42 protein-coding genes, 1 rRNA gene and 1 pseudogene (1 of these 44 only partly in view) are annotated in these 56,165 nt (G+C 46.7%); 11 read left to right on the top strand and 33 right to left on the bottom strand.

The annotated features are described in order from the left end of the window. The 4 genes from BLV66_RS10120 to BLV66_RS10105 form a co-directional block, all read right to left on the bottom strand. A 16S ribosomal RNA gene (locus BLV66_RS10120) occupies window positions 1–164 on the bottom strand; the annotation flags it as partial. 1,406 nt (window positions 165–1,570) lie between these two features. Next, complete coding sequence (locus BLV66_RS10115; protein WP_086985973.1) at window positions 1,571–3,850, bottom strand: glycoside hydrolase family 65 protein; 2,280 nt, start codon at window positions 3,848–3,850, stop codon at window positions 1,571–1,573. A gap of 166 nt (window positions 3,851–4,016) precedes the next feature. Then, entirely contained in the window at window positions 4,017–5,327 is a 1,311-nt protein-coding gene (locus tag BLV66_RS10110; RefSeq protein WP_086985972.1) for an alpha-amylase family glycosyl hydrolase, read from the bottom strand. An 11-nt stretch (window positions 5,328–5,338) separates the two neighbouring features. After that, window positions 5,339–7,042 carry an alpha-glucosidase gene (locus tag BLV66_RS10105; RefSeq protein WP_086985971.1) on the bottom strand — a complete coding sequence of 568 codons (1,704 nt, stop codon included), beginning with the start codon at window positions 7,040–7,042 and terminating at the stop codon, window positions 5,339–5,341. A gap of 547 nt (window positions 7,043–7,589) precedes the next feature. Between BLV66_RS10105 and proC the strand changes: the two genes are divergently transcribed. Then, entirely contained in the window at window positions 7,590–8,408 is an 819-nt protein-coding gene (gene proC, locus BLV66_RS10100) for a pyrroline-5-carboxylate reductase (RefSeq protein WP_086985970.1), read from the top strand. A gap of 112 nt (window positions 8,409–8,520) precedes the next feature. Here proC and perR read toward each other — a convergent pair whose 3' ends face one another. After that, the gene (gene perR, locus BLV66_RS10095; RefSeq protein WP_086985969.1) at window positions 8,521–9,009 is read right to left on the bottom strand and encodes a peroxide-responsive transcriptional repressor PerR; all 489 of its coding nucleotides are present in this window, start codon (window positions 9,007–9,009) and stop codon (window positions 8,521–8,523) included. Between the two features lie 291 nt (window positions 9,010–9,300). Here perR and BLV66_RS10090 point away from each other — a divergent pair, with 291 nt between their 5' ends. After that, on the top strand, window positions 9,301–10,398 hold the full coding sequence (locus BLV66_RS10090; RefSeq protein ID WP_176974218.1) for an FUSC family protein: 1,098 nt from the start codon (window positions 9,301–9,303) through the stop codon (window positions 10,396–10,398). 111 nt (window positions 10,399–10,509) lie between these two features. Here BLV66_RS10090 and BLV66_RS10085 read toward each other — a convergent pair whose 3' ends face one another. From BLV66_RS10085 to BLV66_RS10050, 8 genes are all read right to left on the bottom strand, one after another. After that, window positions 10,510–11,322, bottom strand: coding sequence for a Cof-type HAD-IIB family hydrolase (locus tag BLV66_RS10085; protein WP_086985967.1), 813 nt, complete (start codon window positions 11,320–11,322; stop codon window positions 10,510–10,512). Window positions 11,323–11,461: 139 nt separating this feature from the next. Beyond that, window positions 11,462–13,441 (bottom strand): type I pullulanase, encoded by a 1,980-nt coding sequence (gene pulA, locus BLV66_RS10080; protein ID WP_086985966.1) that lies wholly within the window; start codon window positions 13,439–13,441, stop codon window positions 11,462–11,464. A gap of 445 nt (window positions 13,442–13,886) precedes the next feature. Further along, window positions 13,887–15,035 carry an SGNH/GDSL hydrolase family protein gene (locus BLV66_RS10075; RefSeq protein ID WP_086985965.1) on the bottom strand — a complete coding sequence of 383 codons (1,149 nt, stop codon included), beginning with the start codon at window positions 15,033–15,035 and terminating at the stop codon, window positions 13,887–13,889. Between the two features lie 172 nt (window positions 15,036–15,207). Further along, complete coding sequence (gene ntdP / locus BLV66_RS10070; protein ID WP_086985964.1) at window positions 15,208–15,753, bottom strand: nucleoside tri-diphosphate phosphatase; 546 nt, start codon at window positions 15,751–15,753, stop codon at window positions 15,208–15,210. Between the two features lie 123 nt (window positions 15,754–15,876). Beyond that, on the bottom strand, window positions 15,877–17,151 hold the full coding sequence (gene mutY / locus BLV66_RS10065; RefSeq protein ID WP_245826670.1) for an A/G-specific adenine glycosylase: 1,275 nt from the start codon (window positions 17,149–17,151) through the stop codon (window positions 15,877–15,879). Beyond that, window positions 17,151–17,987 (bottom strand): recombination regulator RecX, encoded by an 837-nt coding sequence (recX, locus tag BLV66_RS10060; RefSeq protein WP_086985963.1) that lies wholly within the window; start codon window positions 17,985–17,987, stop codon window positions 17,151–17,153. Before recX ends, mutY begins: the two co-directional genes overlap by 1 nt. Window positions 17,988–18,165: 178 nt before the next feature. Further along, window positions 18,166–18,978 carry a general stress protein gene (locus BLV66_RS10055; RefSeq protein WP_176974217.1) on the bottom strand — a complete coding sequence of 271 codons (813 nt, stop codon included), beginning with the start codon at window positions 18,976–18,978 and terminating at the stop codon, window positions 18,166–18,168. A 117-nt stretch (window positions 18,979–19,095) separates the two neighbouring features. Beyond that, entirely contained in the window at window positions 19,096–20,142 is a 1,047-nt protein-coding gene (locus BLV66_RS10050) for a competence protein ComK (protein ID WP_086985961.1), read from the bottom strand. A 272-nt stretch (window positions 20,143–20,414) separates the two neighbouring features. Between BLV66_RS10050 and BLV66_RS10045 the strand changes: the two genes are divergently transcribed. From BLV66_RS10045 to BLV66_RS10030, 4 genes are all read left to right on the top strand, one after another. Next, the gene (locus tag BLV66_RS10045) at window positions 20,415–20,954 is read left to right on the top strand and encodes a sigma-70 family RNA polymerase sigma factor (RefSeq protein ID WP_086985960.1); all 540 of its coding nucleotides are present in this window, start codon (window positions 20,415–20,417) and stop codon (window positions 20,952–20,954) included. A gap of 91 nt (window positions 20,955–21,045) precedes the next feature. Beyond that, window positions 21,046–21,252 (top strand): DUF1659 domain-containing protein, encoded by a 207-nt coding sequence (locus BLV66_RS10040; RefSeq protein ID WP_086985959.1) that lies wholly within the window; start codon window positions 21,046–21,048, stop codon window positions 21,250–21,252. A 57-nt stretch (window positions 21,253–21,309) separates the two neighbouring features. Continuing rightward, the gene (locus tag BLV66_RS10035) at window positions 21,310–21,543 is read left to right on the top strand and encodes a DUF2922 domain-containing protein (protein ID WP_068622645.1); all 234 of its coding nucleotides are present in this window, start codon (window positions 21,310–21,312) and stop codon (window positions 21,541–21,543) included. Between the two features lie 119 nt (window positions 21,544–21,662). After that, entirely contained in the window at window positions 21,663–22,373 is a 711-nt protein-coding gene (locus tag BLV66_RS10030; protein ID WP_086985958.1) for a LysM peptidoglycan-binding domain-containing protein, read from the top strand. Window positions 22,374–22,662: 289 nt separating this feature from the next. Here the strand turns inward: BLV66_RS10030 and BLV66_RS10025 are convergent, their stop codons facing one another. The 4 genes from BLV66_RS10025 to BLV66_RS10010 all read right to left on the bottom strand — a co-directional run bounded on the left by BLV66_RS10025 (window position 22,663) and on the right by BLV66_RS10010 (window position 25,696). Beyond that, complete coding sequence (locus tag BLV66_RS10025) at window positions 22,663–22,917, bottom strand: hypothetical protein (protein ID WP_086985957.1); 255 nt, start codon at window positions 22,915–22,917, stop codon at window positions 22,663–22,665. 53 nt (window positions 22,918–22,970) lie between these two features. Then, window positions 22,971–23,645, bottom strand: a complete 675-nt coding sequence (locus BLV66_RS10020; protein ID WP_176974216.1) for an RloB family protein — start codon at window positions 23,643–23,645, stop codon at window positions 22,971–22,973. Next, window positions 23,635–24,864 carry an AAA family ATPase gene (locus BLV66_RS10015; protein ID WP_086985955.1) on the bottom strand — a complete coding sequence of 410 codons (1,230 nt, stop codon included), beginning with the start codon at window positions 24,862–24,864 and terminating at the stop codon, window positions 23,635–23,637. Before BLV66_RS10015 ends, BLV66_RS10020 begins: the two co-directional genes overlap by 11 nt. 181 nt (window positions 24,865–25,045) lie before the next feature. After that, window positions 25,046–25,696 carry a YdcF family protein gene (locus tag BLV66_RS10010; RefSeq protein WP_086985954.1) on the bottom strand — a complete coding sequence of 217 codons (651 nt, stop codon included), beginning with the start codon at window positions 25,694–25,696 and terminating at the stop codon, window positions 25,046–25,048. A 168-nt stretch (window positions 25,697–25,864) separates the two neighbouring features. On the opposite strand from BLV66_RS10010, the gene BLV66_RS10005 reads away from it, so the two are divergent. Then, window positions 25,865–26,626 carry a glucose 1-dehydrogenase gene (locus BLV66_RS10005; RefSeq protein ID WP_086985953.1) on the top strand — a complete coding sequence of 254 codons (762 nt, stop codon included), beginning with the start codon at window positions 25,865–25,867 and terminating at the stop codon, window positions 26,624–26,626. A gap of 254 nt (window positions 26,627–26,880) precedes the next feature. Here BLV66_RS10005 and BLV66_RS10000 read toward each other — a convergent pair whose 3' ends face one another. From BLV66_RS10000 to BLV66_RS09990, 3 genes are all read right to left on the bottom strand, one after another. Further along, window positions 26,881–27,279 carry a GtrA family protein gene (locus tag BLV66_RS10000; protein ID WP_086985952.1) on the bottom strand — a complete coding sequence of 133 codons (399 nt, stop codon included), beginning with the start codon at window positions 27,277–27,279 and terminating at the stop codon, window positions 26,881–26,883. Beyond that, window positions 27,272–28,246, bottom strand: coding sequence for a glycosyltransferase family 2 protein (locus BLV66_RS09995; RefSeq protein ID WP_086985951.1), 975 nt, complete (start codon window positions 28,244–28,246; stop codon window positions 27,272–27,274). Before BLV66_RS09995 ends, BLV66_RS10000 begins: the two co-directional genes overlap by 8 nt. A 74-nt stretch (window positions 28,247–28,320) precedes the next feature. Continuing rightward, window positions 28,321–29,478 (bottom strand): acyltransferase family protein, encoded by a 1,158-nt coding sequence (locus BLV66_RS09990; RefSeq protein ID WP_176974215.1) that lies wholly within the window; start codon window positions 29,476–29,478, stop codon window positions 28,321–28,323. Window positions 29,479–29,674: 196 nt separating this feature from the next. Here BLV66_RS09990 and BLV66_RS09985 point away from each other — a divergent pair, with 196 nt between their 5' ends. Together BLV66_RS09985 and BLV66_RS09980 are read left to right on the top strand one after the other, a co-directional pair. Next, window positions 29,675–30,301 carry an FMN-dependent NADH-azoreductase gene (locus BLV66_RS09985; RefSeq protein ID WP_086985949.1) on the top strand — a complete coding sequence of 209 codons (627 nt, stop codon included), beginning with the start codon at window positions 29,675–29,677 and terminating at the stop codon, window positions 30,299–30,301. A 512-nt stretch (window positions 30,302–30,813) separates the two neighbouring features. Next, window positions 30,814–31,512, top strand: a complete 699-nt coding sequence (locus BLV66_RS09980; protein WP_086985948.1) for a metal-binding protein ZinT — start codon at window positions 30,814–30,816, stop codon at window positions 31,510–31,512. Between the two features lie 98 nt (window positions 31,513–31,610). Here the strand turns inward: BLV66_RS09980 and BLV66_RS09975 are convergent, their stop codons facing one another. Next, window positions 31,611–34,526 (bottom strand): GW dipeptide domain-containing protein, encoded by a 2,916-nt coding sequence (locus tag BLV66_RS09975; RefSeq protein WP_086985947.1) that lies wholly within the window; start codon window positions 34,524–34,526, stop codon window positions 31,611–31,613. A gap of 391 nt (window positions 34,527–34,917) precedes the next feature. Here BLV66_RS09975 and BLV66_RS15800 point away from each other — a divergent pair. Further along, window positions 34,918–35,091: pseudogene (locus BLV66_RS15800) on the top strand (HAD family hydrolase); the annotation flags it as partial. Between the two features lie 161 nt (window positions 35,092–35,252). Here the strand turns inward: BLV66_RS15800 and BLV66_RS09965 are convergent. From BLV66_RS09965 to BLV66_RS09910, 12 genes are all read right to left on the bottom strand, one after another. Further along, the gene (locus tag BLV66_RS09965) at window positions 35,253–37,718 is read right to left on the bottom strand and encodes a GW dipeptide domain-containing protein (RefSeq protein WP_093114558.1); all 2,466 of its coding nucleotides are present in this window, start codon (window positions 37,716–37,718) and stop codon (window positions 35,253–35,255) included. Between the two features lie 268 nt (window positions 37,719–37,986). Next, complete coding sequence (locus tag BLV66_RS09960) at window positions 37,987–40,545, bottom strand: YfhO family protein (protein WP_086985945.1); 2,559 nt, start codon at window positions 40,543–40,545, stop codon at window positions 37,987–37,989. Window positions 40,546–40,764: 219 nt separating this feature from the next. After that, entirely contained in the window at window positions 40,765–42,378 is a 1,614-nt protein-coding gene (locus BLV66_RS09955; protein ID WP_086985944.1) for a hypothetical protein, read from the bottom strand. A 236-nt stretch (window positions 42,379–42,614) separates the two neighbouring features. After that, window positions 42,615–43,001, bottom strand: coding sequence for a GtrA family protein (locus BLV66_RS09950; RefSeq protein ID WP_086985943.1), 387 nt, complete (start codon window positions 42,999–43,001; stop codon window positions 42,615–42,617). Further along, window positions 42,998–43,972 carry a glycosyltransferase family 2 protein gene (locus tag BLV66_RS09945; protein ID WP_086985942.1) on the bottom strand — a complete coding sequence of 325 codons (975 nt, stop codon included), beginning with the start codon at window positions 43,970–43,972 and terminating at the stop codon, window positions 42,998–43,000. The genes BLV66_RS09950 and BLV66_RS09945 overlap by 4 nt, the downstream gene beginning before the upstream one ends. Before the next feature lie 195 nt (window positions 43,973–44,167). Next, complete coding sequence (locus tag BLV66_RS09940) at window positions 44,168–45,220, bottom strand: EpsG family protein (RefSeq protein ID WP_086985941.1); 1,053 nt, start codon at window positions 45,218–45,220, stop codon at window positions 44,168–44,170. Window positions 45,221–45,240: 20 nt separating this feature from the next. Beyond that, window positions 45,241–46,311, bottom strand: coding sequence for a hypothetical protein (locus BLV66_RS09935; protein ID WP_086985940.1), 1,071 nt, complete (start codon window positions 46,309–46,311; stop codon window positions 45,241–45,243). After that, window positions 46,308–47,414 (bottom strand): glycosyltransferase family 1 protein, encoded by a 1,107-nt coding sequence (locus tag BLV66_RS09930; protein ID WP_245826669.1) that lies wholly within the window; start codon window positions 47,412–47,414, stop codon window positions 46,308–46,310. Before BLV66_RS09930 ends, BLV66_RS09935 begins: the two co-directional genes overlap by 4 nt. Before the next feature lie 21 nt (window positions 47,415–47,435). Further along, on the bottom strand, window positions 47,436–48,479 hold the full coding sequence (locus BLV66_RS09925) for a glycosyltransferase family 2 protein (RefSeq protein WP_086985939.1): 1,044 nt from the start codon (window positions 48,477–48,479) through the stop codon (window positions 47,436–47,438). A gap of 92 nt (window positions 48,480–48,571) precedes the next feature. Next, entirely contained in the window at window positions 48,572–49,456 is an 885-nt protein-coding gene (galU, locus tag BLV66_RS09920) for a UTP--glucose-1-phosphate uridylyltransferase GalU (RefSeq protein WP_086985938.1), read from the bottom strand. A 143-nt stretch (window positions 49,457–49,599) separates the two neighbouring features. Next, window positions 49,600–50,613 (bottom strand): UDP-glucose 4-epimerase GalE, encoded by a 1,014-nt coding sequence (galE, locus tag BLV66_RS09915; protein WP_086985937.1) that lies wholly within the window; start codon window positions 50,611–50,613, stop codon window positions 49,600–49,602. Between the two features lie 69 nt (window positions 50,614–50,682). Then, window positions 50,683–51,768, bottom strand: coding sequence for an LCP family glycopolymer transferase (locus BLV66_RS09910; RefSeq protein ID WP_176974213.1), 1,086 nt, complete (start codon window positions 51,766–51,768; stop codon window positions 50,683–50,685). A gap of 454 nt (window positions 51,769–52,222) precedes the next feature. Here BLV66_RS09910 and BLV66_RS09905 point away from each other — a divergent pair, with 454 nt between their 5' ends. Further along, a protein-coding gene (locus BLV66_RS09905; RefSeq protein WP_086985935.1) for a polysaccharide deacetylase family protein crosses the window boundary here: on the top strand, window positions 52,223–56,165 show its 5' portion. It continues 2,237 nt past the right edge of the window; 3,943 of the gene's 6,180 nt are visible here — the first part of the coding sequence; its start codon is at window positions 52,223–52,225; its stop codon lies beyond the right edge, outside the window.

The following is a 56,165-nucleotide window of genomic DNA, read 5'->3' as shown; positions in this document are numbered from 1 at the left end:
CCGGATGTTATCCCCCTCTTATGGGCAGGTTACCCACGTGTTACTCACCCGTCCGCCACTATCTTCTCAGTGGAAGCAAGCTTCCATAGAAAAGACCGTTCGACTTGCATGTATTAGGCACGCCGCCAGCGTTCGTCCTGAGCCAGGATCAAACTCTCATGTAAATGTGGACTCTTGTACAGAAATCCTACACGTTAAGCTGATTGCTCTTAATTTTTTGCTGACTTTATGTTTGCGATACAAAGTATCGTCTTCGTTTGCTTCGACCGAAGTCTAAGCTCCTTGCACATTTGGTTCGTTCATTCTTTATTCAGTTTTCAAAGGTCAATCGCGCATCACGTGTTACGTGATTGCTTATTCATATTATCACGGTCACCGCACCTTGTCAACAGTTTTTAAAATTAAATTTTTACCTGTCGGCCGGATGAATCAGCAACTTTCATATGATAACATCGTTTTATCTTGCTGTCAACAATGAATATTATCTTGCCGCTGCCTTACAAAAGACAACTTCATAATACTATCATCATTTCAAACCTGTGTCAAACAGATTTCAGAATAAAACGCATCGGATCACCGAGGAACTAAACTTTACCACAAAAATGTAAGCCTTGTCAACAGCATTACATCAGCATTACTACGGATCTGACATTTTGCGTGAAACCCGATTAATTTCCCAAATATAGGGCTATCTATGCTGAATTTCCCGAAAATCCTGCTGAAGCAGCGTGAGAAAATTAAAGAGGCAACCTCAAATTGCGAGGTTGCCTCACTTCATGCTTGTAGCACTAGTTCCTGTAATTTATCCGCCAACACTGTTGCTCCCGTTGGCATTTAAAGTTAACGTTAGTTTACATGATCTTCGTTCATGTGAGTCTTACAAACTTCCGGACTTCTTTTCCACTGAATGAGGAACATGGCCACAATATGAAGTTGTACAACTGAAGATTCATCAAACATTTAAACGGGGCATCTCGCCACTCACATTTAAACACGAATCTTCTTCGAGATAACATCTTAGGTTTACTCGCCTAAAATGTTTCTCACTCCTGAACCTTTATCCATCCTATTACGGTTTTAACTTCACAGGTTAAATCAATTTTTCTTAGTTTTTCAAGCTAATCTAAATCTTTTCTGCTGCTACGTTACTTTTTTCATTCAATCTGTCATGTTGAATCTTTTCTAGATTTTTCGGGTCTATACTTAAAGTCTCTACTCGATCATGAATGAAATTAAAACCATAAGATGCTAGAACTTCAATTGGTTCTATGTAAAGAATTCATTTTATACAGCCCTTTCGAGTTGTACACCCTTCCTTCTTTACACTGTAATAATAACATGGAAGCGCTTGCTTTGCAAGCAAATGTTGCCCATTTTTTAAATTATTCGAATCTTTTTTTGTATTCCTCCGAGTTTCTGGCGGACTATATGGCTGCAATTCCAGCGTCTGCATCTCCTCAGTCTATCCTCCGCTTCGATCCAAAATTATCCATACACTTTCATGGCAGTGCGGCTCTTCAGAAATGACAGAACGCAAATAAGGGCCACCTTCCAGCAGCCCCCAATTCAATCATAGCTTCATCTTGACGACGACAGCTTCCTTCACTTGCACCCATTCATCATTTAAGTAAACAGTTAGCCCCGGCCCTTCATCAACAGTGAGGATCACTTCTCCTTCGAGCACTTGCATATCAAGTAAACTGCCGCGAAAATTGATTTTGAAGTCATAGCCTTGCCAGTTTTTCGGAACGAATGGTTTAAAATGCAGGAAACCGCCTTTCACGCGCATTCCGGCAAAGCCTTGAACAATAGCCAACCAGGCACCGCTCATCGAAGTGATATGAAGCCCGTCATCCGTGTCATTATTATAATTATCCAGATCCAACCTAGCGGTACGCGCATACAATTCGACCGCTTTTTCTTCCTTTCCGAGCTCAGCAGCCAAAATAGCATGCACAGACGGCGACAAGGAAGATTCGTGCACAGTCATTGGTTCGTAAAAATCAAAATTGCGTCTCTTTTCTTCCATGCTGTATCGGTCATTCAGGAAATAGATGCTCTGCAGCACATCTGCCTGTTTGATGAACGGAGAGCGTAGAATCATATCCCATGACCAATGCTGATTTAATGGCCTTTCGCTCGGATCCAACGTATCGGCAGGACGGAGATCCTTATCAAGGAACGTGTCCTGCTGGATAAAAACCCCCAGTTCCTCATCGTACGGATAATACATCCGGGCAATGATATCTTTCCAGTGGTCAGTTTCCGATTCCGTCAGGCCGTGCTCTGCCCATTTCTCAGGGGACACTTTATTGAGCATGTCCAGCGTGTACTGCAGTGTCCACGTTGCCATATTATTGGTATGGTAATTGTTATTGACGTTATTTTCGTATTCATTCGGGCCAGTCACACCATGGATCATGTATTTTTGGTTACGTTTGGAAAAGTGGACCCTATCCGCCCAGAAACGGGAAATACCGACAAGGACGTCTATCCCGTTTTCCATGAGGAAGCTTTCATCTCCTGTATAGTTCGTATAGTTGTAGATGGCATGCGCGATCGCCCCGTTGCGATGGATTTCTTCGAATGTGATCTCCCATTCGTTGTGGCATTCGATTCCATTGAAAGTCACCATAGGATACAAAGCGCCTTTCAGCCCCTGCTGGCGAGCGTTGTGGAAAGCACCCGGCAACTGCTGATGACGGTAGCGCAACAACTGGCGGGTGACTTTCGGCTCGGCCACGGAAAGGTACATCGGCACCATGTATGCCTCCGTATCCCAATAGGTGGCGCCGCCGTATTTCTCGCCGGTGAAGCCTTTCGGACCGATGTTCAAGCGTTCATCTTCACCGTAATAGGTAGAAAAAAGTTGGAAAAGATTGAAGCGGATCCCTTGCTGGGCTTCGACATCTCCCATTATTTTCACGTCCGCTTTCGCCCATCTCGCTTCCCAAGCACGTTCATGCGCAGCGAGAAGCTGATCGTAGCCTTCCCCAGCTGCTTCACTGGCCATCTTTTTGGCGATGAATGCCTGCTCAGCATCCAAAATGTCCCGGCTAGTGATGACAGCGACATATTTGTCCAAAACAACCTTTTCACCCGCGGAAACGAGTCCTGAAAAAGTTTCTTCTACTAAAAGTCCACTTTCGTTGCTGCCAGTTTGTCTTAATCCGGAAACACGGTTGCTCATCGCCGCTGTGACCGTAAACTGATCGATCCCGAACGGATTCGGAATCGTTTTAACACTCAGGCTGACTGGTGCATCCAACGTACGGCCTGCTTCTTCCCAGAACATTTCCTCGTAATTCGCATCCTCATTCCTGACGTTCCCGTCCAGACGCGGATGGAATTCCAAATCAGCAGAACCTCTCAGTACTTCGGCCGTTAACCGCACAAGGCTAAGTTCCTTCTGGGAAATGCTGACAAAACGTTGGAAAGTGAATTTGATTTCTGCAGCACCACCTTCACTTCGCCAAATGAAGCTACGGTTCAAAACCCCCAGGCGCATGTCCAATTCCATGTGAAAATCTGCGACTGCTTGCTTTGCCAAATCAAGTGGTTCGCCATCGATGAGGACACCAACCGCAATGAAATTCATGGCGTTTATGACTTTCCCGAAATATTCCGGGTAGCCGTTCTTCCACCAGCCCACACGCGTTTTGTCGGGATACCAGACACCAGCCAAGTAAGTTCCTTCATGGGTATCGCCTGAATAGCCCTCCTCAAAATTGCCGCGCATTCCCATATAACCGTTGCCGATTGCAGTCAAGCTTTCCTGCAGCCGCTTTTCTTCTTTATTGAATGCTGCCGTCTTTATTTTCCATGGATCGATATCAAATAGTCTTTTCATTGACAATCCTTCTTTCCGAAATCAAATGTCGGTCCTTCGCGGAACCCGCATAAGGATGGTTACTTTGATAATTCCATTATCTCAATTCCCACTGCTCTTTTGCAAGCGCAATCACGGATAACGCTACTACATTCTTCACCTGATCCAAACCATTTTCCCTGCGAAATCAGACTTCCGTCAGCAGCGCTTCGCCATAGCTCTTGAACAATATTGGCAAACCTCGTGTCTCCAGCACGCCTTCCCGGACTTTGTACTCCTGTTCATCCAACAGATTCCGGTAAATACCATCCGGCAAATCGACACCAACCTTGGCGTCTTTCCCTTTCAAGCAGAATATGCCCGTCAGCCTTTCATTCCCTAACCGGTAATAGCCGATGACCGTCTCCGATCCAATGGCTGCCGTCAGGTCATAACTTCCGTTTCTAACGGCCGTTTCCCTTTTGAAACGTTGCAGCCGCTGCAGTAAGGGCGTCAGATCCTCCTCATGGTTCCACAAAATCGGATCTTTTTCGAACAGATCCGGCAGATGCGCTGTCCCGGTCTCCTGTCCGCCATAAAGCAGCAAGGTCCCTTTCTGGAAATAGGTAAAGGCCGTCCAATTCCGTAAACTGACGAGGTCTTCGATTTTCGCGCGGATGCGTGGGTGATCATGGTTCTCCAAGAAACGCAGTTTGACGTAATTCACGGGATAGATGCCATCTTGGAACAGAAGGACTTCGAGATAGTTTTTTAGGCTGATTTCTCCCCAGAAATAAGCCTGCTGGAAATCGTGCACATCATAGTCGTAGGTGATGTCGAAGGCTTCATACAATTCACCATCGGAATGGCCGATATTACCGCGGTCCCGATTCATCCTCAGAAAACTCGGGTGGACCGACTCGGCCAACCAGACGATGCCTTCTTTAACTTCCGCGACTTCTTTTCTGGCCCGGATCCAAAATTCCAAAGGCACGAGACTCGCCACGTCGCATCGGAAGCCGTCCACAAGCGACGCCCACTGCTTTAAGGTTTCAATTTGATAATCCCATAAATCCGGATGAGTATAGTCCAAGTCGACGATGTCGTACCATTCGCCGACTTTATTACCCATTTCGCCGTTCGGTCGGCGATAAAACCACTGTGGATGCTGTTCAACAAGTCTTGAATCCGGCGACGTGTGGTTATACACAACATCAATCATCACTTTCATGCCTAAATCATGGATCGCAAAAACCAGCGCTTTGAAGTCGTCCATCGTCCCGTACGCAGGATTGACAGCCCGATAGTCTTTGATGGCGTAGGGACTGCCTTCCACTCCTTTGCGCTTCGTTTCACCTATTGGATGGATCGGCATGAACCAGATGGTGTCCGCTCCTAGCCCCTTTATCCGTTGAAGATCCGGCATAAGTGCTGCAAAAGTCCCTTCAGGTGTATGGTTTCGCACATATATACAATAGATGATTTCATTCCGTAAGTTCAATAGTGTATCCTTCGCCATAATGATTCCCCTTAACTATTGTAATCAATCTGGAAAACAGCGGCCCCGTAAGGCGCTAGGTATAACGTTTCCCCATCGACCCAGTTCCCTTCATTTTGTAGCAAAATCTGGCGGTAACCGTGCTGTTCCAACGGGTGAAGCACAAATTCGCGCGGCTGATCCGTGACGTTACAAATGACCAAACCGACTTTTTTGTCTATCACGCGCTCATAGACAAAGAAATCATCGTGCGTGTCCCAGAGATGGTATTCCCCTTCGACGAACAGATCTGTTTTCTTCAGATCCAGTACTTTTCGGTAAAAATGCAGGATGCTGTCGAAGTCAGCTTCTTCTGCAGCTACGTTGTATTCCGGTTCGACGTTGACGCCGCTCCATGGGGCAACCGTCGAAAAACCAGCAAAAGCTGACTGATCCCACTGCATCGCACCTCGGCTAGCGTCTTTGGAGCTTTCCCGTAGATTGTAGAGTACCGACTCTTCGCTGTACCCCAAAGCAAGCGCATCCTTATAGAACGTTTGCGCTTCCGGTGAGCGGAAATTTTTGATGTCATTCAGATAAAGGTTCTTCATCCCAAGCTCTTCCCCGTTGAGGATGAATGGAATGCCCTTCTGGAGGTACATCAATGCTGCCAACATTTTCGCGCTGTTATCGCGGTAAAGAGTGTCGTCCCCGATCCGGGAAACGACCCGAGCCATATCGTGATTGTTCCAATAGAGCGTCGGCCCGCCGACGTCTGCCATGACTTTCTGCCACTCCTGCAGATTTTTCTTGAAGGCGCTGTACAGCAGCTTCGTCTTTTGCATATTCGAGGAAAGGCGCGGATCTTTTGATTTTTCATCCATCGTGAAATAACGGAAAGTGATGACCGTATCGCAACCACCAGCAACTGGATCCGTGTAGGAACGCGCCAACTCGACGGTGGCCGAGGCTGCCTCACCGACGATGAAGGTGTCCGGATAGCGTTCCCGCAAAGTAGAGGTGAAGAATTTCATATATTCATTGATTTTCGGCAGATTGGCATAATAGTTTTCAGCCAGTCCGATTTGTCCTTCATCCAGCCCCTCCACGTCCGGAAAACCTTCTTCCTTTTGCAGATGGATGAAAGCATCCAGTCGGAAACCGTCTACGCCCTTATCGAGCCAGAAAAAGGCGATGTCGACCATCGCGCGCCGCACTTCCGGATTGTCCCAATTCAGATCTGGCATTTCCTTCGCAAACAGATGAAAATAATATTGATCACCGAATGGTTCCTTTTCCCAGACAGTTCCCGTGAAAAACGATTCCCAGTTGTTAGGCAAATCCTGCCCGCCATTTTTGCCGTCCGCCCAGATGTAATAGTCTCGGTACGGATTGCCTTTCCCCTTTAAGGCTTCCTGAAACCACGGATGCTTTTCCGAAGTGTGGTTCATCACAAAATCAAAGATAACTTTGATGCCGCGTTTGTGCGCCTCTAGAATCAACTCTTCAACTTCTGCCATCGTCCCGAAAATCAGATCGATTTCCAGAAAATCTGAAATATCATACCCATTATCGACTTTCGGCGATTTGAAAATCGGATTCAGCCAAATCATATTGACGCCCAAATTTTGAATGTAATCCAAACGATTGATGACGCCGCGGATGTCCCCGACACCATCCCCGTTGGAGTCCTGAAAACTCATTGGATATACTTGATACACAATCAAACCATGCCACCATTCACGCACATTACCCATACCAAAAACCTCACTTTTATGATGTGAAAAGCGGAACGGGTTCGCTCAGCTCTTGTTAAGGAAACACTGTGACCTAAACGGTCAAGTGTATCATGCCTCTAAGCGATTGAAATCGCAAGAGTCATGACAATTTAGGAAATCGTGCCACGCAACGTTCCCTACGGTCACCTTGTACTGGGAGTCTAAGGGATGAATCCCTTAGACTCCCATGCAACTGAGCATCGTAGAGCGCAATATGCTGAGAGACTTCCTGCGTTAGCTAGTTAGTCGAACAGTATCCTTGGCTCGCAGAGACAAGGGGTTTTTTTCCTTTTTTCGAAGGGCTTACCCGTGAAGCTAGCCACCATTATTCGTTGTAATAATAACTACCCTAAGCTTACCCAAAGACCAGAATAAATACAAATTTAGGGTGTGATGATTCACGGTTATATACCCATTCATTGGAGTGCTTCATCATTTTCTGTACGATTCCCCCATTTCCTTGGTATAATGATAAAGTTAAAGTAATCAAACTAACTTACTCATCATCCAAAAGGAGTCCTCACTTATGAAAAAAACAATCGGATTTATTGGCAGCGGAAATATGGGCGGAGCCATCATCGGTGGGCTCGTCGGTTCTGCACTTGTTGCACCAAACCAAGTCGTCGTTTCCAGCCAAGATAACGAAAGTCTGCAAGCCTTGAAAGAGCAACATGGCATCCGCATCGCAGCCGAAAACAGCCAAGTTGCAGCTGAATCGGATATCCTCTTCTTGGCCGTCAAACCGAATATCTACAATATCGTCATCGACGAAATCAAAACAGCCATCAAAGAAAATGCCGTAGTCGTTACGATTGCAGCCGGCAAAAGCTTAAGTGACATTGAAGAGCGCTTCGGCCGCAAAGTCAAAGTAGTCCGTGCCATGCCGAACACACCTGCTTTGGTCGGTGAAGGTATGACCGGCATCTGCGCCAACGAAGTGGTGAACGTCGCAGAGCTGACGGACGTCAAAAATATTTTCGATAGCTTCGGCCGCAGCGAAATGGTTGCGGAATACATGATGGATGCAGTTACAGGCGTCAGCGGGTCATCTCCGGCCTTAGTTTTCATGTTCATCGAATCTTTGGCCGATGGTGCAGTTCGCGGCGGTATGCCTCGCCAACAAGCCTACAAATTTGCAGCACAGGCAGTACTTGGTTCCGCAAAAATGGTGTTGGAAACCGGCAAACACCCAGGCGAACTTAAGGATATGGTCTGCTCTCCGGGCGGAACGACAATAGAAGCCGTTGCGGAATTGGAAAAAAATGGATTCCGATCAGCTGTCATTTCGGCAGTCCAGACAACCATCGATAAATCTATCGCTATGAGCAAACCGAAAGAGAACTAAATCTAACCAAAATGAACCTCCTGAGCGCGTGTAACAGCTCAGGAGGTTCATTTTGCTTATAAAAAAGTTCTACCCCACAATCGCGGAGTAAGAGCTCTTAGATATAAAATTGTTAATGATGGTGATGATGGCCGGCAGCTTCGGCTCCGTCATCAATGTCTTCTTTTTGAACCCCTTTTTCCTGACACTCAGGACAGATGCCGTAGACTTCCATGCGGTGATGGCTGACTTGGAAACCGGTCAAATTCTCGGCGACCATCTCCACATCATCCAATACCGGATAATAAAGATCGACTATTTTTCCGCAACTTTCGCAGATGGCGTGATAATGCTGCGTATTGCTGAAGTCAAAACGGCTCGAAGCATCTCCATAAGCCAGTTCCTTCACGAAACCAATTTTTACAAAAAGTCTCAAATTGTTGTAAACAGTAGCTGCGCTCATGTTCGGAAAGCGATCGGCCAATGCTTTGTAAATATCATCCGCTGTCGGATGCATCTTGGACTCGACCAAATATTCCAAAATCGCGTAACGTTGTGGTGTGATTCGGATATTTGCATTTTTCATTTTTTCGATTGAATCATTTACGACTGTGCGGTTCATGGTATATCCCCCCCTCTTCTGGAATCACTTGTATATGATAGTCATTATAATTTACATTTAGCTGAATTCATCATATATCGATTTGCTAAAAATAGCAATACATAAGCCCCTAACATTCACAAAAAAATACTTACGTTTTATTATCTCGCCGCAGATGATAGCGGATGCAAGGTAGCGCTTGACTTAGGATACTTTCATCCAATCTTTACACCGGCTCCGGATTGGTATATCCTTAACTTGAATCAATCTGTTTAACCACATACACAAATTATTGACATGGAGCTGAAACTTATGAAACTTGGCGCCCGCACCTTTAAAACGGGTCTTGCCGTCGCATTATCAATGATCGTCGCCCAATTCTTTGGATTCGAAGGCGGAGGCGTCATTGCCGGCATCGCAGCCATCTATTCCACACAGCCCTCACTTGGCCGTTCTTATGCAAATCTGAAAAATCGGATGATGGCCAACACGATCGGCGGTTTGGTCGCGGTCTTTGTCGTGATGACTTTGGGATATAACATCTATCTGCTCGGCATTTCGGTCATGCTGTTGATTGCTATCCTGAATGCACTAAAACTCGAAGACGTGATTGGGCTGTCGATTGTTACATTGATTGTCATCATGGTCGGTACAGATGACAATTTGTTGTTAAGTGCAACCTACCGCGTATTGGAAACATTCGTTGGCGTCATCATTGCCTTTTTGGTCAATACATTCATTGCTCCTCCGCGATACGACGAACGCTTGTACCATACTGTGGACTATGCTACTACCGAGTTCCTGATTTGGATCCGCGCCGGATTGCGCAAAAATACCGAATATTCCATCATGAACAACGATCTGAAATGGGCACGCACCCAACTCAAAAAAATGGACAATCTTTATCAATACTTGACCGAAAGTGGTCTGTTCAACAAACAAAATAAATATCAAAATAAAAAGATGCTGGTCGTCTACCGCAAAATGATCCATACGACCCGTTCCGCTTTCCATGTCCTCGAAGTTCTGCATGATTACGAAAATGTTTTCTATCAGTTCCCTGTCGAAATGCGCATTATGATCCGCGAACGCTTGGAAACCTTAATGAGCGGTCATGAACAGATCATGCTGAAATTCAGCGGACGCGTTCGGGCCAATCAAGTCAATTTCTTTGAAGCCGATAAGGCCCAGCGCCACGAAATGATGGACGTCTTTTTCCAGCGCGCCCAAGAAGAAAGTGATTTCGGCAAATACAGCAGTTCCGAAAGTTACGGCATCATTCATCTGATGAGTGCCATTCTGGCATACGAAGACGATCTGGTCCACTTCAACAAATTGGTCCGCAGCTACAAAGCAACGCCGGGCAATAAATCCAAGAACATTAACAATATCGAAGACATCATCCACTGACCTGTCGTTACGGCTTGTCGGCGACAGCAAAAAGAGGCACGCAATCGACCAGAAATTACTCTTGGTCGCTTGCGCGCCTCTTTTTATATATTCCGAAAATATTTTATGAGTCTAGCTTTGGAAAGCCCATTTCTCAATAGCATGGGCCACGCCATCTTCTTCGTTGGATAAGGTGATTTCATTGGCAATACTCTTCAGATTGTCGGTTCCGTTGGACATCACAACACCCAGACCGGCAACTTGGATCATTTCGTAATCGTTCTCGCCGTCACCCAGCGCCATCACTTCTTCCATCGCGATTCCCAAATGGTCTGCCAATTTCGTCAATGCGGTCCCTTTGTTCGAGTTCTTCTCCATCACTTCCATGAGAAAATCCTGGCTGCGGACGATATAAAAGTCATCCCGCATCTTGTCGGGAATGGCCGAATCGATGACATCCACCTCATTCGGTTCGCCGATGTAGAGGATCTTCATCAAACCCATCTCTTCGGTCACCGCATTGGGATCCAATACACTGATATCCATATTGACGAGGGTCGCATCCTTCTGCATCGATTCCGTCACTTCATCCTCCAAGCTGTAATAATGGTGTTCCCCCACCAAGAGCGTACCCGCTGAAAAACCCTTTCCGAAGTCGTAAATTTCCTGCACTTCAGCTCGCGTCAGCGTCTTTTTGTAGACTGTTTCGTCAGTATCCGCCCGCAGAATATAGGCGCCATTCTGCGCGATGATGTAGTCCTCATGCTCTCCGAATCCCAGTTCATCCGCGTAAGGTTTGATCCCCGCGGGTGGTCGGCCAGTGCAGAGAACGATTTTGATACCTTGGCGCATTGCCTGTTGAATCGTTTCTTTGACCTTTTGCGTCATTACTTTCTGTTCATTGACCAATGTGCCGTCGATATCGATCGCTATCATTTTTATCATTTGTATACCTCACCTCATCATTATCGTGCAACATCCTACTTTGTATATTGTACCAAAAATTGCTTCGGGATGTGACAATCTTGCATTAGATGGAATAAAAAAACGGTCGTCCCAAATGAGACGACCGCCCGGACTACCATCATTTATTCTTCACAAGCACTGTAACGGATAAGTATTCCACCCGGATGCGGGATAGTCCTTCAATCATTCTCGGTTCATCCAAGTTCGTTTTCCCATCCTCAATCAACACTCTGTAGTCCCCAACTTCGACATCAAAATCGATTGCATTCGTCTGACCATTGAAGATGACGTAGTATAATTTTTCCGTATCTTCGAGCTGGTAGACAACAATCTGATAATCTGCTTTCAGGATATTCATGTGCCCCATGACATCATCAATTGTTTGCAAGCGGAATAACGGCTCCCGTTTGCGCAATGCAATCAAACCTTTCATGTATTCCACAGCCTGTTTCATCTCAAAACGACGATGCCAATCCATTCGGTTTATCGAATCCGGCGCATTGTAGCTATTCTCCAACCCATTCTTCGTACGCATAAACTCTTGTCCTGCATGGATGAACGGAATGCCTTGACTCAACAATACAAAGCTACTTGCCAAAAGGTGACGTCGCACACGTGAATCTTCTTCATCCCACGGCAACGAGATCTTCAATTTATCATAAAGCGTCAGATTGTCGTGCGCCTCCACATATTGAACAATTTGACCAGGCGTCTTGTAATTACCTCTGCAAGCGGGATAATACGCCCCTCCTTGCAGATTCGTGGCGATCCAGCCTTCCATGAACGGTTTCCCAGTGACAAACCCGGTATCGTTCCCGCTATTGAAGTCAGAACCTTTGATTGCTTCACGCAATGCATCATTAAAATGAGCCACGCCAGGCATGCGGTCCGCATTTTGTTGGACAGCCTTTTCGGAAGGAGGCAGATTGGTGTTCAGATTCCACCCCTCACCAAGCATAATGATGGAAGGGTCAATTTTATCCAATGCGACACGGATTTCGTTCATCGTTTCGATATCGTGGATTCCCATCAAATCAAAGCGGAATCCGTCCATATGAAAGTTCTTCGCCCAATAGGTGATACTGTCGATAATGTATTTGCGCATCATATAACGCTCCGAAGCAGTGTCGTTACCCACACCCGTTCCATTGGAGAGCGTTCCATCAGCATTTTTCCGGAAATAATAACCAGGCACAGTCTTCTCCAAAGCATGCCGTTTCGGTAAATAAACATGATTGTAAACGACATCCATGATAACGCGAATCCCAGCATCATGCAACCCTTGGATCATTTCCTTCATCTCGAGGATGCGCACTTCCGGTTGATAAGGATTAGTCGCGTAGGATCCTTCCGGAACATTGAAGTTCTGCGGATCATAGCCCCAGTTGTATTGTTCCAACGGTTTCAACTCGTTGACTGTGGAAAAATCTGCCATCGGCAAAAATTGGACATGGGTCACACCTAGTTCCGTAAGGTAGTCCAGCCCTGTCTTGTCGCCATCCACGGAGAAAGTCCCTTCCTCGACAACTCCCAGGAATTTGCCTTTGTTTGTAACCCCGCTTGTTGGGGAAATCGTGAAGTCACGAATATGTAATTCATAAATAATGGCGTCGACTGGTGAAGCGATCGGCTCCAATCGAGCTCCCCATCTTTTCGGATTTGTGTTGGCTGCATCCAAAATGACTGAACGCTCTCCGTTTGCTGTGGTCGCGTAACTATAAGGGTCAACCGTCTCGACGACTTTGCCATCGGGAAAAGTAATCGCATATTTATAGGCAGTGCCCGCATAGTTCCCAATCATAATAAGTTCGTGAGTTCCTCTTCCGCCCTTCCCCATCGTGTGTCTTTTTTCCTCTTTGCGATACAGACTTTCATAAACAACTACTTCTACGCTGAGCGCAGTCGGAGCCCATAACCGAAGAATAGTCCGCTGCGGTGTATAGATTGCTCCCAATTCTCCATCAAATGAATACTTTTTATCAAAAACAGGCGACTGCACGAATTGCTCTAGTCGATCATCTAAATTATCCAAGTTATCTTGATAATAAGTAGTCGATAGAACGTCAGTCCGTTTCCGTTCATCAACTTGTATGTACATGATATTACCTCCAAAAATCTCTTTGCTAATGAAATTGCGTTTATGCGGATGGCTATCGTGCGGCGGTCTCCAAATTTGCCTGCATATTTGTGAAATACATAGCTTCGGACCTACACAGAACCCCTCTTGTAAAAACGCTTACATATTTTGATTACGCCATAATTATACACCAGAAACTCTATAATATCAATATTCCAAAGAGATTATCAACAAGCAAGAACAATAATGTATTTGTGTTATCGACACTAAAGTAGTTTGTGAAATTAAAATTGAATCCGGTTATCTTATCTGCTATATTGTGGGCAAAAATAGAAAAAAACACTGAAAAAGCCCACATTTACCGGACAATCCGGTAAATGTGGGCTTTATATTCCGTGATTTATTTGTGAAAATTGCATGTGAACCAACCATGGTCATGTCAGCATAAGAACCAGACACTCACCGGTTAGTTGGATGTAGTGCCATTGGTTTCCATATTTGTACTTGTCTCAGTATCATCGGTGTTCGCATCAGTAGCTGTGGAATTTGATGTATTCGGCAAAGTATCATTTATAATTGGTTCCACATAAGGTGCAACGTATGTCGGTTCTTCATAAACAGGCTCCTCGTAGACTGTCTCTTCGCTGACAGCCTCTTCGATTACAGTGACAGGCGCTACAGGCACGACTAAAGTTGGTGCAATCGGTGTGTAGGCGGGTTTCTCGCCTTCCACGTATAAACCAGCAGTCGTATTGATCATTCTGATCCGCAGGCTATTCGCGAACATTTCACCGTACAGCTGTTGTCCCGCTTCATTCAATTCCAAACCGGCCGCATCCATAAAGTTGGCCAACGTTTCGCCGCGGTTCGTCAACTCAGCAAAAAAATCAGCATGCAGGTCGTATAACGGAACAGTGAGAGCAGCGTTCTCTTCCACCAGATTATTGGTATAGTTCCTATAATCCAAGGCACGTGAATTCCAATCAGCCACTTTAGCTTCTGCCGGAGGCGGTGTTACCAACACGATCAGCGCGTCAGGCAAAGCTGATCTGATTTCATCATAAATTTTATAGATGTTTTGAGTCGAATCGGCCAAACTGATATCCACCACTTGGTCGATTTTAGCCGGAATGGTGTAAAAAATCACATCTGGACTGCTTGCGACCATTTCCTGAACATACTGGCTACTCAGATAAACCGAGCTGCTGTCGGAAGGATGGCTGAAGAACGAAGTAGTCAGATTCTCAAGTGGAAAATCGGCTTGGATGCCAGTGATGGCAGCCTTGGCCCAGACCGCGTCGGATGCGACGTCCCCGAAGAAGGCGACGTTGACTTCCTTCGTATGATGATGAACATACTGCAGATAATCGACAACAGAAGCACTGCTTCGGTTCTCAGCAAATGCTGCCAAGAACTGCGCATACGCTTCTGATGTATCGCTCTCGGCGACTGTCGACTCCTGAGAGGAAACCACTTCGGAAACCGTTTCAGTCTGTTTTTCTCCCTCATTCAATAAGGCCTCTTTTTTACCGGCCGCGTATTTATATCCAAAAAGAACAATGGCAATCGTAAGGATACCCAAGATGGAAACTAGCACTATTTCCTTTTTTTTCATTCTGACTCCTCCAATATTTTAAAGATATTTCAAATATTGACTCTATATTACAGATATATTTATCATAATATAACGGTTGTATTAATGCACGGTATTTTTTCGGGCAGGCGGATATTTCGATAAAAAACCAGCCGATCATGAAGCTCGACTGGTTTTTTATAATTTGGATTCATCACGAGTTTTGCTGATTATGCGACAGCTGACAATACCGCTCATACCATAAGTCGACGTATTCTTTGGAAAATGGACCCTTTTCTTCGTTGATCCAGCTCACCAAAATCTTTACGTTCTCTTTCAGGATATGATCGATCTCTTTTGGGTAATTCATGCGATTGCGATGCAATTCATACTCATCTACATCAAGCAAACGTTTTTCACCATCAGGAAAAACTTTAATATCCAGGTCATAATCGATGTACTTCAATGCTTCCTGGTCGATCGCATACGGCGATGCCAGATTGCAATAGTAGGAGACACCCTTTTGGCGGATCATGGTGACGATGTTGAACCAATAATGTTTATGGTAATACAACAATGCAGGCTCTCTGGTGACCCAGCGACGCCCATCTGCTTCCGTTACTAAGGTGTGATCGTTACAGCCGATTATGGATTGGTCACTAGTTTTTAATACCATGGTGTCACGCCACGTTCGATGCAGGCTGCCGTCATGCTTATAACTCTTTATGGTGATGAATTCTCCCTCCCGAGGATTATGCATCACGGTGCCCAACTTTCTACAACTATTTGAGTCCTCGCCGGAAATCATTTCGACGGAACTCTCAACTTTCAGTTCATTGAATAGTATATCATAGAATGGAAATAGATTGCGAAATTTTAGCCATTACAGGCCAAATTCTTTTCGGGTCTGTTTTTGGAATTGTTGCCACATTTTTTGCTGCGGCACCGGGAAGGCGTAATCGGCAAAAGCTTCTTCGCTGACCCATCTGCACTGCGCTGGTAATTCGCTTTCGGCGTTCGTCAGCACGCGCCCGTAATAACCAGTGATATGCCATTTGATGTGACTGAATACATGGTTGACCGATCCAGTTTCTGCCTTCAGCCAGATAGGTTTCAAGCCGTATTTTTCAGCTATAGCCTCTGAAAGCTGGGCCTCAATCTGGGTAAAGGACGGCAGCTTTTTATCAGCGTTTGTTGATGATTCTGTCAGCTTCGGGAAATCCTCTGCGACCAGCAATTCAGTCTGGATGCTGGTAGGTTTAATTGTTGCATCCACCAATCCGGGAATCGTATCGAGATCCAGCTGGATTAACGGAAACGTCCAAAAATCAGCTAGAAGGCCGCTGTTCGGGCGCTTCTCCAAAAGGAACTGCTTCTCCCTGTTCTGCAGGATGACACCCTGCAGGTTCATGGGCACCGGCCTTTTCGCTTTGCTCTTGACTGGATAAAGGTGCATCGTTCCGTTTTTGTATGCGGCATTGAATGCCTTGATGGGGCTGATTTCAGGCTGCGGATTAAGCGGCGAACAGATGCTCGAGCCCAAATCCATCAATGCTTGGTTAAAATCGCCCGGTCGCTCCGGATCAATCAGTTCGCGCACGACCGCTTCAAAAATTTTTCGGCTGGCTGGTTTGGCAATATCGGCATCGATTTCGAATAATCGGCTCATGACGCGCATGACGTTGCCGTCAACTGCCGGCTCCGGTATCTGGAAAGCAATGCTGGAAACGGCACCGGCTGTATAGGGACCAATTCCCTTCAGCTTCGCAATTTCTTGTGGATCCTTCGGGAAAATCCCACCGTATTCAGCTATGATCTGTTGCGCAGCCTTTTGCATATTCTTGACACGGGAATAATAACCGAGCCCCTCCCAAGCTTTCAGGATCGCGTCTTCAGGTGCAGCCGCCAACGTTGCGATATCGGGAAATTTATCCAGGAAATTGTGATAATACGGGATCACTGTGTCCACCCGTGTCTGCTGCAGCATGATTTCCGATACCCAGATGCTGTAGGGATCGCTCGTCCGGCGCCAGGGTAGGTCACGTTTCTCTTTGTCATACCAATCCAATAGGGCCTTGCGGAAGGCTTTTATTTTCTCCGCCGGCCACATTTCAATGCCTACTGCTTTAAATATTTTTTCGTGTTCCAAATTTGTCATTATTCAGCTTCCTGTTCCTTTTCTTCGATATAGGCGGAGATCAGTTCTCCAGGGTAACCTTTTTGGTAAAGTCCGGATCTCACTTTTTGATGCAACTCACGGCCTTTTGCTTTTCGCTCATACCGGCGCCAAAGTTTGTCGCCTTGCATCCGCAGTGCGGACATTTCATCCTCTTCCTCTTTTTCCGTTTCAATCTCTCCCATTACTTCCAGGACGATATCGGAAGGATAGCCCTTTTGATGCAGATAGAGTCGGATCTTCGAAGCCGCTTCATGCGAAGAAACACGACTTTGTTTGCGGAGTTGCTTCTCAGCGATCGTTTGGGCATTTTCAAGCTGCAGTTCACGCGGATATTGTTTCAGAGAAAAGGCAATATCTTCTTCAGACAAGCCTTTTCCTTTCAGTTCGTTGGCGATGAGCTGCGGTCCCTTCAGGTTCAGGTTCGCCGCCGTACGCGTATAACTTTCGCCATAGCTGCGGTCATTGACGTAATTCTGATCCACCAACCGCGTTAGCGCACGTTCGATTGCGTCCGGACTGATCTCTTCTTCATTCAGTTTTTTGCGGACTTCTTTCTCGCTGCGCAGACTGTAGGACAAATAATTGACGGCTGTCGTGTAAGCCATGTAATCGTAATTTTCCTTCTCGATCTCTGCGCTGCGTTCTTTCGTAAGCGTCATGCCTTTATGCAAGCCAACCTTGATGAGTACGGCTTCCGATATCGGAAAGGAGTACTCTCCGTCAATAAAGACATTGAAGCGGTCCTTGCGTTTTTTCTGGACAGTTATTTTTGTGACGACAGGCAATTTTTCAGCCTGTTCTTCAGTATGATCCATTATTTACTTCCTTTCGGCGAATCTCTCTTGTTATTATACATGCAAAACACAAAAGGAACAAAACGTATGTTCGAATTATTTAGATGAGTAACTCTCAACTATCCATCCTATTAGATTATTCCTGCCAAAGAAACCAACGGCTGCCCCATAATGGGGCAGCCGTTGGTTTCTTTATCAGTTATAGAGCTGGTTTCGTTTTATCCGTCTCTTCATAGTCAGGTTCGATATCTTCCGCATCTTCACCGGTTTCAGCAACAACCGTGTCGCCTCCGAACGGGTCTTTGGAAAACTGTTCCTTCTCCTCATCCATTTGAGGTAGGGAATCGTCTTTGTCGAACTGCATCTCCGGCAAAAGCTGACTGTCTTCCGCCATCGCAGGATCCGCTACCACTTCCGCTTCGATCGGTTGGCCGGTGATGTCGTCGGTCACATCAGCAGGCTGAGTCGGCTGTGCAGTTGCAACATCGGTCCTTTCCAGTTTTTTGGTGGCTTCAATGGAATGGGCCGGCACATCGCCGACTTCTTCGCTGTCTGCAGATGTCCAATCCGGTTTCGAGGCAGTGACTGGTGCTACAGGGACGATTTTTTCATCAGGCAAAATGCCATCACGCACAAGAAATTCTGCATGTTCATCATTGACCGGAGCCGCATCGTCAATCAAAAGCAGCAATTCCCCATCATCCAATGCATCCTCAAAGCGCTCATATGTATCCTCATCAATGCCGTAGCGTTCAAAAATCGTTTCTTCCTCTTCTTCATCCAAATCCACGGTAAAGAATTTTACAATCTTATCCCATAAAGAATCTTCCTCGCGATCCTCACCGGTTATGATAACCTGCACTGCGGTCTCCTCCGTGATGTAATTGCTCTTGCCGTTGCGGGTGATGACCAGCAGTTGCTCAGGCGCATAGCCCTCATGCTTAATCAAATGCGTAATTTCATCGATAATCATTTCCTGATTAGCAAAGGTACCTTCGATTCTCTTGTCCATAACGATTCCTCCCATTACTGCAGATTTGTTCTTTGCATTCATTGTAAAATACTTCCACCTGAATCACAAATAATAGCCATTTTTCTCAACCGGCAAATCAGCATTCGAAACAATTGGCTAGCGGACCGCGTTCCTGAGATGAGGCAAATCAGAATAAAGATTTTCCCTCAAGAGCTGCAGCGCTTCGTCCGTTACCGGATTGTCCCGCAACGACGGATGCTTCAAAGCTGTCTCGGCAAAGGAAAACTGAAAAATCCGGATGTAATCTTCCATCGAAATCATTGAAATGCGATCGGTGTGCGCATGAAAAGCATTCCCCAACAGATTGTTCTCGCGTTCTTCTTTCCTCCCCTCGACATAATCAAAATTTCTTAAAACATTGCGCAAAAGGTGCTCTTGGCGATGGATAGTCTGGCCAGCCTGTTTGACCTTATCAGCAAAAAATTGTGAGCGCACCGGAAGCTGGAAAACATGCTGATTCTCACAATGGATTTCCACCCCTTTTTCCCCTTTCAGAGCCCGATAGTGCTGCACCTTCGAAAGGTTGACCCACGAACTCTGCCTGCGGGTCGGTCCGCTCAACGGCAAAAAACTGTATCTCCCGAGAATATAAGGAACGCAATGGCCCTCTTTCCCATTGACTCGCGTCGAAATCCCCCGAATGAAATCATAACTGAACCCGATCAATTCAAAAAATGAGCGTATCACATTATTGCTGCTTTCGCGCGTTTTGATGAGGCGACCGTCCTTGAAAAAAATGAGCGTTCTGAAATTAGTCCTGTGCAATTGCGGGTCTAGGCTTAGCAAGTAAAGGAAGCTATTGTCCAGCACAAACCGGTCCAAATCCCAAGCCTGCTCCAAATAGGTCTGGATACTTTCCGGATCAAGCAGGACAAGGAATGGCTCCAGCGCATCTTTTGTCTGGCTGCTCTGCGTAAACGTTTCCTCCAACGAGGTGCGCAGATGCGAAATGATAGTATCCAATGTTGCTGGATCAAGTATTTTGCCTATATCTTTGCTTGCCACCGAATCGTTCCTAGAATGCCCAGCAAGTATTTCTGCCTTGGACATCCCGGCAATTGGCTTGCTGGATTTTTCGATTGATTGTTGGGACACTTTTTGATTCGACCCTTTCCGAGATTTGCAAACTACTTTCTTTTCCATAAAATCCCCCCAAATAGGAATGTCTAATAAAAATATATACTATTTCCCATCAGAATGATATAAAAACGCTTACATATCTTCCGTTATCGCTACAAAAATAGCCGCAATTTTGATTTGAGTCACTTTTGTCACGTTTATTGCCATATTTGCCGTTTTGACCCCGGTAGCTCCAGACCGCTAATATGGGCATCAGCAAGCTTGCCGGGCCGTGATGAGCATGCACAGGGACATCCCCTGCATCACGCCATCCACTATATTACGGAGGCAAAACCATGAATATCAAAAAAAGAATCTGCAGCGATGAAGCAGCAACAAATTTGACCGAGCTTTACGCGGGTGTCATCCATCATTGTCTGAAAAAAATCAATCGGTATCCGGACCACAACGACTACGATGACTTCTACCAATTAGGGCTGATCACCCTTTTTGACACGTACGAAACTTGCCTGAAGGACGCGCTCGCAACCGAGAACAGTTTTCTGTTCGTCAGCTATGCCAAACAAAAAATCCATTGGACCTTCCTGGACCAAATCCGCAAGGACCGGAAAAAAGAAAGCCGCGAAGCCTACCTTTCCGAAGAGGAGCTGGAGGAAATCCCCACTGCAGCCTCGTTTGAAGACCAACTGGAGCAAGAAGATCTGCTGCAACGTCTTTGCGCCTGTCTGACAGCTGAGGAGAATGCCTATCTGCGGGACGCATTGGAAGGACTGAACATCACCGAAATCGCCAAGAAACAAAAGATTTCGCGCAAAACAATCTACAAAAGAAGACGCCACATCCAAACCAAAGCCAGCACTTTTCTGAAGGTCTGAAAGACGGGGTTACACATTGCCTATCCCCCTTCGTCGTTATAAGTGTAAGCAGTCATGACACTTACCAGAAAAGAAAACGGAGGAATGCCAAATGGTGAAACAATACGAAGAAGGAAACATCGAGCTTTATTTCAATGATTTTGCAAACGAAAAGGAAATCAAACAGTCATTCGCGAACCTGAAACCAGGCGTCACTGCTGAACAGGTCCAATCCTTCCAATCAGCCGTATCCGGTCTCGTAGACTTGCCTGCAGCCTACGCAGTCGTTGTCGAAAAGAACCGCTACTCTATCGCCTAAGCCAACCGAAAGCAGCTCGATAACCACTACCCATCAGACATCTAGGAGGAAACAAACATGACGACAACTGTAACCTTGGAATTGAAATTTTTGACGGCCGACGGAAAAACCCGCAACTTGAGTGTCAAGAACCCGAAAAGCGGCTTGACATCGGCTGAACTGCAACCGGCAATGGACGCCATCATTGGCTTGAACGCCTTCGAAGTGAAAGGCATCAACCCCTTCACGGCAGTCAATAGCGCCCGCTACGTGGAACGCACCATCACTGACCTGATCGCGGAAGCCGAATAAAAATTAGAAAAGCAGTACAAGCCGCTTGGACTGCTGAACAGCTTAAGTATTCATCAACAATAAACAACCGCCCGGATGCGATTCCGGGCGGCTATTTTAGAAATTAGAGGAGGAATAGTATGAACTACACCATCGAAAAACGCATCTTTTCCATCTATCAGAATCCGCTCACCGCCAGCAACCTGATCATCGCCCACGAGTCCGGCAACCCGAACAACGTTGGCAAAAACAGCCTCGAGAACGAAGTCAGCTACATGCAGCGCAACTGGCAAAACGCCTTTGTATCACACTGGGTCGGCGGAGGCGGGAAAATAATCCAGATCGCCAACACAGGCAAAGTCCAATGGGGTGTCGGCCCGAAAGCGAATGGTTATGCCTATGCCCAAGTCGAGCTGGCGCGGACGAACAGCCGCTCCATCTTTGAACAGGATTACAAAGCCTATGTTTGGCTGCTGCAGAAATTGGCGTTGGAAGCAGATATCCCCTGCACGCTGAACAGCGGAGCGAGCGTGCATGACAAAGGTATCAAAACCCATTTCTGGGTTTCCAAGACTGTCGGCGGAACCAACCATACCGATCCGGATGGCTACCTCGCGAGTTGGGGTGTCTCGCAAGCCCGGTTCCGGCAGGACATCGAAGCTGGCCTCTCCGCGCTGCCTCCCCTTACGAGCGCTCCCGGCACATTCCTGCTGCACCGCGTCGTGAAAGGTGAAACGCTCTGGGGCTTGTCCCGCAAATATGGAACGACCCCGGCTACGCTTAAGCTGCTGAACCAGCTGTCGGGCAATCTGATCTTGATCGGCCAACAACTAAAGGTGCGCCAATACTGAACGATACCGGAAACCGCAATAAACCCATAGGATCCGGATCCCCGGTTGCCGTCGATGCCGTTGAAAGTGAATTACATTCTCTGCTCCTGTGAACGCAGGCTTCGCCGAAGTTCCGCCGCATTTTTGACTGCCAGCTCCGATGAGGCAAGCTTCTCCGAAAGTGAGGCCGATTATTACCGGTGTCCTCCGGCGAGCCGGATCCTCGCCGGAGCTGGGCGCCGATTTCGGCGCCAGAAAAAGAAGGTCAGCCCCGAATCATACTGGGGCTGACCTTCTTTTGTGTTTCCCATCAATAATAAGCGCGTTCGTAATTGAATTTACCGATATCCAGGTCCAAAAACTCTCTAATGATGGCATATTGTACCCCTATCGGCTCCTCTTTGACCTCAGCGTACAAGTTTTGGCAGCTCCTGAAAAATGCGGCCGCCTCATCCATCGTTTCGAACAGATATTCTTCCGCCACTGCATCGTCTTCCACAAAATGAATGACGACCCCTTTCTTGTCCTCTGTGAAATCCATCCCTAATACCGGTGTCATGAACATATGCAATCGATCCCTTCTCGTCTTGTTAAGTGGCCTCTGCTGCTTGATAAGACCTACACTGGTATTATCCGCAAAGTTTCGCACCAGCTTTTTTTATTTTTAAAAATTTTAAAATTATTTTCGCAGATGCTTGTTGAGCTCCTCCACCAACATGAAAACGGTCGTGGACGGGTTGTCCCGGGCAGGCGAAGGCGAGCGCTGGCTGTAGATTTTCTTGGCATTCTGAATGGCAGCAGGCTGCCTTGATAATAGTACGTCGTACATGTGCGGATTATTTTTTTGTAGAAAAACCCCAGCCGCTTCGACAGCATGTCAGGATAATGGAAGCGCGAAATCGATTTTTTGATCAGCTCGAAATGCAGCAGATACCAGATTTCGAAGGCTTCGTTGCTGTAGGCGGCACGGAAACCTTGCCGGTAATGCGTCTCGCAGAAAAAGACGGCTTCATTAAAGATATCCCGGTCAAATGAATCTTTGTCGAAAACCAGCCAAATTTCATCATATTCGTCAGGCCGAGTATCGACAACATCGCGGGCATAATTGACCAAGGACATCGTATTCATCGCCGTCCCGACGACTTCGACCTGCGCCGAGATGACATGAAAGCTACGGAAGTAGTTTGGCTCGGTCTTGGTGCCTTCACAGAGGATCAGGAAAGTTTTTTCCGGCCGTTTCGTTCCGACCGGCCGTTCAAATTTTTTCTTGTGGACCCTTCTTCTATTTTCCATTGTCGACCCACCAATCCAATGGCCGCGGGAACGGTATCGCTCCGTATTTACCATTCAGGTAGTTGCGGTAAAATTCAAAACTGTTCTTCCTTTCCTCGTCATCAAAACGATATTCCACCAAGGAAGTCAGGTGGCTGGCGCTGTAGCTGTCCTTTTCCACGAACCAGACTTGGTCCCTGCGGAAAAGGCTGCTGGACAGATTCGTGATGTCGTGCGTCGAATAGATCATCTGGGCGCCTTTATCGTTGACATCACCGGAAAAAAGTTCCAGCACATAGCGCGTCATCAAGGTGTGAAATTGCGTATCCATCTCATCGACCATCAGCAGTCCGCCCTTCTCTAGAGCCTCGATGATTGGTCCGGCCAATGCCAGGAGTTTGATGGTCCCAGCCGATTCGGTATCCTGGAATCGGAAATTTTCGCAATGCGGCTCTGCTTCCCCTGCTTCGTTGCGCCGAGTCTTGACGACGAAAAATGCCAATTCCGGCCGGCCATTGCGCGGATTGCCCAGTTCATGGACAACGATGTCCTGGATGGTGGGATCTGCCACTCGGATCAAGGCCAACAAATTATGTTTGTATTTGGAAAGGTGTATTTTCGCCATGGAAACGGCCAGGCCTATTTTCGAGGTGTCGAGTATGATGCGCATCTCCGTGAACCATTCGAGAAACAGTTTCAACTCCAGATGCTTGGCTGACTCGGGCGCGGAAAGCAAAGAGGACAACGCTAAACGCGTATCATCCAAAATGATGTGGCGGAACATTTCAGCCCATTCCCCACCGACGATTTTGCCTGTCGCATTCCGGAAGAAAAGATCCTTCTGCTCATCGCCTTCCAGATAAAGGAATTCCTCGGTCACCCGTTTGCGATTGACGAAAAACCCATAGCGATAAAGTTTCTTATCCAAAAGGAAACTGACTTCCAACATCGTATCTTTTTTCTCGGTGCGCGCATCCAGATGAAACGGTTCGATGTGGTCCAGCCATTCTGTGGACGTGTAATTCTGCAACAATATGCCTTCCTGGATCATCTTCATTGCCTTCAGCAGATTGCTTTTCCCACTGGCGTTCGCCCCATAAATCGTCGCCAATTTCGTTACGGCGATATTGTCCTTGCCATAAACGGACTCCGGGTGTTCACCAATTGGGCTGGCGACCATCGAAAAAGTAGCCTCATCCTTAAAAGAAAAAAAGTTCTCCATCACAATTTCCACGAGCATTTCAGCACCTCCTATACCAAAAAGTATAGCACCCTGGCGGCGTTTCTTCTAAGAATAACCGTCAAGAATTCAAAAGTGAAGAATGTTTTGAAATCGGATGCACGGATTCAGATTTGTAGACTGTTTGTGAATGTTTGCATGAAGAAATTCCCCTCTGAAATCAAAAAAGGCCCACTCCCATTCAAGAGTCGCCTTCCCCAATATCGATGAAATTATACAACCCCAACCAATAACCAACCGTCTTGAAAATCTCGTATTGCGCCAATCGCCTGCCGAGTTGCGTCTCGATCCAAGGAAAACCGTACGGACCGCCAGCAGAAACATATGTGAACGTCAAATGCTTCCCTTTCGCAGCTTTCTCGAAGCTATATTTGACCCGGTTCATGTGGTAATCGCTCGAAACAACAATCGCTGTGTCGAAACCATTTTCTTCCATCAATGCGATGCTGTAGACGGCATTGGTCCAAGTGCTGGTCGCTTGGTAATCTGCCAATATGTCATCATCCATCATCCCTAGCTCGCCGTATGGCTGCAGATGCAGCAGTTCGGCATCCACAAGCAGCGGCGAGACGATGATTTTTCCGGAATCGGAATAACCTTGCTCCAACAGTTCGGAAGCCTTTATCCCCCGCTCTGGTGCGCCTTCCGGGACGATGATGATGTCGGATACGACCGGTTCCTCATCGATTTCCAGATTGGCGAGGATGTAGAAGCTGATTGCCAAGGAGACGGTAGTCACAATCAAAAACACATTCAGCAGCAGCATGGTCAGTCTGGTCGATTCGTCCGTCTTCAGGAGGCTGCGCTCCTTGTCGAATGGGTATTTTTCCATTTTCCGCTATCCACATCCTTTCCGAACGCTTTTATCACTCTATTTTATCCGAAATGTAAAAATAAGCTATCGCTTTTTGTATTTTTTATTCTGAGGTAATCGTCAACCAATACTTGCGAGCGCTAACATGCTATGATTAAACTAACAAGGAATGAGGAGGAGAACGACATGAAACTAATGAACAAAGTCGCGGTTGTAACCGGAGGCGCTTCCGGTATGGGAGAAGCCATCTGTCGCCTATTCGCCAAAGAAGGCGCAAGAGTAGTTATTGCTGATTACAACTACGAGGGTGCACTGAAAGTCGCAAACGAAATCAACGCTGAAACTCTGGACGCTGCCGCTGCCGTCAAAACCGATATCTCCATCGAAGCCGATGCCGACGCCATGATCGATACCGCCATCGCTCTCTTCGGTAAAGTAGACATCCTCGTCAACAACGCCGGCATCATGGATGGCTTCGAACCAGTCGGAGAAGTCTCAAATGAGCGTTGGGATCATGTTTTCGCCGTCAACGTCAACGGTCCGATGTATGCCAGCCGCAAAGTGATCCAATATTTTCTGGAACAGGGCAGCGGCAATATCATCAACATCGCTTCGATTGGGGGCCTGCAAGGCGGTCGCGCTGGTGCGGCCTATGTCGCTTCCAAACATGCGGTCATCGGGCTGACTAAAAACACGGCTTTCATGTACGCGAAAAAAGGCATCCGCTGCAACGCAATCGCCCCGGGAGCTGTCGCTACCAATATCGCCCAATCGATGGGCACCGTCAGCACCTTTGGGCAGCAAACGACAGGCGTCGGCATGGCCATAAATCCGGCTTTCGGAATGCCCGACCAGATTGCTTCCGTTGCTCTCTTTCTGGCGTCCGCCGACTCCAGTTTCGTCAACGGTTCCGTCGTCACCGCGGATGGCGGCTGGACCAGCTACTGAAACAAGCTTACTGTCACAGAAAAAACGAATGCGGCTGTTCCGAAAGAAGCCGCATTCGTTTTTTCTTATATACGTGATGCCTGCTGGATAAACGGAGCGGTTCCTCCGGGGAAGGAAGTCTTCGTCGGAGGAGCGGACGCGATTGAACTCGTTGCTCCGGCGAAAAGCGGCTCACCGGAGTAGACATTCGGATGTTAGCTCCAGCTAAGGGGAAGCATGCTGTCGCCGGAGTTCCGGATCCAAACCGCGTTTTTTTATCCAACCTTTTTATCCTCCAGCCAGATTTTCCTCGAAATGAAATTCCAAGCCATAACGAACACGGTGGCAGCAACCTTCGCAACCAGATAGTATAATTCCACTTGATCCACGAATAGCCACATCAGCACTTGGTTCAAGCCCAAGCCGATGACGCTGAGGGTGACAAACAAAAGCAACTCCTGACGCTTCTCGGCTTCACCGAAGCGGCTCGTGAACACGTAGCGCATGCTCGCCGCATAATTGAACAGCGTCGCCGCCACGAATGCCAGCGCAGCGGCCGTCAAATAATGCAGGCCGATGAAATCGGCCAAAATATAAAGAATCAGAAAATCCAGCACCGTCGCCACGACACCGACAAGTCCGAATTTCATCACTTGGGCCATCAGTTTAGTCATCGTCCTGCCCCTTCCTGCGGTCAGTCGGCAAGTCAACATCCGTCTCCTTCAAAATGTAGAGTGGACGTCGCTTCGTCTCCATGAAGGTTTTCCCCAGGTATTTTCCGAGGATCCCTAGGCAAAGCAACTGTAAGCCGCCCATCCCTAAAATGATAACGATGAGCGAAGTCCAACCAGAAGTTTCATTTCCGAAAACCAACGTCCGAACGGTCAGAATCAAGGCTGCCAAAATCGCGAGCGCGAACGACAGGAAGCCGGTAAAGGCGGCAATCGCCAACGGTGCCTCGGAAAAGGCCGCAATCCCGTCCAGCGAATATTTGAACAGGCTCCAGAACGACCAAGTCGTTTTGCCGGCGACGCGTTCCTGATTTTCGTAGGAAAGGTACTTCGTCTCGAAGCCGACCCAGCTGAAGATTACTTTCGAAAACCTGTTATATTCGGTCATCTCAAGCACCGCATCGACCATCTGGCGCGTCATCAAGCGGAAATCCCGGGCGCCGTCGACAATCTCGGTAGCGGAGATGCGGTTGATAAGATGATAGAACTGGCGCGCGAAAAAGGAGCGGATCGGCGGCTCTCCTTTACGGTCAAGCCTTTTTGTGCCAATGCAATCGTATTCGCCTGTACGAATCAGGGCAACCATCTCCACCAGCATAGCCGGTGGGTCCTGAAGATCCGAATCCATCACGGCAATATAATCCCCGGTCGCGTGGCGCAGTCCCGCCACCATCGCCGCTTCTTTGCCGAAGTTGCGCGAAAAGGAAAGGTAATGCACGCGCTCATCCAGCGCGGCCAGCCGCTTCAGTTCCGCCAATGTGGCATCCTTAGAGCCGTCATTCACGAAAATCAGTTCGAATGCGGCATCTGTCAGTTGGTCGCTGACCGCGGCGATCTCTTTATAAAAAATCGGCACCATCTCTTCCTCGTTGTGGCAAGGAACGATGATGGAAATGACATCTTTTGACATGTGTCCACCCCTGCGTGTTCTTTCAGAATTCTTAGCTTTCTTTTATCGTATCATACTTAACGAAGGTTGGCCGTCTATTTCTTGAAATGTTTCAGCAAACCGAGGCATCGCGTTTCGACGTACTTCTGCCACAAGTACGCCACCGGCAAAGCGAACAGCGGCGATAGCAACAGGGCCATTTCGGGCGGGATGATCTGGCCGAGTAACGTCACAAAGAGGACGATCGATGTCGTGTGCGTCAGGTACAGGCTGAAGGACAGCTTTCCCAAGAGCAGCAGCGGTTTCGATTTGAAAAACGCCGTCAAACGCGGCGACTCCAAACACAACAAAAGGAACAAAATGATGCCCAACCCCGTCAGCAAAAGCGTATGCCGCACGCGGAAAGACAAACCAAGCGCCGCCAGAATCCACTGGCTCGGAATCAAGAACGGAATCGCCCAGGCCGATAGGATCCGGAAACGGCGATGTCCCTGTACAAAGGTCCTGATGACTGGAAGATGCTTCGCCAGCACCGCCCCCATCACAAAAAAAATCGCATAATAATTGGTCCGGTTGAGCGACTCCGACAGCTGAGCCAACCAAGTCGTATCGCTCTGCATTCCCCAGTTCGTCAATGCCTCGATCCCCAACTGCATGACAGTATAATATCCGAGTACTTTCCTTGTCCGATTGCGGTGAAGAGCCACTGCTACGAAAGGCAGGATGAAGGATAAGCGCCATTCCTGGACCATGCTCCAGAAGGCGCCGCTCAGTATATTCAGATTGTAGTCATACCCGAGAAAATATAGCAGCATCTCCAGCGCATTCGGTACCCTTTTCCATTTAACATTGAACGAACCGCTCAAATCGATCGTATCATGTTTCAATGCTCCGAACAGCGCAATCAGGATGACCGTCACCGCGATGACAAGCACATAAGGCAGCATCAGGCGGATCCAACGTTTGATGATGAACGGCTTGAAGTCCAGTTTGCGACCACTCAGATACGGCCGCGCCAGGACGAAACCGCCGATGATGTAGAAAACCAAAACCGCTTCATTGCCGCCCCAGATTATTTTTAATGGCGTCTGCGCCGCCACCCTCCAAAAGGAATTGGCAAAGATTTTGTATTCATTGGCACTGTAACCATAAACTGTCCAGACCGCCATGTGGAAAATCATGACAATGACCGAGGCTAATCCCCGCATGCCGTCAAAGATTTCGATCCGTTGGCTTTGGCCGGATTTTTGCATAAACATTCACTCCCATTGTTTCGAGACTATCGCAATATTCCTTACTATGTTAGAGCAAATGTTACAAAAATTCAAATTGTTTAATTTTATGAGCATTTCGTATATATATATTTCGAAGCCGAGATGTTATACTGTACTTACATGCGGTAAGTGAACCAAAAACCGCATCAAATATACAATTAGTGGAGGAAAACACATGAATGTTTTAGTAGTAAAAGGAAACAACAGACCAGCAGAAGAAGCAATTTCTTCAAAAATGTACGAAACTTTTTTGGCAGCAGCTAAAGAAAATAAAGATTTGAATGTAACAACCTACAATGTCTTTTCAGAAGACATGCCTTACTTGGGCCAAGATCTTTTCGGCGCATACGGCAAAATGGCTGTGGGCGAAGAATTGACCGACATCGAAACACGCCTTTTGGCAGCAAAACAAAAAGCAATGGATGCAGTGACTGCTGCTGACGTGATCGTATTCGCCTTCCCATTGTGGAACTTGACGATCCCGGCTAAATTGCAAACATTCATCGACTACATCTTTGCAGCCGGCTTTGCTTTCAAATATGATGAAACAGGCACAATGGTTGCTTTGATGCCTGAAAAGAAAGTCATCCTTCTGAATGCACGCGGCGGCAACTACTCCTCTCCTGAAATGGCTCCAATGGACATGGGCGTCAACTACATGCGCAACGTATTTGCTGGCGTATTCGGAATGGAAATCATCGGCGAAGTCATCATCGAAGGACACGCAGCAGCTCCTGATCAAGCAGCAGCAATTATCGAAGAAGGCTTAGCAAAAGTAGAAGCACTAGCCAAATCTTTATAATAAAGAAAAGCGGAACGGGTTCGTTCAGCCCTGAATAAGGAAACACTGTGACCTAAATGGTCAAGTGTATCATGCCTCTAAGCGATTGAAATCGCAAGAGTCATGACAATTTAGGAAATCTGACCTCGCAACGTTCCCTACGGTCACCTTGTACTGGGACTCTAAGGGATGAATCCCTAAGACTCCCATGCAACTGAGCATCGTAGAGCGCAATTGCTGAGAGACTTCCTGCGTCAGCAGGTTAGTCGAATAGTATGTCTTGGCTCGCAGAGACAAGAGGTTCCTTATATCACTTTTCCGAAGGGCTAACCCGTGAAGCTAGCCATCGAAAAATATGGACGCACCCAGTAATCGGACTGGTGTGCGTCTTTTTTTATGTTGTTTACAATCATAATCCTGACTTTAGATTGACAAAATCATTTCATTTATTGTTGACAGTCCTCACACAACTATGCAATAATACAAAACGTAATCATTTCGATTTGCCACTATTTATTTTTCAGGAGGACAAAATGAAGAAAAAATATAGAATATTCCGATGGATGATCGGCAGTCTGCTCGTTTTGAGTTTGGCGGCTTGCCAGTCCGATCCGGAAACCGAAGAAACTGCAGAATCGAGTACTACTGCCGAAATCACGTTAGAACCCGTCAACCTACAGAACCAAGCTACCATTGATGCCGCCAACGGCATTTTTGAGGACAGCCAAGTTGCCGATCGCGCTTTGAGCGACTGGGAAGGAGAATGGCAATCGGTCTACCCTTACCTGCTGGATGGTACACTTGACAGCGTGTTCTCAGAAAAAGCCGAAGAAACTGGCGAAAAGACCGCAGAAGAATACAAGGAATACTACACGATCGGCTACGAATCAACCTTTACCGGCCTTACGATTACCGGCGATTCCATCACGTTCTACGAAGGCGATACCACACGCACCGGCTCTTACGCTTACAGCGGCTATCAGATTCTGACCTACGAATCCGGCAAAAAAGGTGTCCGCTACTTGTTCGAATGCATGGATGATACCCAAAATACACCGAAGTACGTCCAGTTCAGTGACCATATCATCGAACCCACCGCTTCCGCCCATTTCCACATTTATCTAGGAGATGATAGCCACGCAAAGCTCCTTGAGGAGATGGAAAACTGGCCGACTTTTTACCCAGCCGGGATGGACGGGGATGAAATTGTTGAGGAGATGTTGCATCATTGATCTGATAGTGGATCACCCGGAGCTGACGATCTGTCACAAAAATAAGCAAAAAATCTCCGGCAAGCGGGTGCCTGCTGGAGATTTTTTTCATTACACTATCAGAAACACCGCTTGTCGACCCAGCCTAGTGTTTTGCCATTCAGCGTCACAAGCGCATAGTAGCCGTCCGCCGATTCCTGAATGACCTGAACAGATGTATTCAGGTAGGAACTGGTCAGGCCCAGCATCGTGAAGCCCGGCGTGCCCCACGGCAAACTATCGATTGAATAGCCGACCGAGCGGATAGTGGAGACGTAATTCACCGCTTTTGTATTCAAAGCTGCCAAAGCACGGTAGTCGACCCAACCCAAGTTCTGGCCGTTCAACTGAACCAGCTTGTAATTCCCGTCAGTGGATTCCGCTACGACCTTCACGAGGCTACCCAAATAATTGTTCGTGCTGTCCAACTGTTGATACCCGGTTGTTCCCCATGGCAGGCTGTCGATCGAATAATTTTGGCCTGAGATTCCGGCGTAATAGGAAACTTGGCGCGCATTGCTGAAGGCCCGTTTGTCGATCCAGCCAATCCGTTGACCGTCGATGGCGATTTCCGCGTAGGCACCGTTCGCACTTTCCCGCAGCACAGTAGCTAAATTCCCGAAATAAGCCGCTGCATCGGAGAACTTGACGAAACCTGGCTCACCCCATGGCAAGCTGTCAATCGAATAATTGCCGTTCATGATCGGCAGGCTGTAATTCACCGCGACTGTCGAAAAATTCTGTAGCCCTCTGCTGTCGATCCACCCCAACGGCTTCCCATCAAGCGTAATATATGCGTACGCACCATTTGCCGTTTTGCGGGTCACCAAAACTTCTTTGCCATAATAATTCGCGGATGAATCCAGATAAACATAACCCGCTTCACCCCACGGCTGGCTGTCGATCGAAAAATTTGTGCCTGAAACGATCGCCGTATAAGAAACGGCAGTGGCATCGAAGCTTTCAAAAGCGCGGTAGTCAACCCAGCCCAACGGTGAGCCGTTATAAGCCAAGCATAAGTAAGCACCGTCCGCCGATTTACCGATCACAGTGACGGACTTGCCGACATAAGAGCTGCTCCAGTCAAGCGTCCGATAGCCGGAAGTCCCCCAAGGCAAGCTGTCGATCGAGTAGTTTCCCTTGCGGATGACCGCATTGTAGCTAGGGAAAGACGCATTGAAAGCCCGCTTGTCGATCCAGCCCAGTTTCACACCGTCGACCGAAATTTCGGCATAGATACCATTTGCCGTTTCCCGGATAACAGTCGCCAATTTCCCGTAGTAAGCCGCTGTATCAGCGATAGGAACATAGCCCGGTTCTCCCCATGGCAATGAATCGATCGAGTAACCGCTGTTCATGATAGGTAATGTGTAGCTGGCTGGAACGGTGGAAAAGGTCTTCAGCGCATCCATGTCGACCCAACCCAATTCCTTGCCGGCGCAGAAAATAAGCGCGTATTGTCCATCAACAGTTTGCTTCGTGACCGCGACTTCCTTGCCGTAGTAGTTCGAACAAGGCTCCAAATATTTGTAACCGATCGTCCCCCAAGGCAGACTGTCGATCGAGAAGTTTGTGGACGATACGATTGCGTTGTAATTCACGGCCACTGTTTTCGGCCCATCGAATTTAGTCAGATCATAGGCGCTGATAATGGCATTCAGCTTGATATAATAGGAAGAATCAGTCGCATAACGCCCAGTCAAATACAGCGTGGCATCCTGGTAACTGGTCGTATTTTCCTTCCAAGTCCCTTTGTAATAATTCGGATCCCAACTGACGCCATTACGCAGTTTTTCCGCATAATCGATCATCGATTCATAATAGGAAGGATACAGCCTGAAAAAAGCATCAATCCAGATGATTGACCCGTCGCTTTCTTCCTCCCATGTGCGCATCACGATAGAATTCCCATCGTAGGAACCTTTGATGCCGAAGAGATTGTTGCCGACCGTACTGAGCTTGCTGGTACCGTAGGCTGTCTCCAGCGATGCTTGGGCTATCATTACCGAGGCGTAGAGATTGTAGTCGTTGCCGATTTCAGTAGCGTATTTCCCAAGATAGTTCACAAATTCCGCCTTCGTGGCGAATGTCCGCGTCTCCTTGTCGATCTCCGTATAGGCATTCGTGCCGTTGACGCTCAGCAGCTGCCCGATATTGATGAGGGTGCTCGTCAAACTGTTCCAGCGCGTCAGGCTGGCGACATCCGTGCTGTAGTGAGTGGCGATCTTCTGCAGCGTATCGCCGGACTGGACGTAATAATACCAAGTCCCTTTCGCTTCCTCGACGGCAGCGGCAGTTGCTGTCATCATAGGGGCTTGAGCCGTTTCTTCAGCATCAGCCGATTCCGGATTGGTCTCTCCGATTGGTTCAGCGCTGCTGTCTTCGGTTCCAAACTCCACCTCAGGGTCCGAATCCGTTGCAGGTTTCTCCCCAACCGGTGAAGATGGTTCACTTGGGATTGCATGCGGGTCTTCCGCATCCACAGCTGCCTCCTCTTCAGTTCCTTCCGCTGAGGGCAGAAGCCAATCCGACTCGCTCAACAAGATTGTTTGGGTAGCATCCTTATAGACTTTCACCTGCAAAACCGTCGTCCCTTCAGGAACACTCGCCAATGCAACCCTAAAAATTCCGGCTTCATCTGCGGTTTGCTCGCCAACTTTGCTCTCTCCTGCACAAACAACTACATACGCATTTGGTTCAGTCGTTCCTGAAAGCTGATTGGTTCCATAAATCCCCTCATCCAGAATGGTTTCGGCTTTAACCGGCAAGTTGTTTTCCGCAACAGCAACTATTTCCTCATCCTTTAAAAGTTCTGCCGATACCGCAGGTTCCTCCGCTGTTCCCAAAGGGAGCGTTGGATTTGTCGCTTCGGTCGGCACCGAAACTGCAGAAGCTTCCTCTTCAGCAAAAGCGACTTTGTTTCCGACAAGGAAGCTTGCGGCCATGCTTGATAAAGCGATATAAGTTCTTAGGTATTTTTTTTGAACAATCTTCATAGTACCCCTCCATATGTATCGACGGATTTCTTAAGATTTCTTAAAATTAGATATGTTTATTATATCACTCCGCGCAGAAAACTAATTATTACTTTTTTGTTACAAGCGTTTTCATGATTGCTCGATTTTCAGCAGAAGATGCCGCATCATTGGTATGGTACCGAATCACCGGAAGCGGTGCTCCGGTGAACGACGGCTTCGCCGGAGTTGACGGTTTTTTCGGGGTATCCTTCTCCGGGGAGCGATCCTTCGTCGTAGTTGGCTGCTGTTTTTGGTTGTCTCCTCCGGGGAGCTTCCGCTCGCCGGAAAAGGAACAGTTTTCGTTGCTCTCCTCCGGTGTGCGGGCTCTTAACCGGAGCTAGATCTGCATTTCCTCAAGTGTTTCATCAGCGCCACTGCGACGATCAAAGAAAATGTCACTTTCTATTTCAAAACCTTCGCGCTCGATCGCTGGTTCAATCCGGACAAAGTCGTCTTCGATGACGGCTCCTTCCCCGGCAAACCAGAACCGGACATCTTCCTGCACGCCGCAAAGAAAATCGGCGTCGCTCCCGACGAATGTCTGCAAGGATGGCGTCATCACGGACTTTCACGGATTCACGCAGCGGATTTTTACGGAGAAAGCCTGAAAAAAACTAAAAGAAGCCGGAAGAATCATCTCTCAACAGATGGTTCTTCCGGCTTCCATTTTTTTATTCCATGATTGTGATATTCTTTAGAATCCGTTTATTCGAAATAACCCACAATTCCTACAGTGATTGCTTTTGCCAAAGTCGTCTGATAGCTGGTCGTAGTCAATTTTGCCAATTCGGTCGGTGAGCTCATGTAACCCAATTCGAGCAACACAGCAGGAATAGCCGTTTCGCGCAGAACAGCGAATGTGTTCCGACGCACACCGCGATCAAGTGCCCCCGTATTTTCAACCAAGGAATCCTGGATTGCTGAAGCCAATTGGGCGCTTTCCAGAATGCGTGTCGGATCATTGTGCATTTCTTCATTGATTATCGGCGGATAGTCAGAGTCGTATTGATAGTAATACGTCTCGATTCCTGTGACAGTTGCATTCGAAGGCATCGCATTGTGGTGAATGCTGACAAAAATTTCCGCTCCCGAAGCATTCGCTTCTTCCGAGCGCTCCAGCAAGCCAACGTATGTATCCGTTGTGCGCGACATGATGACCGTGAATCCTAACGCTTCCAGATTCGCTTTCACCTTATTTGAAACAGCCAGGTTGATCGTCTTTTCCATCACGCTGCTGTATGTCGCGCCGGCTTCCCAGCCGCCATGACCCGGATCAAGGAATACTGTGTGGTTCAATTCAGCAACCGTCAAGGCGTCCTTCGCAATCCAACCCAATACTTTACCGTTCAGGGAAACTAATGCCCAACGGACACCATCCGCGGTCAATTTCTCTTGACTGACCGTTACACCGGAACCAAGATAACTTGAAGTGTAGCCTACTGTCTGGTAGCCTTCCACCCCCCACGGCAAAGAATTGATACCGTCCGTACCGCGTGTGATTGTAGCTTTATAGAAAGTGTCGGTCGTTGTGACAACCTTATTGAAGAGCGCATCCTTCGCAATCCAACCGAGCTCTTTTCCGTTGATGGAAATCAAAGCCCGAGTCACGCCATTATCCGTTACTTGCTCTTTTGATACAGTGACTCTTTGTCCCAGATAAGTATAGCTATATCCGATTGTTTTGTAGCCTTTCATTCCCCACGGCAATGTGTTGATGCCATCAGTTCCTCGCAAAACAGTCGCTTGATACGAAACGGTCTTCGAAGAGACAACTTGGACATAAGTAGGTTCCGTCAAAGCTGCTTTCGCGATCCAACCAATCTGGCTGCCGTCAATCGAAATCAAAGCCCAGGTCACACCATTGTCCGCCACTTTTTCTTGAACGACGGTCACTTGCTTTCCGAGATAATCGGAGCTAGAGCCAATGGTTTTATAACCTCTCGTTCCCCATGGCTGGGTGTTGATGCCATCCCCACTTCGAGTGACTGTAGCTGGATAATCTACATCGGTAGTCGACAAGATTTCCACATAGACAACCTTCTTCAGAGCATCCTTGGCTATCCAACCTAATTGATTGCCGTCCAAGGTAATAAATGCCCAAGTCACACCATTGTCAGCTACTTTTTCCTGCGTGACAAGAACTTCTTTGTTTAAATAGTCTGTGCTGTTGGCTAGCGTTTGATAACCTCTTGTACCCCAAGGTTGCGAATTGATAGCATCGCCGTCGCGGACAATTGTGGCATCATACTCGACGGTTGTCTGTGACACGATTTGCACATAATTTGGTTCGGTCAAAGCCCCTGTGGCAATCCATCCTAATTGTTTGCCATCAACTGTGATCAACGCCCACGTTACGCCGTTTTCAAGCACCTTTTCTTGCGTCACCGTGGCGGTCTTGCCTAGGTATGCAGAACTGAGAAACATTGTCTTGAAGCCGCGCATTCCCCATGGAACTGTGTTTATTGCATCCGTACCGCGTGTGATTGTGGCGGTATACTGGATATCGGTCGTCTCCAGCACTTCCAAATAATCCGGTTCGGTCAAAGCATCTCTGGCGATCCAACCGAGTTGTGTTCCGTTCAGTGAAATCAAAGCCCAAGTGACACCATTTTCGATCGTTTGTTCCTGGGTAACCGTGACGTTCTTGCCTAAGTATTCAGAGCTGTATGTCAATATTTTAAACCCGCGCGTTCCCCATGGCGCTGCGTTGATGGCATCCGTGTTACGTGTAACCGTAGCCGTGTATTCGATGTCGACCGTATTCAGCACCTCGAGATAATCCGGTTCAACCGGTTCAGACAGGGCTGTCTTTGCGATCCAACCAATTGCTGTGCCATTGATTGAAACATACGCCCACGTTACGCCATTATCAGCCAATTTTTCTTGCGTGACCTCCACCGTTTTGCCTATGTAGTCGGCGCTCCAGGCAATCGTTGCGAATCCCGGCGTTCCCCAAGGCTGAGTATTGATCGCATCAGTTGCTGAAAGTACGTGTGCCTGATAATTCACTTCTGTGGTCGACAGGATCTGTACGTTGATTTGTGTCGAAACGGCGCTTGTCCCGCTCTGTTCTTCCGCAGATACAGAAGGCATACTTGCCGTACCTAAAGTCACTAGGACTGCACTTGCCAGCGTAATTCTGCGCCAATGTGCTCTATTTCCATGAAACATCCTCTTAAATTCCTCCTCCAGACAATCCTTGCATCAAAATACCATTGATTTTTGAATGCATTTTCATCTTACCATTTTTTTAATATGAATGGCACCAAAAATTTATGATAGATTGTGCCATTTGAGTTTGGGCAGTGTACCTTTACTTGCATCTTGACCCGTTCAGTTGCGGAACTTTAGGATATAACAGGATTTCATACCGCTCAAACAAAATAAGGCTCACCCCCAATAAATGGAAGTAAGCCTTGTTATGTATAAGAGAGCTGAATCAACGTTTTCTTTTTGGTAGTCTAATTTTGAAGGAAATAAGGGCAACGATCAGAAATGAAACCAAGGTAATAGCAACTCCCACATGCCAGCCTTTTGGAACATATTTCAATTCGATTGTATGCTCGCCGGGTTCCAAATCAATTGCCAAAAATGTCTGGAACGCCATTTTACCTTCTTCCCGTTCACCATCCACCTCTATTTGCCAAGATTCATCATACGGGATTGTGAACAGCAATGTTTCTTTACCGACTTCACTTTCAACAGATCCTGAGAATGACGAAGAAGTGTGTTCATCAACTTCAAATGAATGCGAAGAAAGATCTTCAAAATTATGTTTCACTACCTCCAGGTCCTCATAATAAAACAACTCATCCAGCACAATCACCTTCTCGTTGTTGATCTTAAAGGTAACCGTAATTTGTTCCCCTTGAGCATAGTCACCCAAAGGGACAATATTATAGTTATATTCATTGAAGTATGTCCCAGTCCAAACATCATTTACATATAATTCTGTCGGGATCCAATAGGCTGAAGGGAAAAAAGCATAGTAAGGTGCATTTTCTTCCACATTTATCGTGTAAGTTACAAACGCATCTTTAGAACCGTCTATCTTTTCATAGACAGTACCGTATTCGTGCGGGCCTTGTCGCACATTTTCAAGTTCAATGGCCACACTATCACTCTGCTTCAGAGCATCACTAACAGATTCAGATACAATGTTGCTGACCAATTCATTCTGCATTTCGAACGGATTTACCTGTGCCAAATCAAGATTTTCCGTTTGATTATTGACCATCATGCCAACTGGCAAGGCATAGGGATTTTGATAGAGAGTCACGTTGTCATCACTCTTCAAAGTAGTGTAATTACTGTGTTCTGTTTCGCTTGCGATCCAGTATTTAACACCCAGCAAACTATCGACTGTAAGTGTATTTCCTTTTCCGTAATAGGCCCAATTACCGTTATTCCTAAAACCTATATTCCCTAAAAAATCCTTAACAAATGTCTTCTCGTTGGAGCTGTAATGGGATAATCCGGAATATCCATACAACATCGGATCATTCCTGTTGAATTGAAAGTCCTTGGTTATCCGGTAAAAACTTTCATCTTCCTCCAATATCGCCTCTGTAAGGGGCTGGACTTTTTCTACATTTCCTGTAAATTCTGCCCGTGGCGCATAAGCCTGTTGCTTCAAAATCTCGTGGCTGTTGAAAGTCAGCTCAAAAAATGAGAATGCCAACATGAGCACAAATACTTGCCTCTTTATGATGGATTTCGCGTGAGAAAAAGTAAACAGCAACAAAGCTGAGATAAACAACGAAACATAAGTAATTTGGGCATTGAAATCGGTTATGTAATCATAAGATCTGTTTGACATATAAAAGCCGATGAGGACCCAAAGCGTACCGATTGTCAGTAACTGGATCACGGTGATGCTTTTCTCCAGGCTTGCCTGGAACGCCTCATGAGCAGCTAGCACTGCCAGAAAAACAAACACAAAGCTATATCTGTAAGGGAACCACGCCGGCGTATTCAGCCCATGCCAAATCAAATTTATGCCATTGTAGTAAAAACTCGCTAAAATAAGCAGAAATCCAAAGAGATAGGCTATCTTTTTCCGAAAAGGAATATTGCCCTTCAAAAAGAAGAACACCAGACCACTCAGAACAAACGAACCGACATAAACATTAGGAAATCCAGTGATGATTTGATTGGCATTCGTGGAACCTATTATGAATTTTGAAATCAAATCCGGCCAGGTGAAATTAGGATCAAAAGTAAAAAAGTCCGGATTGAACTCCGCTTTTCCTCCAGATAGCGAAAAAGCTGTCGGTATCAACAAAAATGCCGATAAACCTCCCCCCAACAGTGAACCTAGAGTGAAATTCGATATAAAACGAAAACACTCACTCTTGTCATTGCAGAAACCGATTACTTTCATCAGTGCATATATGACCGAAAAGATGCAAATCATGTAGCCAATATAATAGTTCGTCACAAGCGACAGCGCCAGAAAGAATGAGTAGAACAGGAAAGAACGGTTTTCAAAAACGCGGTCGATCCCCATCACCACTAACGGAAGGAGGATGACACCATCCAGCCACATAAGGTTCTGTTGATACACTAGCATATACCCCATCAGAGCATATGCAATTGAAAAAAGCATTGAATAAGGAGATGCTTTTTTGCTGTTCAGGCAGAATGACATGGTTAACCCGGCAAATCCAGTTTTCAACAGCGACAAAAATAATAGTGCTTCTGTGAAATACTTCAATGGAAAAAATAGCAACAGAACATTGAATGGACTCATCAAATAGTAGGCGAGTAATCCGATCATATCGCCACCTAAATTCTTGGAAAAAGTATAAAAAATGTCATTTTTCCCTAATAAAATACTTTTCAAATACGCGAAGAAGCTGACGTATTGGTTATACATATCAATAGTCAGCAACGATTGCTCTCCAAAAGGATAAATGCCTAAAAAAATGTACACCAGCAACAAAGATATCCCCGGTATAAAAAATGAGCCTAAATAGGAATGCCGCTTCCTCACCATCTATAACCTCCTTAATTAAATATCGAAAACAAACAAACTATCATCAAGATATCCAATCCGTGTCAAACAGCTAAATAATCTACGGTATTCAGAAGGATACAGGCTGTAAAATTTGCTCTGATTATGCCATTTTAACATGAAACAATAGCCTTTATAGACTAGGTTAACAAAATATTATGCTCCAGCAAGATATTTTTCTGAACTGTATGAATAACTTGTTTATTTAATAAAAGAATACCGGATTATTTCATAGGCATTTCCGGAATAGTACAGTTGCTTGCATCCGGTAAATCCGTATGTATCCATGATTTTTTCAATCATGATATTTTGATCGAATGAAGTATCAATGTAGACAATCAAGCTGGATTCATTCAGTAATTTTTCCTCATTCGGAAGAATGATGTCGCTTAAATTTGTACTGTACGGATAAATGTTTTTGAAGTGGATCAGCTCAGCGATACTCTCGATAATTCGCCACTCAGCATCTTCATTGATAATCAAAAACACATCATTATCGCTGTATTCCTGCACCAAATCGCTTGTTGTTTTTTGTTCAGGAAGGAGATATTCGACATAGTCATTTCTGAAGCCAAAATATGTGGTCGCAAGGCAGCATGCGGCAATCAGCACGTAGGCAAATCGTTCGTTTTGCGCGAACTGTTTCGCGGAAATGTACACCAGATAGATGATCCCCGACATGAGCGCCGGGAAAACACAGTAAACATATCGCCCTGATTGGAAAGGTGATATTTTTTGGATGACCAGAATATGCAACAGTGCGGGGACAATCATTAACATTGCAGGCCCAAACCAGCCTGTGACGGCAACCGTCAGTTTATCCGCAGCCGATTCTTTTGCATTATTCCTGAGAGCATATGAGACAGCGGCCGCCACTGTCAACAGGGCCACACATGCGAGGAGATAGCCTCCCCTGCCGCCAAAGAAACTGCTGTTGATGATGTCTAGGTATTTACTCAGATTGTCCGGGCTGTCGGAAGCGACACTGCTGAAGGCTTCTTTTCCCCTGTAGGATGCAAAGATATGTTTCAGCATCACCGGGTAAAGCAGTACGGAACTGGCAATCGCGCCGAACATTGTCACTGTGAAGGCTGCGATTGCCTTCCATTTTTTTAATACCATCAAGAAGGCGCATAATAAAAAAGAAATGAAGAACGCGGCAACCAAGAAGTAGTATTGTGTCAAGATACCAACTAAGTAAACGACATAAATTACCAGAAGGTCTTTAAGCTTTATTTTTTCGCTCTGCAGGAAAAGGATAGCGACATAGAGGAATAAGGTGGTTCCAAAAGTCAGCATCGTATACATGCGTATGAACATGACCGAACTGATTGCCCCCATACTGCCTCCCCAGAATGCGACAGCCGATAAAGAAACCCATTTGTTTTTGACAAGGCGGTTCATCAGGAAATAAATGACGAGGCAGATCAAAAGATAAAAACCAATATTGATGCTGATCCCGATCCATTTTGAGAATGTATTCGGCAGAAAAGAACTGACGGCATGAAATATCATATAGAACAATGGAGGATGAACATCTTGGGTCTGATTGTAATAGACTGAATCAAACCTGAACTTGTCGGTGTTGTTGACAGTCAAAAAATCGAAATAATCGGAGGATGGGTGCCACTTATCATATTGGGATGTAAACAATTCATAAAAGAAGCCGTTTGATAGACCAAATGTGAAAATTTCATCTGTGTCGTACCCGATTTTTAAATCGGCGTAATGAAACAGCACTGCCAAAAGGGAACCGATCAATATACTGCAAGCTACAATTAATGGAAGATTTTTCTTGAATTTCTTATTTTGCATACAAACTTCCTGTAAAAATATATATTAATCAATATATCATAGCGCATTTTCCATTTCAAAAAAACATAGAATTAGTTAGGTCTCAATAGTTTCTCAGTGAGCCTATTTAAAGTCACGCTACAGTTAAGTTTGTCCTATTATCATTATTAGGAGTCCAGCATAAGTGAATCAAAATAAAAAAGATGAATGAGTAGCTCAAAGCTATCATTCATCCGGAAATGAAATATAATGGGTATTTAGCCTTCAAACCAAATTTTTCTTGAAATAAAATTCCACGCCATCACAAAAAATGTCGCAACTATTTTTGCTGTCATATAGTAAAGTGCGATTTTTTCGACAAAGAACCACATCAAGAATTGATTCAATAAAAGGCCAATGACGCTCAAAATAACAAACAGGGTCAGTTCTTTACTTTTTTCATCTTTACTGAACTTACTTTTGAAAACGAAACGCATGCTAGCAACATAATTGAATAAAGTTGAGAGTACAAAACTGATTGCTGCTGAGAGCAAGTAGTACATCCCGAAGACATCCGTAAAAAGAAATAGGAACAAGAAATCAAGTACAGTAGCTATAATCCCTACCACACCGAACTTTAATAGCTGGGTAAAAAGACTCATCATCTCTGCTTATCCTCATCTTTCTGATTTCGGAGTTCTTTGCCACTATACTCCTTCAATATGTAAATAGGCCGTTTCTTAGTCTCCAGGAATGTCTTTCCTAGGTACTTCCCGATGATTCCTAAACTAAGCAGCTGGATTCCGCCTAGTGCTAAGATAATGACAATCATCGATGTCCAACCTGATGTTGGGTTACCGAATATTAAGGTACGCACCCCGAAAAAAATGGCAAGAATGATAGCGACAGCGAATGTAAAAAATCCTACTATAGAAGCCATTGCTAAAGGAATCTCGGAGAATGCCACAATACCATCCAATGAATACCTAAATAACGACCAAAACGACCAGGTCGTTTGACCAGCCACGCGTTCTTTATTTTGGAATTCTAAGTATTTCGTCTCGAAACCAACCCAGCTGAAAATCCCTTTCGAAAAACGATTGTATTCGCTCAAATTTAAGATAGCGTCGACCATCTGACGCTTCATTAATCGAAAATCCCTTGCTCCATCAACAATTTCGGTATCTGATATACGATTAATGAGTTTATAGAATTTTCTTGCAAAAAAGGAACGGATAATCGGTTCGCCTTCACGATCCTTTCTGCGGGTTCCGATGCAATCATATTCTTCATCCTGTATTAATCTGTACATCTCCGGTAATAATTCAGGAGGATCTTGCAAATCAACATCCATCACAGCCACATAGTCCCCCTTGGCATGCTCTAGGCCAGCAAACAATGCAGCTTCTTTCCCGAAGTTCCGCGAAAATGAAAAATAGCGTACACGGTAATCCTTGTTGGACAATTCCTTTAATTTCTTCAAAGTATGATCTTTTGAACCATCATTCACAAAAATATACTCAAACGTGACATAGTCCATTATTTTGCTTATTCTATCAATTTCCTCATAGAAAATGGGCAGCATCTCTTCTTCGTTGTAGCAAGGTACAATAATCGAAATTAATTCTTTACTCATAAGGTAAACTCCTATCTTTGAATATCATTTAAAAAATCAAGGCAAATTACAATAACAACATTGTATTCATGAAAAACCCCAAAAATTATGTTGTATCATCTTAAAAATATTAAGAGATAAATCCCCCCGAACATAATGTTTCTCCATTATGTTCGGGGGGATGATCAGTAAAGCATTTGTACTTTTTTAAGTTATTTATTGAAATAAGGTTGCATACGGAATGAAGTAGGCGTAATCCCCTGACAAGATGAAGATCAACAAAAAGATGATGACCGTAAATCCTAAGCAGAAAATCAGATTGACCAATTTATTCTTCGTGAAATTCAGAATGAAATACGGCGCCACGAACATCTCATAGGTCGCAAAGGGAGAGCTCAAACGCCCCCCTACCGTCGCCAGATTCCCGAAAGCGATCAAGATCAATGAGGCCAGGAAATAGAGATTATGGTAAGTCCGGTATTTTTCATCTTTACGGACATTCGTGAATAACAATGTCCCGAAGAAAATCAACAATTGCATCAACAAAACCGGATTCAGCAGCCATTGTCCACCGGTATATGCCGGGTTCGTAAAGTAAGGAGCGTAGCGATTAGGCACCGCCCACATGTACAGCTGCGGAATCTGCACTACAATGCCCGCTGCAACAGCCAAACCGAACAGTACCATCACTTGAAGTCGGCTCCCGTCATAGAGATAGTTTTCGTAGAAGTAGCCGACGATGAAGATGAGCGCCGTGATATGGAACAGCGAAGCTAGCCCCACAACGAACAGAAATCGGAACAGCTGTTTCTGCTTCATGTACTTCACCGAATAGAGCAGGATGATGCTCGCGATTGAACCGCGGATCTGCCCCATATCCCTCGCCAAAAAAAATCGTGAGAAATAATAGAACAGAATCAAGGACGGGAAAGGGGCATTCTTATACAGATAATTTACCAACAGCCCCATGCTCAGAAACGCGAAGAAGAGAATGAACGCATAATAGTTCAAGCCTAGCTTAAGGAACAGATAATTCAAAAACAGGTAGCCGGGTTCGGCATCGATGCTGCCGTTGAAGACATCCGACAAATCGGTCAAGTCATAGAAAAAGTAATAATAAGAAACGAAATCGTATCCCGAGTAATAGCGCAATCCAGCCAAGATAGCCAATAGCCCGCCACCAATCAGGACGATTTTTTTGTTGTCGTAGAAAACTTCAGCAATGCTTAGCAACAGCAAGGTGATAAATGTAAAGACATAGAGCTCCATCCATTATTCCTCCTCCAATGCTAGATTAAGATTATTTTGATTGGAGTCGCGTAATTTTCCAATTGTGTGCGTTGATTCTTGTACCAGTCCTTTGTTGTTCCGTTTTTTCTGGAAACAAGGATGACTTCATCGAAATGCAAAAGCGGATCTGTAGAGAGGATGGATTGCGCAAATATGTACGGCGCGCCTTCCATCTGCTCCAAGCGTTTTTGCACAGTCGGCGACAAATGCTCCTCGGATAGGACAAGTTTGCGTGTTGCTGCCGGATGCTGAATGCCATGCGCCAAAGCTGCTTCCTGATCTGCATCGATTGTGTGGGATAAGTCCAGCACGATATCGTCATCACTCATGCGATAATTGAACACATCCGTGATTTCCTTCTTGAAGAACAGACGTAAAAATCCAAACAACATGCCTAACAATAAACCACCGATGAACAAACCCGCCGCCATGACGAGATAAAGGAGCATGCTTGTAGTGCCTGTTTCATTCGTCGGCTCCGGACCTTTCTCCAATTGCACGACATGTGGCTCCGACAAAAGGTAAGTACTCTTATTTTCAAAGAACGGGATCGTTCCTGCTTGGACAGCTTCATAAAGCAATGTCGCGATGGCTTCATTCTTTGCCTCATCCCCGGTCCCGACCGTGATATGAAGTTCGCTGGTTTCATTATCCGTGTCCACATCTATCATATAGTTTGTGGGAATACTGCCTTCTTCCATGGCTTCAATTGCGTCAGTTGCAACGATCGGCTCCACCGAATTAATTGCTTCATAAACCTCAGGCGACAACAGCACTGCTTCCAATAGATTAAAATTCGTGAAGGCATAGCCTTCCGTATTCTCTACATAGAAATCGAAACGTACGGCATCTTCCAAGAGCGCTTTGTATTCAGTGTCCGTGATCAGCTGCAGTTCCAATCCAGTGGCCGGATCAATTTTCTTGATTTCTTCGACTTTATCATCACTGAACAGCGTGTAGGCGATCCCCAGTGCGTACAGAAGGACAAGTGTTAAAGCAGTCCCGAAGATCGTCTTTTTGTTATCCTGCAAAAATTCTTTTGTTTGTTTTAGGGTGGGTAAATGCATCATGCAGAGACCTCCTTCGCATCATAGATTTTTTCCAACGCTTTTGCGGTCTTCAACATATCAAAGGCTTCCATTTCCGGTTTCGGACGATTGCCTTTCGGCTCGCCCATAACTTCGGCTTCCCATCGATCCAAATCCGCATCCAGTGGTACAAAGCGGACATTTTCGGATAACACAGTGTCCTCTGAGACTTCGGTTGACAGCACCAATTTGACGTTGGCTGCCTGCGCCTCCACCGCCACGATCGGCAAACCTTCATATAATGAAGGCAACAGGAATACATCCATCGCTTTCAGCAATTCGGCGATATCTTCGCGCTCCCCCAAGAAGATCACATGATCGGATATGCCCAAATCTTTGGCCAAACCGTGGATTTCTGTTTCAAGACTGCCGGCCCCGACCGACAACAGATACGTATTAGGATGTTTTTTCAGGATATGCTGGAAAATATTCAGCAACAGCCGGTGATTTTTTTGTTCCTCAAAACGGCCGATATGTCCGATCACGAAGGCATCCAGGGGAATACTCAATTGCGCATGCATGTCAGCCTTCGTCACCGGCACGTTGCGGTAACGTTCGAGATCGATGCCGTTCGGAAGCATAACGAATGTCTGTTCCTTGCCAAAAAGGCCGATGCCAGCCTCATCTGAACAGCCAATGAAATCAGTCGCATATTTCATCATCAGATTGTTGAAAATCGGACGCACGACGCTGTACGGAAATCGGTTGCCTTTGCCGTCGGAAGTCGCATGGCTGTGGGCGATACGCTTTTTGACGCCGGCTTTGGCAGCCAGCCAAAGGTTCAGGCCGCCACCAAAGAAGATTTCGTTATGGACGATGTCAACTTGGTTCTCCTGCAGCAGTTTGCTGACGGTTTTGATGTAGCGGAGCGGGTGCTTATTGGGGTTTGGCACCACGAAAATTTTGCCCCCCAATGCTGCGATCTCGTCATGATAAGGACGCACGTCGGCAAATTCCTCATAGATGACGAAATCGAACTGGAACTTGGAACGGTCGATGTTGCGGTAGGCGTTCATCATGAATGTTTCCGCCCCGCCTTTTCCCATTCTGCCCTGGAAATGCAGGACACGTTTAGGTTGAGTCATTAGTGTAGTTCTCCCATCTTTCTAGAAATTTCCTTTGAGCTTTTCAATCAATTTCGGCGAGGCATTGCTCAACAAGTGCATCATGCCGGAAGCGATATAGTTCAAGTAAACCGATTTGCTCCGGAACAGGAACTGCATGATTTTCCGGATTGGCGTATCGGTCAGGCTGTGCGCCGTTGCATATTGCACGCGCGGATGTTGTAAGATTTTTTTGATGTAACTCCGTTTGCCTGCCCAATCCAGAGGGCAGCTGGCACCGTGCAACGGGATGATGCAAGACATCGTGCCTTTCAGGAAAAGCGCGCTGAAACCGCCCAAATCCTTGTCGGTCAGGTCCAACAATTCATTATAGAATTCCAGAAATGTCTCGAATTTATTGTCGAAATATTTGTTGGTCAAGCTACTCTTACCTTCGAAGGCATACTGGTAAAGCACTTCGCTGGTCGTCACAACTTTTTTGGCATGCCGGTAGTAGGCGATGTTGAACAAACGGTCCTCACAGCTGCTGTAGCTCGGAAAGGCGATTTGGTGCGTGCGAATGATGTCCAAGCGATAAAGCTTGTTCCAGATAACATACATCAGCTGTTTGTTCATCAAAGGATAGAGATCCTCCAGAAATGCTGCGTTCGAAGCGTAGACCCGATCTTCAGCGATGACCTGTTTTTCCGAAACGATTTCTTGATGGTCCAGGACTCGCAGATTGTAAGAAGCCACGATCAGGTCCGGGGACTCGCTGTTGATGATGGTTTGGTAGCGTTCCAAAGTATGGCGTTCGATTTCATCGTCCGCATCCATCAAAAACAGATAGGTCCCCTTCGCGCGTGCAATCCCTTGGTTACGGGCATTTCCCGGTCCGTTATTTGGAATGGTGATGTAAGAAAATCGACCGTCTTCGGCGGCAACTGCCTGTAAAACATCCGCGGTCGCGTCCTTAGACCCGTCGTTTACGATGATGACCTCAAAATCGCTTACCGTCTGTGCAGCGATGCTTTCCAAAGTGGCTCGGATGGTGCCGGCACAATTGTAGGCCGGTATCACGATGCTGAAAAAAGGTTTGTTTTCCATTAGTTTTCCTTCCTGACGATGGCATGACGGAGCACCCAGACCGGCTTAATCCGGGTCCGGGCATATATTGCGCCTCCTATCACTGCACCGCGTTATGCTTTGTTCTTTAATTCCTTCGCCAATTCTTTCAGATACGGGCGCATCTTATCTGCTGTGTCTTTATTTTCCAGACCGAATTCGATGTTCGCGATCAATAGGCCGTATTTATCGCCCACGTCGTAGCGCTTGCCTGTATATTCATAAGCCACCAGCGGATGGATCGCGTTCAATGATTCGATCGCATCGGTCAGCTGGATTTCATTTCCGGCATCGGGTTCTTGATTGCGCAGAATGTCAAATATTTCTGGCGTCAGCAGATACCTGCCGATGATGGCAAGGTTACTCGGTGCTTCTTCCGGAGCCGGTTTCTCGATGAAATGGTTGACACTGTAGATATGTTCGCCGACTTTTTCTTTGATGTCGATGATTCCGTATCGGTTCGTCATGTCCTCAGGGATGCGCATCGTCGCAACGACGCCGCCCTTCGTCTCGTCGTAGGTATCCATCAAAGATTTCGCTAACGGGATTTCATTTGGCATGATATCATCGCCCAACAATACGACAAAAGGTTCGTTTCCGATGAAAGCTTCAGCTTGCAGAATGGCATCGCCCAGTCCACGCGGGTAAGCCTGGCGCACATAGTGGATGTGCGGAATGTTCGTCTGCTGAACCAATTCCAGCATCGCGGTCTTGCCTTTTGCCTTCAAGTTTTCTTCTAGCGCGATGTTTACGTCAAAATGGTCTTCGATCGGGCTCTTGCCCTTCCCGGAGATGATGATGATTTCTTCGATGCCGGCAGCCATGGCTTCTTCCACCACATATTGGATGCTTGGCGTGTCAACGATCGGCATCATTTCCTTTGCCATCGCTTTCGTCGCCGGCAAGAATCGCGTTCCTAAACCTGCTGCAGGTATAACAGCTTTCCGTACTTTTGTCATGGGACTCCCTCTTTCTTTGTATAGTCCGTTCCATTATAACAAAGATGCCGCCAAAAAAGAATCAACATAGAACAGAAAAAGGGCCACGGCACGCATCCAATCGGATGAGCGATGCCGCGGCCCAAGCTCATTCAGCGCAAAAACTACGCTTCGTAACCATTCGGATTACTCTTTTGCCAATTCCAGGAATCTCGGCACATATCAGCCAATGTCTTCTGGGCTGTCCAGCCAAGTTCTTCTTTTGCCTTTGTCGCATCCGCGTAGCAAGTCCCGACGTCGCCCGGGCGTCTATCGATGATTGTGTAAGGAATCTCGACTCCGGTAGCCTTCTGGAAATTATAGGTCAAGTCCAGCACACTGTAGCCGATGCCGGTACCGAGGTTGTAAATGCCGACGCCGTTCGACTCCTTCATTTTATCCAAAGCCTTGATGTGGCCCAACGCCAAGTCGACAACGTGGATATAGTCGCGTACGCCTGTGCCATCAGGAGTGTCGTAATCGTCCCCGAAGATGCTCAAGCGCGGCAATTTGCCGACTGCCACTTGCGTGATGTACGGCATCAGATTGTTTGGAATGCCGGTCGGGTCTTCGCCGATCAGGCCAGATTCATGCGCACCGATCGGATTGAAGTAACGCAACAAGGCGATGCTCCACTCGGAATCCGCGAACGCTACATCCTGGAGGATCTGTTCGATCATGACTTTCGTGTAGCCGTAAGGGTTTGTTGCACTTGTAGGCATATCCTCCGTTAGCGGTGACACGTTGTTCATGCCGTAGACCGTTGCTGAAGAGCTGAAGACAAGCTTCTTAACGCCATGGCTGCGCATCACATCACACAATACCAATGAGCTCGTGATGTTGTTGTGATAGTATTCAATCGGTTTAGCGACGGATTCGCCGACTGCTTTGTAGCCTGCAAAATGGATGACCGAGTCGATATCCTCTTTTGCGAATACTGCGTCCAAGGCTTCACGGTCCAATACATTCACTTCATAGAAGGTCGGTTCTTTGCCGGTAATCGTTTTGATTCGGTTCAACACTTCCGGTTTGCTGTTCGAATAGTTATCGACGATGACCACTTCTTGGCCGGCTTTTAATAATTCCACTACCGTATGGCTGCCGATATATCCGGCTCCACCTGTTACTAATACTGACATATAATCCCTCTTTCCAATTGGCTGTTATCGTTTATTTTCTTTTTCATTATTGCCGTGGATAATTTTTTCTTATTCTTCCGATTCTTGTGTGCTGTCGAAATCGGGTATTTCTGTAATCAATCCGGCGCTGGTCATCTGGCCAAAGCCAAAGGATGAGTCAGCGTCCGAAAGGTTCATGTCGCTGAACTGCACCTGATCAATTTCCAATTCATCACGCAGCGTATTCGCGATGCGCAAACGCTCTTCCGGATCGACATAGTAATAGTAGATTTCATCATAATACAATTCTTCACCAGCGATTGAAAGTTGCGTGAACGTGTCAAGCGCATCCACATAGCCTGACTTGATATCAAGCAAATCTTCAAAAGAAAGATTGGTTTGAATGTTCACTTCCACTGCACTGAGAATTTTTTTATAATTCGTGACGCTGTCGATGCTAATTAGCTTGTCCAAAATCGCTTTGATGACCATCCGTTGTCGATTTTGTCGACCCAAGTCGCCTTCAGGATCCTCTTTGCGCATCCGCGCGAAAGCCAAAGCATCCCATCCATCCGCGGTGACTGTTTCACCTTCGACAAAGGAAGAACCCTCAAACTCGAATGTCAACGGACTCGTCAATTCGATGCCTCCAATTGCTTCTACAATGTCATGCAGCCCTTGCATATTGATTTCGACGTAATAGTCGATCGGCACATTCAGGAATTCCTGGATCGAATTGATGGCCATCTGGGTACTGCCGAATGCGTAGGCATGCGTGATCTTGTCGTTATACTCCGGATAAATACTCGTTTCATAGCCAACCATCTCCGCATAACTGTCGCGCGGCACACTGACGATTGTAGTCTTTTTGGTCTTAGGATTGACCGTCGCAACGATGATGGTGTCCGAACGACCGGTGCCTTCCGCAATCCCATCCCCATACATGTCGATCCCCAACAGCGCGAACGAAATTGGGTGAGTCGCATCTACCGAAACTTCTTCTTCCCGCATGTTCTCCGTTTCGACATCTTCGAAAACAGTTTTCAGCGTGCTCTCCACATCGTCGTAAACAGTCCAGAACAGCGCGAAAGCGACGAGGGCAAAACCCACTAGTGATAGAATAATGATTCGATTCCTTTTTTTCTTCTTAAAATAATTGCTTCTTGTGTCATTCATCGGTTCGAGCCTCTTTCTGCGCAATGCGGCTGCAAGACAGCCCATCACCCTACTTAATATCGCTTCATTCAGTATAGAACAATTCTGGCGAATGAAAAAGGGCTATTCAAAAACTTAACAAAAAAGTAAACCTGTAACAAAGTAACATACACCAATTTTAACATATCTCCAGAAACGCTTCTGTGCGGGCGTTTGCGGGCTCGATTTAGATAGTCTAATACTTTTAAAACGCTCTCATTTGGGTTATAATAACATAGAGTGGTTAAGTTAAGCAGGCGAATAAACCTATCAGCACTTGACCTCTTACACTGTTTCCGGCTCATTCTACGTTTATTTTCAATAATAAGGAGATGGTCCTGATGGTTACGTAGCATACTACAACCCACCACAGCAACAGAATCACTTAACCGAATAGGCTTGTTTTCAGATTTAGCGATTGAAGGAGGGCTGAATTATGAAAAAAAGATTTATGATACTGCCTCCTTTCTTAGTCATATTTACAATCTACGGCGCGCTGACAGATGTATCTGCAGCAACGGAAGGGACAACAGGGACAACTGAAACAACACTCCAAGAGCCCATTCTCAATGAACAGCCGCCAGGTATTCCGCTGCCGGAAACAGTGCTGGAAACCAATGACGCCAACATACCCGAAACTACAACAACGGAATCTCCGCCCGCAGAAGTAACTGCGGTAGATGAGCAGATGACGGAAACACCTGCACCACCTACAGAACAGCCTCTGCCGGAAACGGCCGATCCGCAACCCACCCCAGAAACAACCACACCGGCGACCACGCCTATTGAGGAAGCTACCACACCGGAAGCTACCGACCTAACACCACCCACAACGGTAACACCTACTCCAGATACGACCGCACCCGTAACAACTATTCCTGAAGAAAATCCAGTGGACATAACTGTAGAACAACCTGTTTCCGGCACAGAAACTCCTATTGAAACGGAACAGCCTACGGACACTCCGACAGAACCGATTGAAGTCCCCGCAGAAACTGCACCAATAGAACCAATTGAAGAAGCCCAAATCAGCTACGAAGAACCGATGCAACTGATGGCTGCAGCCGCAGTCAGCGATTTTTCGGGAACTTCGCAAATCATCAATTCAGTAAATATCGCAGATAACGTGATCGCTCTGACGTTCGATGATGGCCATTCCTATGGTAACCTTTACGAGATTCTGGATAATTTGAACTACTTAGGCGTGAAGGCCACTTTCTTCATGAACGGTGATGCTGATGCATCCTTGCTGCAGCAGATTGTGGCGGACGGCCATCAATTGGCCAACCACACCTACTCGCATGGCGACTCCACGACACTCTCGTCATCCGCTTTGGCGAACGACATCAACCTGATGGAAGATTACATCCAAACAACGACAGGAACCTCTTCCCTTCCTTTCTTGCGTCTCCCTTATGGATCCTACAACAGTTCCGTTTTGGATACGGTCGGTAGCCTAGGTTACCAATACACGATTGGATGGGACGTAGATACACTCGATTGGACCGGCATTTCTGCTACTGAAGTCAGCAACGCGGTCGTTAATAATGTCAGACCTGGTTCGATTGTTCTGATGCATGCTAGCGTAGGTGCAGCCAACACACCCGAATCTTTGTGGTATTCGATTGCGGCGTTGAAACAAGCTGGCTACGGCTTCTCCACTGTCAACGATTTGCTGGCATTAGGTGGTTATTTCGCAGTCGAAGAAGAAGCACCCATCGAAGAGGATTATTCGGATGATATCCTATCAGAAGTCATCAACCAAGTTTCTACTGGCGAAAAAACAATCTCCTTGACCATCAGCGATGCGTCAGATGCCGAAAACGTCCGCGAGATTCTTGCCAACTTGGCTACGATGGATGTGAAAGCCACTTTCTTCCTGAACGGTTTGACTGATCCCACCGTGATCAACGAAATCATTCAACAGGGACACGAAATCGGCAACCACACTTATACCCACGATGATGCCACCGCAATGACAGTGGATGAAGTCGTCTGGGAACTAAATGCTATGGAAACCTTGGTGCAGGACAGCACCGGTGGGGCAACTACCCGCCCTTACTTCAGGGCACCAATGGGCGCGACAAATGATGCAGTCCTTGCCACCGCAGCCAGTATGGGTTATGCATATACGATCGGCTGGACAGTCGATACCCGTGATTGGAGCGGCACATTGACCGCAGCTCAAGTCAGCTCTGCTGTCGTGAACAACTTGGCACCAGGCGCCATCTTCCTGATGCACGGAAACGCTTCCGCCAGCACAACCCCTGCAGCTTTACTGCAGATGATCACAGCCATCCGTCAGCTCGGCTACAACTTCGCTACGATCAGTGGTTTGCTCGCTTTGGAGGGCTCTTACCCGACAATACCCGGGGAGGAACCTGGTGAAACAATCCCTGATCCTGATCCAACGCCGCCGAGCATCACTTCACCCGCAGAGATCGTGAACCAAGTCAACACCGATGTGCCGGTCATCTCCTTGACCATCAGCGATGCATCCGGAACCGAGAATGTAAGGCAGATTCTCAACAACCTCGCACTTTTGGGAATCAAAGCCACCTTCTTCCTGAACGGTATGACCGACCCGAGCCTGATAGATGAAATCATCGCCCAAGGCCATGAGATCGGCAACCATACCTACAGCCACGAAGATGCTACGCAAATGACCCAAGCTCAATTGACGGCGGACCTCAATAACCTTGAACAACTCGTTCAAGATGCAGCAGGCACGAGCACAACACCTTACTTCCGTGCACCGATGGGCGAAACCAATGCGACTGTTTTGGCAACCGCCGGAAGTCTCGGTTATCAATACGCCATCGGTTGGACTATCGAAACACGCGACTGGAGCGGCACGCAAACAGCAGCACAAATCAGTTCTGCTGTCGTGAACAGCTTAGCACCCGGAGCAATTCTTCTTTTACACGGCAGCGCCGATGCAGTTGCAACACCTGCCGCAATTCTGCAGATGGTGGCAGCAGTCCAGGCACTTGGTTACCGCTTCGAGACAATCACCGGCCTATTGGCTTATCAAGGCATCTATGTTGGTGAAGAGCCTGTAGTTACCGATCCTGATGTAGAAGAACCGGACTACGGAACGGGACCATCCCGATTCGTCAGCCACGTAGATACGGATCGCAATGTCATTGCTCTTACTTTTGATGATGGTGACGACTATACCAACCTAGCCGACATCATCTACAACCTCAATTACCTTGGCGTCAAAGCCACCTTCTTCCTCAACGGTACAACTGATCCCGGACTGATGGCCGAACTGGTCGCAACCGGACACCAACTATCGAACCATACCTATTCCCACAATGACGATTCGACATCCCTTTCAGCCGATGAATTGGCTTATGACTTGGAACTGATGGAAGATTACATTATGCAAACTACAGGCGTATCCTCCAAACCTTATTTTCGTGCTCCAGCAGGGGTCTATAACGATGCCGTGCTCGAAACACTAGGCAGCCTCGGCTATGCCTACACAATCGGTTGGACGCAGGACACACGCGATTGGGAAGGTTTATCCGAAACGCAGATTGCAGCCAGTGTAACTGATTATCTGGATGCAGGGTCAATCTACTTGCTGCATGCGAATCCGACTGCTGTCGGCACACCGCAATCCCTTTGGTACCTTATTGCAGAAGCCCGCAATCAAGGCTATGAATTCGTCACAATCGACGAATTGATGGCACTGGAAGGCGTAACTGATGATGGCAGTAACAATGGTCCCGGAGAAATTTCTGAAGGCGTATCTCAATTCATCGAACAGGTAGACACGGACCAAAAAGTGATTTCCTTGACCTTTGACGATCTTGGAGACAGCGAAGTCTTGCAGGGAATCCTTGATGCTTTGGCTGAACTGGACGTCAAAGCGACTTTCTTCGCGGACGGCACAGCCGATCCGGACATGCTGTATCAAGTCGTTTCCCAAGGACATGAACTAGGAAACCACAGTTACTCGCATGAATTCTCTACCTACTTGACCATCGCAGAATTTACGGCTGAGCTGAACGCATTGGAAAACAAAGTCGTAAATGCTACAGGAGCAACATCCAGACCGCTCTTCCGCCCGCCATATGGGGACTACGATCAGTCTGTTTTGGAAACGCTCGGCAGCCTTGGCTATACCTATACCATTGGTTGGTCAGTGGATAGCTTGGATTACCTTGGAACATTATCTTCTGAAGAAATTGCCTTCAACGTGTTGGACCAATTAGCACCAGGCTCCATCTACTTGATGCATGCTGTTCCTGAATCCGTCAACACACCAGGTTCCTTGTACGAAATCATCGCTTCGGCCCGTGAAGCTGGTTACTCCTTCGCGACAATCAGTGATCTGATCCAATTGGATGGCGTCTACTTGGGAGACC

The organism is Trichococcus collinsii (genome assembly GCF_900107505.1).
In the GTDB taxonomy this organism is placed as follows: Bacteria; Bacillota; Bacilli; order Lactobacillales; family Aerococcaceae; genus Trichococcus; species Trichococcus collinsii.
This window is presented reverse-complemented; position numbering and strand designations above follow the sequence as displayed.

Coding starts and splice junctions, on each gene's coding strand:
- BLV66_RS10115 (WP_086985973.1), bottom strand. CDS start 3,850: ATGAAAAGACTATTTGATATCGATCCATGGAAAATAAAGACGGCAGCA.
- BLV66_RS10110 (WP_086985972.1), bottom strand. CDS start 5,327: ATGGCGAAGGATACACTATTGAACTTACGGAATGAAATCATCTATTGT.
- BLV66_RS10105 (WP_086985971.1), bottom strand. CDS start 7,042: ATGGGTAATGTGCGTGAATGGTGGCATGGTTTGATTGTGTATCAAGTA.
- proC (WP_086985970.1), top strand. CDS start 7,590: ATGAAAAAAACAATCGGATTTATTGGCAGCGGAAATATGGGCGGAGCC.
- perR (WP_086985969.1), bottom strand. CDS start 9,009: ATGAACCGCACAGTCGTAAATGATTCAATCGAAAAAATGAAAAATGCA.
- BLV66_RS10090 (WP_176974218.1), top strand. CDS start 9,301: ATGAAACTTGGCGCCCGCACCTTTAAAACGGGTCTTGCCGTCGCATTA.
- BLV66_RS10085 (WP_086985967.1), bottom strand. CDS start 11,322: ATGATAAAAATGATAGCGATCGATATCGACGGCACATTGGTCAATGAA.
- pulA (WP_086985966.1), bottom strand. CDS start 13,441: ATGTACATACAAGTTGATGAACGGAAACGGACTGACGTTCTATCGACT.
- BLV66_RS10075 (WP_086985965.1), bottom strand. CDS start 15,035: ATGAAAAAAAAGGAAATAGTGCTAGTTTCCATCTTGGGTATCCTTACG.
- ntdP (WP_086985964.1), bottom strand. CDS start 15,753: ATGCATAATCCTCGGGAGGGAGAATTCATCACCATAAAGAGTTATAAG.
- mutY (WP_245826670.1), bottom strand. CDS start 17,151: ATGACAAATTTGGAACACGAAAAAATATTTAAAGCAGTAGGCATTGAA.
- recX (WP_086985963.1), bottom strand. CDS start 17,987: ATGGATCATACTGAAGAACAGGCTGAAAAATTGCCTGTCGTCACAAAA.
- BLV66_RS10055 (WP_176974217.1), bottom strand. CDS start 18,978: ATGGACAAGAGAATCGAAGGTACCTTTGCTAATCAGGAAATGATTATC.
- BLV66_RS10050 (WP_086985961.1), bottom strand. CDS start 20,142: ATGGAAAAGAAAGTAGTTTGCAAATCTCGGAAAGGGTCGAATCAAAAA.
- BLV66_RS10045 (WP_086985960.1), top strand. CDS start 20,415: ATGAATATCAAAAAAAGAATCTGCAGCGATGAAGCAGCAACAAATTTG.
- BLV66_RS10040 (WP_086985959.1), top strand. CDS start 21,046: ATGGTGAAACAATACGAAGAAGGAAACATCGAGCTTTATTTCAATGAT.
- BLV66_RS10035 (WP_068622645.1), top strand. CDS start 21,310: ATGACGACAACTGTAACCTTGGAATTGAAATTTTTGACGGCCGACGGA.
- BLV66_RS10030 (WP_086985958.1), top strand. CDS start 21,663: ATGAACTACACCATCGAAAAACGCATCTTTTCCATCTATCAGAATCCG.
- BLV66_RS10025 (WP_086985957.1), bottom strand. CDS start 22,917: ATGTTCATGACACCGGTATTAGGGATGGATTTCACAGAGGACAAGAAA.
- BLV66_RS10020 (WP_176974216.1), bottom strand. CDS start 23,645: ATGGAAAATAGAAGAAGGGTCCACAAGAAAAAATTTGAACGGCCGGTC.
- BLV66_RS10015 (WP_086985955.1), bottom strand. CDS start 24,864: ATGCTCGTGGAAATTGTGATGGAGAACTTTTTTTCTTTTAAGGATGAG.
- BLV66_RS10010 (WP_086985954.1), bottom strand. CDS start 25,696: ATGGAAAAATACCCATTCGACAAGGAGCGCAGCCTCCTGAAGACGGAC.
- BLV66_RS10005 (WP_086985953.1), top strand. CDS start 25,865: ATGAAACTAATGAACAAAGTCGCGGTTGTAACCGGAGGCGCTTCCGGT.
- BLV66_RS10000 (WP_086985952.1), bottom strand. CDS start 27,279: ATGACTAAACTGATGGCCCAAGTGATGAAATTCGGACTTGTCGGTGTC.
- BLV66_RS09995 (WP_086985951.1), bottom strand. CDS start 28,246: ATGTCAAAAGATGTCATTTCCATCATCGTTCCTTGCCACAACGAGGAA.
- BLV66_RS09990 (WP_176974215.1), bottom strand. CDS start 29,478: ATGCAAAAATCCGGCCAAAGCCAACGGATCGAAATCTTTGACGGCATG.
- BLV66_RS09985 (WP_086985949.1), top strand. CDS start 29,675: ATGAATGTTTTAGTAGTAAAAGGAAACAACAGACCAGCAGAAGAAGCA.
- BLV66_RS09980 (WP_086985948.1), top strand. CDS start 30,814: ATGAAGAAAAAATATAGAATATTCCGATGGATGATCGGCAGTCTGCTC.
- BLV66_RS09975 (WP_086985947.1), bottom strand. CDS start 34,526: ATGAAGATTGTTCAAAAAAAATACCTAAGAACTTATATCGCTTTATCA.
- BLV66_RS09965 (WP_093114558.1), bottom strand. CDS start 37,718: ATGTTTCATGGAAATAGAGCACATTGGCGCAGAATTACGCTGGCAAGT.
- BLV66_RS09960 (WP_086985945.1), bottom strand. CDS start 40,545: ATGGTGAGGAAGCGGCATTCCTATTTAGGCTCATTTTTTATACCGGGG.
- BLV66_RS09955 (WP_086985944.1), bottom strand. CDS start 42,378: ATGCAAAATAAGAAATTCAAGAAAAATCTTCCATTAATTGTAGCTTGC.
- BLV66_RS09950 (WP_086985943.1), bottom strand. CDS start 43,001: ATGATGAGTCTTTTTACCCAGCTATTAAAGTTCGGTGTGGTAGGGATT.
- BLV66_RS09945 (WP_086985942.1), bottom strand. CDS start 43,972: ATGAGTAAAGAATTAATTTCGATTATTGTACCTTGCTACAACGAAGAA.
- BLV66_RS09940 (WP_086985941.1), bottom strand. CDS start 45,220: ATGGAGCTCTATGTCTTTACATTTATCACCTTGCTGTTGCTAAGCATT.
- BLV66_RS09935 (WP_086985940.1), bottom strand. CDS start 46,311: ATGATGCATTTACCCACCCTAAAACAAACAAAAGAATTTTTGCAGGAT.
- BLV66_RS09930 (WP_245826669.1), bottom strand. CDS start 47,414: ATGACTCAACCTAAACGTGTCCTGCATTTCCAGGGCAGAATGGGAAAA.
- BLV66_RS09925 (WP_086985939.1), bottom strand. CDS start 48,479: ATGGAAAACAAACCTTTTTTCAGCATCGTGATACCGGCCTACAATTGT.
- galU (WP_086985938.1), bottom strand. CDS start 49,456: ATGACAAAAGTACGGAAAGCTGTTATACCTGCAGCAGGTTTAGGAACG.
- galE (WP_086985937.1), bottom strand. CDS start 50,613: ATGTCAGTATTAGTAACAGGTGGAGCCGGATATATCGGCAGCCATACG.
- BLV66_RS09910 (WP_176974213.1), bottom strand. CDS start 51,768: ATGAATGACACAAGAAGCAATTATTTTAAGAAGAAAAAAAGGAATCGA.